The sequence below is a fragment of the Streptomyces sp. NPDC059255 genome (assembly GCF_042752355.1).
Classification (GTDB): domain Bacteria; phylum Actinomycetota; class Actinomycetes; order Streptomycetales; family Streptomycetaceae; genus Streptomyces.
On the sequence record NZ_JBHYZP010000004.1, the window covers coordinates 108,543 to 166,213 of the forward strand.

At 71.4% G+C, this 57,671-nt stretch carries 41 protein-coding genes and 2 pseudogenes (1 of these 43 only partly in view); 24 read left to right on the forward strand and 19 right to left on the reverse strand.

The window, feature by feature from the left end:
- Window positions 1–150 precede the first annotated feature (150 nt).
- A complete protein-coding gene (locus tag ACFXKG_RS07730) occupies window positions 151–2,433 on the reverse strand; it encodes an MMPL family transporter (protein WP_384833981.1) in 2,283 nt (760 codons plus the stop codon).
- A gap of 144 nt (window positions 2,434–2,577) precedes the next feature.
- Here ACFXKG_RS07730 and ACFXKG_RS07735 point away from each other — a divergent pair, with 144 nt between their 5' ends.
- Both ACFXKG_RS07735 and ACFXKG_RS07740 read left to right on the forward strand, forming a co-directional pair.
- Window positions 2,578–3,258 carry a TetR family transcriptional regulator gene (locus ACFXKG_RS07735; RefSeq protein WP_384833984.1) on the forward strand — a complete coding sequence of 227 codons (681 nt, stop codon included), beginning with the start codon at window positions 2,578–2,580 and terminating at the stop codon, window positions 3,256–3,258.
- 134 nt (window positions 3,259–3,392) lie between these two features.
- Entirely contained in the window at window positions 3,393–3,626 is a 234-nt protein-coding gene (locus ACFXKG_RS07740; RefSeq protein WP_384833987.1) for a heavy-metal-associated domain-containing protein, read from the forward strand.
- Window positions 3,627–4,119: 493 nt separating this feature from the next.
- On the opposite strand, the gene ACFXKG_RS07745 is transcribed toward ACFXKG_RS07740, so the two are convergent.
- From ACFXKG_RS07745 to ACFXKG_RS07765, 5 genes are all read right to left on the reverse strand, one after another.
- A complete protein-coding gene (locus ACFXKG_RS07745; RefSeq protein ID WP_382887675.1) occupies window positions 4,120–5,418 on the reverse strand; it encodes a citrate synthase in 1,299 nt (432 codons plus the stop codon).
- A 216-nt stretch (window positions 5,419–5,634) separates the two neighbouring features.
- Window positions 5,635–7,845 carry an ATP-dependent RecD-like DNA helicase gene (locus ACFXKG_RS07750; RefSeq protein ID WP_384833991.1) on the reverse strand — a complete coding sequence of 737 codons (2,211 nt, stop codon included), beginning with the start codon at window positions 7,843–7,845 and terminating at the stop codon, window positions 5,635–5,637.
- Between the two features lie 255 nt (window positions 7,846–8,100).
- Window positions 8,101–8,892, reverse strand: coding sequence for a sugar phosphate isomerase/epimerase family protein (locus ACFXKG_RS07755; protein ID WP_384833994.1), 792 nt, complete (start codon window positions 8,890–8,892; stop codon window positions 8,101–8,103).
- 56 nt (window positions 8,893–8,948) lie between these two features.
- The gene (locus tag ACFXKG_RS07760) at window positions 8,949–10,121 is read right to left on the reverse strand and encodes a dihydrodipicolinate synthase family protein (RefSeq protein ID WP_384833997.1); all 1,173 of its coding nucleotides are present in this window, start codon (window positions 10,119–10,121) and stop codon (window positions 8,949–8,951) included.
- Complete coding sequence (locus ACFXKG_RS07765; protein ID WP_384834000.1) at window positions 10,118–11,269, reverse strand: Gfo/Idh/MocA family protein; 1,152 nt, start codon at window positions 11,267–11,269, stop codon at window positions 10,118–10,120. The genes ACFXKG_RS07760 and ACFXKG_RS07765 overlap by 4 nt, the downstream gene beginning before the upstream one ends.
- A 168-nt stretch (window positions 11,270–11,437) precedes the next feature.
- Between ACFXKG_RS07765 and ACFXKG_RS07770 the strand changes: the two genes are divergently transcribed.
- The 3 genes from ACFXKG_RS07770 (at window position 11,438) to ACFXKG_RS07780 (ending at window position 14,623) form a co-directional block, all read left to right on the forward strand.
- On the forward strand, window positions 11,438–12,532 hold the full coding sequence (locus tag ACFXKG_RS07770; RefSeq protein WP_384834003.1) for a LacI family DNA-binding transcriptional regulator: 1,095 nt from the start codon (window positions 11,438–11,440) through the stop codon (window positions 12,530–12,532).
- 304 nt (window positions 12,533–12,836) lie between these two features.
- Complete coding sequence (locus ACFXKG_RS07775; protein WP_384834006.1) at window positions 12,837–13,829, forward strand: GNAT family N-acetyltransferase; 993 nt, start codon at window positions 12,837–12,839, stop codon at window positions 13,827–13,829.
- Window positions 13,826–14,623: a sugar phosphate isomerase/epimerase family protein gene (locus ACFXKG_RS07780; RefSeq protein ID WP_384834009.1), complete on the forward strand. Its 798-nt coding sequence runs from the start codon at window positions 13,826–13,828 to the stop codon at window positions 14,621–14,623. The genes ACFXKG_RS07775 and ACFXKG_RS07780 overlap by 4 nt, the downstream gene beginning before the upstream one ends.
- Window positions 14,624–14,658: 35 nt before the next feature.
- On the opposite strand, the gene ACFXKG_RS07785 is transcribed toward ACFXKG_RS07780, so the two are convergent.
- Window positions 14,659–15,186, reverse strand: a complete 528-nt coding sequence (locus ACFXKG_RS07785; protein WP_384834012.1) for a hypothetical protein — start codon at window positions 15,184–15,186, stop codon at window positions 14,659–14,661.
- Between the two features lie 339 nt (window positions 15,187–15,525).
- Between ACFXKG_RS07785 and ACFXKG_RS07790 the strand changes: the two genes are divergently transcribed.
- The 3 genes from ACFXKG_RS07790 (at window position 15,526) to ACFXKG_RS07800 (ending at window position 19,603) form a co-directional block, all read left to right on the forward strand.
- Window positions 15,526–16,578 carry a GlxA family transcriptional regulator gene (locus ACFXKG_RS07790; RefSeq protein WP_384834015.1) on the forward strand — a complete coding sequence of 351 codons (1,053 nt, stop codon included), beginning with the start codon at window positions 15,526–15,528 and terminating at the stop codon, window positions 16,576–16,578.
- A 79-nt stretch (window positions 16,579–16,657) separates the two neighbouring features.
- On the forward strand, window positions 16,658–17,608 hold the full coding sequence (locus ACFXKG_RS07795) for a LysR family transcriptional regulator (RefSeq protein ID WP_384834018.1): 951 nt from the start codon (window positions 16,658–16,660) through the stop codon (window positions 17,606–17,608).
- 171 nt (window positions 17,609–17,779) lie between these two features.
- Window positions 17,780–19,603 (forward strand): glycoside hydrolase family 3 protein, encoded by a 1,824-nt coding sequence (locus ACFXKG_RS07800; protein WP_384834022.1) that lies wholly within the window; start codon window positions 17,780–17,782, stop codon window positions 19,601–19,603.
- A gap of 97 nt (window positions 19,604–19,700) precedes the next feature.
- Here ACFXKG_RS07800 and ACFXKG_RS07805 read toward each other — a convergent pair whose 3' ends face one another.
- The 7 genes from ACFXKG_RS07805 to ACFXKG_RS07835 all read right to left on the reverse strand — a co-directional run bounded on the left by ACFXKG_RS07805 (window position 19,701) and on the right by ACFXKG_RS07835 (window position 31,606).
- Window positions 19,701–21,149, reverse strand: coding sequence for a S28 family serine protease (locus ACFXKG_RS07805; RefSeq protein ID WP_384834024.1), 1,449 nt, complete (start codon window positions 21,147–21,149; stop codon window positions 19,701–19,703).
- A gap of 129 nt (window positions 21,150–21,278) precedes the next feature.
- A complete protein-coding gene (locus tag ACFXKG_RS07810) occupies window positions 21,279–21,629 on the reverse strand; it encodes a hypothetical protein (protein ID WP_384834509.1) in 351 nt (116 codons plus the stop codon).
- A 295-nt stretch (window positions 21,630–21,924) separates the two neighbouring features.
- Window positions 21,925–25,854, reverse strand: a complete 3,930-nt coding sequence (locus ACFXKG_RS07815; RefSeq protein ID WP_384834027.1) for an ABC transporter ATP-binding protein — start codon at window positions 25,852–25,854, stop codon at window positions 21,925–21,927.
- Window positions 25,855–26,067: 213 nt separating this feature from the next.
- On the reverse strand, window positions 26,068–26,991 hold the full coding sequence (locus ACFXKG_RS07820; protein ID WP_384834030.1) for a serine hydrolase: 924 nt from the start codon (window positions 26,989–26,991) through the stop codon (window positions 26,068–26,070).
- Window positions 26,992–27,255: 264 nt separating this feature from the next.
- Window positions 27,256–28,932, reverse strand: coding sequence for a thiamine pyrophosphate-binding protein (locus ACFXKG_RS07825; RefSeq protein WP_384834033.1), 1,677 nt, complete (start codon window positions 28,930–28,932; stop codon window positions 27,256–27,258).
- Window positions 28,932–29,972, reverse strand: coding sequence for an agmatinase (gene speB / locus ACFXKG_RS07830; RefSeq protein WP_384834035.1), 1,041 nt, complete (start codon window positions 29,970–29,972; stop codon window positions 28,932–28,934). Before speB ends, ACFXKG_RS07825 begins: the two co-directional genes overlap by 1 nt.
- A gap of 140 nt (window positions 29,973–30,112) precedes the next feature.
- Window positions 30,113–31,606, reverse strand: a complete 1,494-nt coding sequence (locus ACFXKG_RS07835) for a sodium:solute symporter (RefSeq protein ID WP_384834038.1) — start codon at window positions 31,604–31,606, stop codon at window positions 30,113–30,115.
- Window positions 31,607–31,806: 200 nt separating this feature from the next.
- Here ACFXKG_RS07835 and ACFXKG_RS07840 point away from each other — a divergent pair, with 200 nt between their 5' ends.
- Complete coding sequence (locus ACFXKG_RS07840; protein ID WP_384834041.1) at window positions 31,807–33,357, forward strand: PucR family transcriptional regulator; 1,551 nt, start codon at window positions 31,807–31,809, stop codon at window positions 33,355–33,357.
- On the opposite strand, the gene ACFXKG_RS07845 is transcribed toward ACFXKG_RS07840, so the two are convergent.
- Together ACFXKG_RS07845 and ACFXKG_RS07850 are read right to left on the reverse strand one after the other, a co-directional pair.
- Complete coding sequence (locus ACFXKG_RS07845; RefSeq protein WP_384834044.1) at window positions 33,341–34,606, reverse strand: FAD-dependent monooxygenase; 1,266 nt, start codon at window positions 34,604–34,606, stop codon at window positions 33,341–33,343. The two genes, ACFXKG_RS07840 and ACFXKG_RS07845, sit on opposite strands and share 17 nt — an antisense overlap.
- Complete coding sequence (locus ACFXKG_RS07850; RefSeq protein ID WP_384834046.1) at window positions 34,603–36,003, reverse strand: MFS transporter; 1,401 nt, start codon at window positions 36,001–36,003, stop codon at window positions 34,603–34,605. The genes ACFXKG_RS07845 and ACFXKG_RS07850 overlap by 4 nt, the downstream gene beginning before the upstream one ends.
- Before the next feature lie 197 nt (window positions 36,004–36,200).
- Here ACFXKG_RS07850 and ACFXKG_RS07855 point away from each other — a divergent pair, with 197 nt between their 5' ends.
- Window positions 36,201–36,842 (forward strand): TetR/AcrR family transcriptional regulator, encoded by a 642-nt coding sequence (locus ACFXKG_RS07855; protein WP_384834049.1) that lies wholly within the window; start codon window positions 36,201–36,203, stop codon window positions 36,840–36,842.
- A gap of 305 nt (window positions 36,843–37,147) precedes the next feature.
- Window positions 37,148–38,740: a hypothetical protein gene (locus ACFXKG_RS07860; protein WP_384834052.1), complete on the forward strand. Its 1,593-nt coding sequence runs from the start codon at window positions 37,148–37,150 to the stop codon at window positions 38,738–38,740.
- A gap of 122 nt (window positions 38,741–38,862) precedes the next feature.
- Here the strand turns inward: ACFXKG_RS07860 and ACFXKG_RS07865 are convergent, their stop codons facing one another.
- Window positions 38,863–39,300: a cupin domain-containing protein gene (locus ACFXKG_RS07865; RefSeq protein WP_384834055.1), complete on the reverse strand. Its 438-nt coding sequence runs from the start codon at window positions 39,298–39,300 to the stop codon at window positions 38,863–38,865.
- A gap of 267 nt (window positions 39,301–39,567) precedes the next feature.
- Between ACFXKG_RS07865 and ACFXKG_RS07870 the strand changes: the two genes are divergently transcribed.
- Window positions 39,568–40,725, forward strand: a complete 1,158-nt coding sequence (locus ACFXKG_RS07870; RefSeq protein WP_384834058.1) for an acyl-CoA dehydrogenase family protein — start codon at window positions 39,568–39,570, stop codon at window positions 40,723–40,725.
- A gap of 33 nt (window positions 40,726–40,758) precedes the next feature.
- Here the strand turns inward: ACFXKG_RS07870 and ACFXKG_RS07875 are convergent, their stop codons facing one another.
- The gene (locus ACFXKG_RS07875) at window positions 40,759–41,538 is read right to left on the reverse strand and encodes a phosphatase (RefSeq protein ID WP_382887617.1); all 780 of its coding nucleotides are present in this window, start codon (window positions 41,536–41,538) and stop codon (window positions 40,759–40,761) included.
- A gap of 175 nt (window positions 41,539–41,713) precedes the next feature.
- On the opposite strand from ACFXKG_RS07875, the gene ACFXKG_RS07880 reads away from it, so the two are divergent.
- Window positions 41,714–42,199: a peroxiredoxin gene (locus ACFXKG_RS07880; protein ID WP_384834062.1), complete on the forward strand. Its 486-nt coding sequence runs from the start codon at window positions 41,714–41,716 to the stop codon at window positions 42,197–42,199.
- Window positions 42,200–42,329: 130 nt separating this feature from the next.
- On the opposite strand, the pseudogene ACFXKG_RS07885 reads toward ACFXKG_RS07880, so the two are convergent.
- Window positions 42,330–42,971 (reverse strand): annotated as a pseudogene (locus ACFXKG_RS07885) (TetR/AcrR family transcriptional regulator); the annotation flags it as partial.
- 155 nt (window positions 42,972–43,126) lie between these two features.
- On the opposite strand from ACFXKG_RS07885, the gene ACFXKG_RS07890 reads away from it, so the two are divergent.
- The 11 genes and pseudogenes from ACFXKG_RS07890 to glmS form a co-directional block, all read left to right on the forward strand.
- Window positions 43,127–44,782 (forward strand): carboxyl transferase domain-containing protein, encoded by a 1,656-nt coding sequence (locus ACFXKG_RS07890; RefSeq protein ID WP_384834065.1) that lies wholly within the window; start codon window positions 43,127–43,129, stop codon window positions 44,780–44,782.
- A gap of 28 nt (window positions 44,783–44,810) precedes the next feature.
- A pseudogene (locus ACFXKG_RS07895) lies at window positions 44,811–46,802 on the forward strand (biotin carboxylase N-terminal domain-containing protein); the annotation flags it as partial.
- A 416-nt stretch (window positions 46,803–47,218) separates the two neighbouring features.
- A complete protein-coding gene (locus ACFXKG_RS07900; protein WP_384834068.1) occupies window positions 47,219–48,205 on the forward strand; it encodes a hydroxymethylglutaryl-CoA lyase in 987 nt (328 codons plus the stop codon).
- A 4-nt stretch (window positions 48,206–48,209) separates the two neighbouring features.
- Window positions 48,210–49,370, forward strand: a complete 1,161-nt coding sequence (locus tag ACFXKG_RS07905) for an acyl-CoA dehydrogenase family protein (RefSeq protein WP_384834071.1) — start codon at window positions 48,210–48,212, stop codon at window positions 49,368–49,370.
- 129 nt (window positions 49,371–49,499) lie between these two features.
- Window positions 49,500–50,348 (forward strand): siderophore-interacting protein, encoded by an 849-nt coding sequence (locus tag ACFXKG_RS07910; RefSeq protein ID WP_384834074.1) that lies wholly within the window; start codon window positions 49,500–49,502, stop codon window positions 50,346–50,348.
- Between the two features lie 186 nt (window positions 50,349–50,534).
- Window positions 50,535–51,977, forward strand: coding sequence for a pyridoxal phosphate-dependent decarboxylase family protein (locus tag ACFXKG_RS07915; RefSeq protein WP_384834077.1), 1,443 nt, complete (start codon window positions 50,535–50,537; stop codon window positions 51,975–51,977).
- A complete protein-coding gene (locus ACFXKG_RS07920; protein WP_384834080.1) occupies window positions 51,961–53,268 on the forward strand; it encodes a lysine N(6)-hydroxylase/L-ornithine N(5)-oxygenase family protein in 1,308 nt (435 codons plus the stop codon). The genes ACFXKG_RS07915 and ACFXKG_RS07920 overlap by 17 nt, the downstream gene beginning before the upstream one ends.
- On the forward strand, window positions 53,265–55,796 hold the full coding sequence (locus ACFXKG_RS07925; protein ID WP_384834083.1) for a GNAT family N-acetyltransferase: 2,532 nt from the start codon (window positions 53,265–53,267) through the stop codon (window positions 55,794–55,796). The genes ACFXKG_RS07920 and ACFXKG_RS07925 overlap by 4 nt, the downstream gene beginning before the upstream one ends.
- Before the next feature lie 114 nt (window positions 55,797–55,910).
- Window positions 55,911–56,849, forward strand: a complete 939-nt coding sequence (locus ACFXKG_RS07930) for a DUF4429 domain-containing protein (RefSeq protein WP_384834086.1) — start codon at window positions 55,911–55,913, stop codon at window positions 56,847–56,849.
- A 102-nt stretch (window positions 56,850–56,951) separates the two neighbouring features.
- The gene (locus ACFXKG_RS07935) at window positions 56,952–57,227 is read left to right on the forward strand and encodes a hypothetical protein (protein ID WP_329826955.1); all 276 of its coding nucleotides are present in this window, start codon (window positions 56,952–56,954) and stop codon (window positions 57,225–57,227) included.
- A 92-nt stretch (window positions 57,228–57,319) separates the two neighbouring features.
- Window positions 57,320–57,671: the 5' end (the start) of a glutamine--fructose-6-phosphate transaminase (isomerizing) gene (gene glmS / locus ACFXKG_RS07940; protein ID WP_384834089.1), read on the forward strand. Its footprint extends 1,478 nt past the window's final position; the window shows 352 of its 1,830 coding nt (coding positions 1–352); the start codon lies at window positions 57,320–57,322; its stop codon lies off the right edge, out of view.

Sequence of the window (57,671 nt, forward strand, 5' to 3'; positions counted from 1 at the left end):
GGGGTCGTACCCCGCCCCGGTGACCCCCCCCCAACCCGGGCGAGGGGGCGAGGTCCGGACGAGGGCCCGGGGCCGGGCGAGGTGGCCGGGTCCGGGCGAGGTGGCCGGGTCCGGGCGAGGGGCCTGGGTCCGGATACCTCTCCCAGCGGCTCAGACGCCCGCCGTGTCCCGGTCCTGGTCCCGGTCGCGGACCGGGGGCTCCGCCGGTCCTCCGGCGGCCGGCCGCGACTCGCCCTCGCTCAGCCCGAACCGCTCGTGGAAGCGGCGCAGCGGCCCCGGGGCCCACCAGGTGGCCTTTCCGGTCAGCTTCATCACCGCGGGCACCAGCAGGCTGCGTACGACCATCGCGTCCATCAGTACGGCGAGCGCGAGACCGAGGCCCAGCATCTTGGTGTTGGCGACCCGCGAGGTGCCTATCGCCACCATGACGACCGCGAGGATCACTGCGGCGGCGGTGATCAGTCCGCCGGTCCGGCGCAGGCCGAACGAGACGGCGTGCTCATGGTCTCCGCCGCGGTCGTACTCCTCCTTGATCCGGGAGAGCAGGAAGACTCCGTAGTCCATGGAGAGCCCGAAGGCGACACAGAACATCAGCACCGGCAGGGTGGTCTCCATGTCCCCGGTGGCGGTGAAGCCGAGCAGCCCCGACAGGTGGCCGTCCTGGAAGATCCAGACCGTCGCCCCGAACATCGCCGTGAGGCTGAGGGCGTTGAGCACGACCGCCTGCACCGGTATCAGCACACTGCCGGTGAGCAGGAAGACCAGGAGCAGGGTGACCAGGACGATGATGACCAGGGCCCAGGGCAGCTGCTCGGCTATGGCGTCCTTGGAGTCGACCAGGACGGCGGCGGTGCCGGTCACCGAGGTGTCGAACGCGGCCGGTTCGGCACGGATGTCCCGCACGAGCCCCTGTGCCCCCTCCCCCACCGCTTCACCCTTGAGCGCCACCGCGAAGTACGCGTGTTCGCCGGAGGGGCCGGGCACCGGTCCGTCGACCCGTGTCACGCCGGGCAGGGCGGCTATCCGGGTGCGGTAGTCGGCGTACTCGGCGGGGGTGGCGGCGCCCTCCGCCAGCACCTCCAGGCCGCCGCCGGGGCTACCGGGGAAGGCGCGCTGTATCTCCTCCTGGACCACGCGGGAGTCGGCACCCGGCGGCAGCTGACGATGGTCGGCGGTACCGAATTTGGCTCCCAGGAAGGGCAGCCCGAGCACGATCAGTCCCGCCGCCGTGGCGATGGCGAAGAACGGGGCCCGCCGCATCACCAGCGCGGCCATACGTCCCCAACCGGCCCCCGGCTCCTTGGCTTCTCCGGTCTTCTCGGTCTTCTCCTCACCCGTTCCGGTCTTTCCCTCCCCTGGTCCGCCGCGCCCGCGGCGCAGCAGCTTCCGCAGGTCCAGTGCGTTGACCCGGTGCCCCAGCAGCATCAGGGCGGCGGGCAGCAGGACAAGGGCCGCGGCGGCGGCCAGTAGGACGACCGCGATGCCCGCGTAGGCGAAGGAGCGCAGGAAGGGCTGCGGGAAGACCATCATGGCGGCCAGGGACACGGCCACGGTCAGCGCCGAGAACAGCACCGTGCGGCCGGCGGTCCGCAGCGTGGTGCCCACGGCGTCCCGCACCTCGGCGCCGTCCGCCAGCTCCTCGCGGAATCTGCGGACGATGAACAGGGCGTAGTCGATGGCCAGTCCGAGCCCGAGGGCCGTGGTGAGGTTCTGGGCGAAGATCGAGACTTCGGTGAGCTCCGTGAGGCCGCGCAGCAGGGCGTTGGTCCCCAGAATGGCGACGACGCCCAGGCCGAGCGGGAGCATGGCGGCGACCGCGCTGCCGAAGACCATGACGAGCAGGACGAGTGTCACCGGCAGGGCGATCAGCTCGGCCCGCAGCAGATCCTCCTGGATGGTGCTCTGCATCTCGCTCCGCACGGCGACGGGGCCGCCGACGGAGACCTTCAGCGTCCCCTGCTCACCGCGGAATTCCGGGGTGATGCGGTCCAGGACCTTGAAGGCGGCCGTCTCGTCCCCCTCGATCCGCGCCGCGATCAGTGCTTCCCTGCCGTCTGCGGAGCGCAGCGCGGGCGATTCGGTCCGCCAGTAGGAGCCGACCCCGATGATTCCCTTCTCGGCCGCGAGGCGGTCGGTGAGCCGCTTGGCCTCCGCGGCCACGGCCGGGTCGTCGACGCTCCGGCTCCCGCTGTCGACCAGGAGCAGGAGATTGGGCTGGGAGGCGGGGAACTCCCGCTCCAGCGCCTTGGTCGCGTATGTGGACTCCGCGCCCGGGTCCTCCCAGCCCCCGTTGCTCATCCGGTCGGCGACACCGCTGCCCGCGACGACGGCGAGGGCCGTGATCACCAGCGCGATCAGCAGCGAGAGCCGCGGTCGCGCGGTGACGAACCGGGTCCAGCCCCCCGGGCGCGGACCAGTGTTGACTTCGGACATGGTGCGGTGTCCCCTTCACCGTGACCCGTGGCACGGGTCAGCCGTTGCCATAGACTTGGCAAACACGAGTCCTCGCTCGCATTGACCAAGAATGCGAGTCGCCGCTCGTGTTTGTCAACCGAGCCAGGAAGGCTGTGGATCGTCATGCCGGAGCCGACCCAGGACCCGACCTCCGGGCCGGTCCGACCGCGCCGCCGACAGGCCCGCGGAGAGCGCCGTATCGCCCAGCTCCTCGACGCGGCGGCCAGCGTCTTCTGCGCGAACGGCTACACCGCGGCGAGCACCAACTCCATCGCCCGGGAGGCGGGCGTGTCGCCCGGCACGCTCTACCAGTTCTTCCCGAACAAGGAGGCCATCGCCGTCGAGCTGGGCGACCAGCTCCTGACGCGCTGGCGCGAGACCTACGGCCAGGCACTGACGCCGACCCACCTGGCCCTGCCGCTCGACCGGCTGCTGGACGCCGTCATCGACCCGCTGATCCAGTTCAACCGGGAGAATCCGGCCTTCGCGGTCCTGATGCACGGCCCTGACATCCCCGGCCAGGTCACCCAGGAGCACGACGCGCTGCACTCGTCGATGCTCACCCGCGTGGAGGACATCCTCGGCGCCTACCTCCCCGACACGCCGAAGACCGACACCGACCGGGTCGCTCAAATGCTCTTCACCGTGTTCAAGGCGGGCCTGATCCTGATCATGACTGCCGACCCCGCCGAGCGGGACGCGTACACGACCGAGCTGAAGCGGGTCCTCTTCCGCTACCTGGAACCGCTCGCCGAGGGCTCGGGGCTCGCCTGCCGCGCGGACGCTCCGGCATCCGCGCACTGAGCGGCCCGGCGGGCCCGAGGGTTCGTTTTCATACCCCCTAGGGGTACAGTTCAAGGACGGGTCGGGGAGTACGCACCCACGTACCCCCGGCCCGCCATGGACCGCCACACCCGAGCCCCGAAGAGGAGAACGTCATGACCGCTGAGACGAAGAGCCAGGTCACCACCGTCTACCAGGTCACCGGCATGACCTGCGGGCACTGCGAGGGCGCCGTCGCCGGCGAGATCTCCGGGATCGAGGGCGTCACCTCCGTACAGGCCACGGCCGCCACGGGAGAGGTCACCGTGGTGTCCCAGGCACCGCTGGACGAGGCCGCCGTACGCGCCGCGGTCGACGAGGCGGGATACGAATTGACCGGTCGGCTCTGATCCGGCCGCACCCCGACCCCGGACTGGGCGTACCCTCCATTTATGTGGTCGCGAGCTCTTTGCACCCAAGGCCCTTCACATGAACCACAGGACCTTCACAAAGAGATCTAGATCACATAGATTATGGGGTAACCATCAGGCCTGCTCGCGAGTCTAAGAGGACGATGCCGGAAGAACGTCTTGGGGGACGTTCGACGGGATCGCATGGGATGTCTTGGGGGACGTCGCGTGCTAGCGATTGGCCGGGGCACGTGCACCGGGGAGCTTTGAGCGGCCCTCCCGTACGTACCCCGGTCCGACCGCCCGAGTAGCCGTTGGTGGTTACGTCAGACGCCCGGCCCGGATCCCGTGGGGGGAATCCGCACCGGGGATATGGAAAGCGCCCCGTTCGCCGACCCGTGGGGGGATCGGCGGCGGGGCGCTTTTCGCTCTGTACGACTCCGGCTGCACGACTCCGGCGCGCTGTACGCCGCCGGCGCTGGGAAATCCGCTGTCAGCGGCCCTCGACCGGGACGAAGTCGCGCAGGACCTCTCCGGTGTAGATCTGCCGCGGACGGCCGATGCGCGAACCGGGCTCCTTGATCATCTCGTGCCACTGGGCGATCCAGCCGGGAAGCCGGCCGAGCGCGAAGAGCACGGTGAACATCTCGGTCGGGAAGCCCATGGCCCGGTAGATCAGACCCGTGTAGAAGTCCACGTTCGGGTAAAGCTTGCGCTCGACGAAGTAGTCGTCGGCCAGCGCGTGCTCCTCCAGCTTGAGCGCGATGTCCAGCAGCTCGTCGGACTTGCCGAGCGCCGAGAGGACGTCGTGCGCCGCCGCCTTGATGATCTTCGCCCGGGGGTCGAAGTTCTTGTAGACGCGGTGCCCGAAGCCCATGAGCTTCACGCCGTCTTCCTTGTTCTTCACCTTGCGGATGAAGGTGTCGACGTCGCCGCCGGACGCCTGGATGCCCTCCAGCATCTCCAGCACCGACTGGTTGGCGCCACCGTGCAGCGGGCCCCACAGGGCGCTGATGCCGGCCGAGATCGAGGCGAACATGTTCGCCTGCGACGAGCCGACCAGCCGCACGGTGGAGGTCGAACAGTTCTGCTCGTGGTCGGCGTGCAGGATCAGCAGCTTGTCGAGCGCGGCGACCACGACGGGGTCGAGCTCGTACTCCTGCGCCGGGACCGAGAAGGTCATGCGCAGGAAGTTCTCGACGTACCCGAGGTCGTTGCGCGGGTAGACGAAGGGGTGCCCGATCGACTTCTTGTACGCGTACGCCGCGATGGTCGGCAGCTTGGCGAGGAGGCGGATCGTCGAGAGGTGGCGCTGCTTCTCGTCGAACGGGTTGTGGCTGTCCTGGTAGAAGGTCGAGAGCGCGCTGACCACGGACGACAGCATCGCCATCGGGTGGGCGTCACGCGGGAAACCGTCGTAGAACCGCTTGACGTCCTCGTGCAGGAGCGTGTGCTGGGTGATCTCGTTCTTGAAGGAGGCCAGCTCGTCGACCGTCGGCAGCTCGCCGTTGATCAGCAGGTAGGCCACCTCGACAAAGCTGGAGCGCTCGGCCAGCTGCTCGATCGGGTAACCGCGGTACCGCAGAATGCCCTGTTCGCCGTCGAGATAGGTGATCGCGGACTTGTAGGCGGCGGTGTTGCCGTAGCCGCTGTCCAGGGTCACCAGACCGGTCTGAGAACGAAGCTTCCCGATGTCGAAGCCCGTATCGCCGACGGTGCTGTCGATCACCGGGTAGGTGTACTCGCCGTCGCCGTACCGCAGTACTACCGCGTTGTCGCGTTTCTCGCTCACGTCATCCCTCACCGACGTAGTGCCTCTTCTTCGAGGTGCCCTGACTGTCTCTACCATCCCCCATTTGGCTCAGGAGAGTGCACTCGGGGTCGACCATTGGGCCTATTGGCGGCACTCAGTGCCGCCAACCTGTTCATCCTGCCCGCTTGGCCCCGGTTTCGAAAGTCCGCGCCCTCGGTGCTCCGTGCCCGCGTACCCTCTACGGGCCCGGCACACTCAGCCGCGCACCGTCAGCCGGTGGGCGAGGGCGGTGCAGCGTCTGCCCGCCGAGACCGTTCGGACCGCCTGGCCTATGGCCTTGCGGGAGCCGACCAGGACGACCAGCTTCTTGGCCCGGGTCACCGCCGTGTACAGGAGATTCCGCTGGAGCATCATCCAGGCCCCCATGGTGACCGGAATGACCACGGCCGGGTACTCGCTGCCCTGGGAGCGGTGGATCGTCACGGCGTACGCGTGCGCCAGCTCGTCCAGCTCGTCGAAGTCGTACGGCACCTCCTCGTCCTCGTCCGTCAGCACCGTCAGCCGCTGTTCCTCCTGGTTGAGCGAGGTGACCACGCCGACCGTGCCGTTGAAGACCCCGTTCTCCCCCTTCTCGTAGTTGTTGCGGATCTGGGTGACCTTGTCGCCGACGCGGAAGACCCGGCCGCCCAGGCGCTTCTCCGGCACGTCGGGCCGGCCGGGCGTGATGGCCTGCTGGAGCAGCCCGTTGAGCGTGCCCGCGCCGGCCGGGCCGCGGTGCATCGGCGCCAGGACCTGGATGTCGCGCCGCGGATCGAGGCCGAACTTCGCGGGGATCCGGCGCGCCGCCACGTCGACCGTCAGCCGCCCCGCGTCCTCCGTCTCGTCCTCCACGAAGAGGAAGAAGTCGGACAGCCCCTCCGTGACGGGGTGCTTCCCGGAGTTGATCCGGTGGGCGTTGGTGACCACCCCCGACTGCTGCGCCTGCCGGAAGATGCGCGTGAGCCGGACGCTCGGTACGGGCCCGCTCTCGGCCAGCAGATCACGCAGCACCTCGCCCGCGCCGACCGACGGCAGCTGGTCCACATCCCCGACCAGCAGCAGGTGCGCCCCCGGCGCCACCGCCTTGACCAGCTTGTTCGCGAGCAGCAGATCCAGCATCGACGCCTCGTCGACCACCACCAGATCGGCGTCCAGCGGTCGGTCCCTGTCGTACGCCGCGTCCCCGCCCGGCCGCAGCTCCAGCAGCCGGTGGACCGTGGACGCCTCGGCCCCGGTCAGCTCGGCCAGCCGTTTGGCCGCCCGCCCGGTGGGCGCCGCCAGCACCACCTTCGCCTTCTTGGCCCGCGCCAGCTCCACGATCGAGCGGACCGTGAAGGACTTTCCGCACCCCGGTCCGCCCGTCAGCACGGCGACCTTCTCCGTGAGCGCGAGCCGGACCGCCTGCTGCTGCTCGGGCGCCAGCTCCGCTCCCGTACGCCCGGCCAGCCAGGCGAGCGCCTTGTCCCAGGCCACGTCCCGGAAGGCCGGCATCCGGTCCTCGCCCGTCCGCAGCAGCCGCAGCACCTGGGCGGAGAGCGACAGCTCCGCGCGGTGGAAGGGCACCAGATAGACCGCGTTGATCTCCTCCTCCCCGCCCTCGGGCCCCGGCACCCGTTCCCGTACGACCCCCTCGTCCTCGGCGGCCAGTTCGGCGAGGCATTCGATGACCAGGCCCGTGTCGACCGTGAGCAGCTTCACCGCGTCCGAGATGAGCTGGTCCTCGGGGAGGAAGCAGTGCCCCTGGTCGGTGGATTGCGACAGCGCGTACTGGATGCCCGCCTTGACGCGCTCCGGGCTGTCGTGCGGGATCCCGACGGCCTGGGCGATCCGGTCGGCCGTCAGGAAGCCGATCCCCCACACGTCGGCCGCCAGGCGGTATGGCTCGTTCCTGACGACGGAGATCGACGCGTCCGCGTACTTCTTGTAGATGCGGACGGCGATCGAGGTCGACACGCCGACCCCCTGCAGGAAGACCATGACCTCCTTGATGGCCTTCTGCTCCTCCCAGGCCGCCGCGATCGACTTCGTCCGCTTGGGGCCGAGGCCGGGGACCTCGACGAGCCGCTTGGGCTCCGTCTCGATGATGTCCAGCGTCTCCAGGCCGAAGTGCTCGACGATCCGGTCGGCGAAGACGGGGCCGATCCCCTTGATGAGACCGGAGCCGAGATAGCGGCGGATGCCCTGGATCGTGGCCGGCAGGACCGTCGTGTAGTTGTCGCACATGAACTGCTTGCCGTACTGGGGGTGCGAGGCCCAGCGGCCCTCCATCCGCAGCGACTCGCCCGGCTGCGCGCCGAGCAGCGAACCGACCACGGTGAGGAGATCGCCGCCGCGGCCGGTGTCGACGCGGGCGACCGTGTAGCCGTTCTCCTCGTTCGCGTACGTGATCCGTTCGAGCACGGCTTCGAGCACTGCGGGACTGGACATGATCCGACGCTACCGCCGGGCTCGGACAGCGGGGCCGGCCTGTGGACAACTGACGCCGCGCCACGGGCCACGGCGGGCCGGCCGGCGCGTACCGCCACGCTCTACAAGGGGCCCGGTCCGACGGACCGGGCCCCACGCGCTCCCCCTCCAACAGGGCTTCCACATCCCCCCGGATCCATCCCCCGAAAGCCCTGTTGACGTATACGACTCACGTCACCCCGGAAGGGTTGCACGGTTCCGCAGAGTTATTTTTTTCTACAGCGCGTGCCGCACATACCGCTCCGCGACCTCCGTGAGGAGTTCGACGCCGTCCCGCTGCCAGAGGTCGTCGTTGAACAACTCCACCTCGATCGGGCCCGAGTAGCCCGCCGCGTCGACCCGTTCACGCCAGGCGCGCAGGTTGATCGCGCCGTCACCGAGCTGGCCGCGCCCGTTCAGCACCCCGGCCGGAAGCGGTGTCGTCCAGTCGGCGAGCTGGAAGGTGAAGATGCGCTCCGCGGCACGGACGACCGCCGCGGGGGCCCGGTCGTCCCACCAGATGTGGTACGTGTCCACGGCCACCCCGACCTGGTCGGCGGGGAACCGTTCCGCCAGGTCGAGCGCCTGGTCGAGGGTGGAGACCACACAGCGGTCGGAGGCGAACATCGGGTGCAGCGGCTCGATGGCCAGTCTGACCCCGCGCTCCGCCGCGTACGGCGCCAGCTCCCCCAGCGCCTCCGCGATGCGCTCCCGCGCCCCGTGGAGGTCCTTGCTGCCCTCGGGGAGGCCGCCGGAGACCAGCACCAGCGTGTCCGTGCCCAGGACCGCCGCCTCGTCGACGGCGGCGCGGTTGTCGGCCAGCGCCTCCGCCCGCCGGGCCGGATCGATCGCGGTGAGGAATCCGCCCCGGCAGAGCGTGGTGACCACGAGCCCGGCGTCCCGTACGAGCTTGGCCGCGGCCTCGGTCCCGTACGCCTGGACGGGCTCGCGCCACAGCCCCACGCCCGGCACCCCGAGCCGTACACAGGTCTCGGTCAGCTCGGGCAGGCCGAGCTGCCTGACCGTCATCTGGTTGATGCTGAAGCGTGTCAGATCGCCTGGAGGGGATGTGTTCAACGGTCCGCTCACTGTTCCACTCCGCCCACGCCGAGCAGGGATTTCATCCTGGCCTCGGCCACCGCGGGGTCCGGGAAGAGCCCGAGCCCGTCGGCGAGTTCGTACGCCCGCGCGAGGTGCGGCAGCGAGCGCGCCGACTGGAGGCCGCCGACCATCGTGAAGTGGTCCTGGTGGCCGGCCAGCCACGCGAGAAACACCACACCGGTCTTGTAGAAGCGGGTGGGCGTCCGGAAAAGGTGACGGGACAGCTCGACAGTGGGGTCGAGGAGTTCCCGGAACCCCTTCGTGTCGCCGGTGTCCAGGACCCGTACGGCCGCCGCCGCCAGCGGCCCCAGCGGATCGAAAATGCCGAGCAGCGCGTGGCTGAAGCCCTGGTCGTCGCCCGCGATCAGCTCGGGGTAGTTGAAGTCGTCCCCCGTGTAGCAGCGCACGCCCTTCGGCAGCCGGCGGCGCAGCTCGATCTCGCGCTCGGCGTCCAGCAGGGAGATCTTGATGCCGTCGACCTTGTCGGGGTGATCGGAGATGACCTGGAGGAAGGTCTCGGTGGCCGCGTCCAGATCGGCGCTGCCCCAGTAGCCGTCCAGAGCGGGGTCGAACATCGGCCCGAGCCAGTGCAGTACGACCGGTTCCGACGCCTGACGCAGCAGGTGGGCGTAGAGGTCCAGGTAGTCGTCGGGGGTGGTCGCGGCGGCGGCGAGGGCGCGGGACGCCATCAGGATGGCCTGTGAGCCGGTGTCCTCGACGAGCGTCAACTGCTCCTCGTACGCGGCCCTGACCTCCGCCAGCGAACGGGGGCCCGGCGCGAGCTGGTCGGTGCCCACGCCGCACGCGATCCGGCCGCCGGTCGCCTGCGCCTCGGCGGCGGAGCGGCGGATCAGCTCGGCCGCGCCCGCCCAGTCCAGCCCCATGCCGCGCTGCGCGGTGTCCATGGCCTCGGCGACCCCGAGACCGTGCGACCACAGGTGGCGGCGGAAGGCGAGGGTGGCGTCCCAGTCGACGGCCGCGGGACCGTCGGGGCTGACGTCCGCGTACGGGTCCGCGACGACATGGGCGGCGGAGAAGACCCTGCGGGAGGCGAGGGCGGTCCCACCCTCCGTACCGGCCACTACGAAGGCGGCCGGTTCCGAACGTGGCGTATAGGGGCGCGTTCCGCCCCCCGGGGAAGGGAGCCGGAGGGTCACAGCGTCAGCTCCGGTACGTCGAAGCGACGACCCTCGGCCGAGGAACGGAGCCCCAGTTCGGCGAGTTGCACGCCGCGCGCGCCCGCGAGGAGGTCCCAGTGGTACGGCTCGTCGAGAACGACGTGGCGCAGGAACAGCTCCCACTGTGCCTTGAATCCGTTGTCGAACTCCCCGTTGTCCGGTACTTCCTGCCACTGGTCGCGGAAGGACTCGGTGGCGGGGAGGTCGGGGTTCCAGACCGGCTTGGGGGTGGCGCTGCGGTGCTGGATCCGGCACCGGCGCAGCCCGGCGACGGCCGAGCCGTGGGTCCCGTCGACCTGGAACTCGACGAGTTCGTCGCGGTTGACGCGGACGGTCCAGGAGGAGTTGATCTGGGCGACGGCACCACTGTCCAGCTCGAAGATGCCGTACGCGGCGTCGTCGGCTGTCGCGGCGTACGGCTTGCCGTGCTCGTCCCAGCGCTGCGGGATGTGCGTGGTGATGTGTGCCTGGACGCTGGCCACGCGCCCGAACAGCTCGTGCAGGACGTACTCCCAGTGGGGGAACATGTCGACGGTGATGCCACCGCCGTCCTCGGCGCGGTAGTTCCAGGAGGGGCGCTGGGCGTCCTGCCAGTCGCCCTCGAAGACCCAGTAGCCGAACTCTCCCCTGACGGAGAGGATCTCGCCGAAGAACCCGCCGTCGATGAGGCGCTTCAGCTTGAGCAGGCCCGGCAGGAAGATCTTGTCCTGGACGACGCCGTGCTTGATCCCGGCGGTGCGGGCCAGCCGGGCCAGCGCCATGGCGCCTTCGAGGTCCGTCGCGGTCGGCTTCTCGGTGTAGATGTGCTTGCCCGCGTCGATCGCGTTCTTGATGGCCTCCACGCGGGCGGAGGTGACCTGGGCGTCGAAGTAGATGTCGATCGTGTCGTCCTCCAGGACGGCGTCGAGATCGGTCGACCACTCCGTGAGGCCGTGCCGTTCGGCGATCTCCTTGAGGGCGTGTTCCCGGCGGCCGATGAGGACGGGCTCGGGCCACAGCGTCTCGCCGCCCCCGAGGTCGAGTCCGCCCTGTTCACGGAGGGCGAGGATGGAGCGCAGCAGGTGCTGTCGGTATCCCATCCGCCCGGTGACGCCGTTCATGGCGATCCGCACTGTCCTGCGTGTCACGAAGTTCCCTCCATATGGCCGTGGCAGCCGTCGCGAGCGATGGACCGTATGGCCGCTGGCTGTAGCAAGCGCTTTCTATCCGGTAAGAAGCTAGCCTGCGACAGCGGTCGGGACAAGAGCCCGGCCCCATCACCGCTCCAACTCACCCGTACCCCTCGGAGGAATGCGATGACAGTCACCCTGGCGGATGTGGCGGCGCGCGCCCGGGTGTCACCCGCCACCGTCTCGCGCGTACTGAACGGCAACTACCCGGTCGCCGCCGCCACTCGGGAGCGGGTGCTGCGGGCTGTCGACGACCTGGACTACGTGCTGAACGGCCCCGCCAGCTCTCTCGCCGCCGCCACCTCGGATCTGGTGGGCATCCTCGTCAACGACATCGCGGACCCGTTCTTCGGGATCATGGCGGGGGCGGCGCAGACCGAGATCGGCGGGCAGGAGGGGACCGGGCGCGCGGGCGGCGAGAAGCTGGCCGTCGTCTGCAACACGGGTGGATCACCTGAGCGCGAACTGACCTATCTGACCCTGCTCCAGCGCCAGCGCGCCGCCGCGGTCGTGCTCACCGGCGGGGCGCTCGAAGACCCCGACCACATCGCCGCGATGACCACGAAACTGGCGAAACTCGTGGACGCGGGGACCCGGGTGGTGCTGTGCGGACGGCCACCGCTGCCGGGCAGCGACGCGGCCGTCGCCTCGCTGGCCTTCGACAACCGGGGCGGCGGACGACGGCTGACGGAACACCTGCTGGCGCTGGGGCACCGGAGGATCGGCTACGTCGCCGGACCGATGGAGCGCACGACGACCCGGCACCGGCTGGAGGGACACCGGGCGGCGCTGGCGGCCGCGGGGGCGTGGGACGGCGCCGACGGCGCGGGGAGCGCCGGCGGGGAGCCGGATCCGCTGACGGTGCACGGCCCGTACACCCGCCGGTCGGGGTACGAGGCGACGCTGGAACTGCTGCGGCGCGCGCCGGACCTCACGGCGGTGGTCGCGGCGAACGACACGGTGGCGCTGGGCGCGTGCGCGGCGGTGCGCGAGCGGGGGCTGCGGATCCCGGAGGACATCTCGGTGGCGGGCTTCGACGACCTGCCGTTCTCGGTGGACGCCACCCCGGCGCTGACGACCGTACGGCTGCCGCTGTACGAGGCGGGCGCGCGGGCGGGCCGACTGGCGATGGGCACGGAGACACCGCCGCCGGGCGGGATCGCCACGATCTCGGCGGAGCTGATGGCGCGGGCGTCGACGGCACCGCCGCGGGCGGACTGAGCCGGCGGGCCGGACGGCCGGATGCGCGGACGGCGGACGTACAGACTGCGGACGTACGGACGGGGGACGTACGGACGGGCAGGCATGCGCACGGGCAGGCATGCACACGGCCGGGAGGCCGGGCGCGGGCGGGCCGGCAGGCCTGCGGGCGGGCAGGGGCGAGGACCCGCGGACCTATAGGGGGCGACTGATTGGCGAGTGGACGCCAAAAGCTCCGAGAAGGCTTGCCGGGCACCGGCGGCCAGGCCTAGCGTTGACTCAGTCAAAGATCGAGGGCCGGCGAGCGTCCGGAGATGGGGTTGCCATGGCCGTGCAGGAAATGCGTGAGTTCAACCGCTTTTACACGAATTTGATCGGTGCGCTCGACTACGGCAAGCACCTGTACACGCCGTACACCCTCACCGAGTCGCGAGTGCTGTACGAGCTGGCGCACGCACCGCGGACCGACGCGGCCGATCTGCGGGCCGAGCTGTCGCTCGACGCCGGATATCTGAGCAGACTGCTGACCAAATTCGAGCGGGACGGCCTGGTCGGCCGCGCACCCTCCGAGGAGGACGCGCGACGGCAGCGGATCACCCTCACCTCGCGGGGGCGCGAAACCGCGGAGCTGCTGGACGAGCGCTCGCGGGAGGCCGTGGGCACACTGCTCGACCGGGTCGAGCCGGGGCGCCGGCCCGAGCTCGCCGACGCGATGCGTACGGTACGGGACATCCTCGGCACGGACGGGACCAAAGCCCCCGGCAGGCGGGGCACGGCCGTTCTGCGCGAGCCCGCGCCGGGCGAGCTGGGCTGGATCGTGCAGCGCCACGGCGCGGTGTACGCGGCGGAGTACGGCTTCAACACGGAGTTCGAAGGGCTCGTCGCCCGGATCGTCGCGGACTTCGCCCAGAACCACGACCCACGGCTGGAGCGGGTGTGGGTCGCCGAGCTGGACGGAATACCGGTGGGCTCGATCATGTGCGTGCGGGACGACGAGCCGGGCATACGGGGCGACGACGGCGGGCCGGTGACCGCCAGACTCCGTCTGCTCCTCGTCGAGCCCCAGGCCCGGGGCCACAGGCTGGGCGAACGCCTGATCGGCGCGGTGGTGGATTTCGCCCGCTCGGCGGGGTATGAGGAACTGACGCTCTGGACCAATGACGTCCTCTCCGCCGCCCGCACCCTCTATCAGCGCGCCGGATTCACCCTCGTCGCAGAGCAACCGCACCACTCGTACGGGGCGGACCTGATAGGCCAGGACTGGCACCTTCTTCTCAAGGAAGGAGCCACCACCCGCCAGAAAGGAACACCACAGTGAAGTTCGCTTTCTCCACCCTCGGAATCCCGGGCCTGCCCATCCCCGAGGTCGTCGCCCTCGCCGCCGCATCCGGCTATCAGGGAGTCGAGCTGCGGACCCACCCGGAGGAACCGGTGCACCGGGGCATGGGCCGCCGCGACCGTGCCCTGGTGGTCGAGGAGTTCGAGCGGGCCGGCATCGAGATAGTGGGGCTGGCCGGGTACGCCCGGGTGGCCAAGGCGGACGTGGACGAGGACCAGTTGCGCCAGGAGTTGGACGAACTGCTCTCCCTGGCACGGGATCTCGGCGCCCCGTTCATCCGGGTCTTCCCCGGCGGCGGCGACCAGACCGCCGACGAGGCGGACACCCTGGCGGCGCGGCGGTTGGCCGCCGCCGCGGAGACGGCCACGGACTACGGCGTACGGATCCTGCTGGAGACCCATGACTCGCACCGCACGGGCAAGGACGCGGCGCGCGTGCTGGGCCCGGTCGGACACCAGCAGGTGGGGGTGCTCTGGGACGTGATGCACACCTGGCTGGGCGGCGAGTCCCCGATCACCACCCACGGCATACTCGCCCCGCACCTGGGCTACGTCCAGGTGAAGGACATCGCCTCGGCCGAGGACAAGACGCCGCTGCCCCTGGGAGCCGGGGTGCTGCCGCTGGGCGAGTGCCTGGCCCTGCTCGACGACAGCACCTGGGTCTGCTGGGAGTACGAGAAGCGCTGGTACCCGCAGGCGGCGGACCTCCCCGCCCTGCTGGCGCCGGGGCGGGCCTATCTGGAGGGGCTGATACGCGAGCACCGGAGGGGCTGATGCGCAAGAACCGCTGAGCGGCACCCGGCCCGCGGTCACGCGCCCGTTGTCGAGCCCGGCCGGATGATCATCAGGATGGTGACCACTGCCCACAGCAGGTTGAAGATGCCGGTGAACATGGCGAGTTGAGCCGTCGCGGACTTCGGCACCGCAATCGAGTTCTCGTCTCCCGCCGCGGGCGGGGCGGAGCCGCCTGAGGCGGCGGGGGCGAGGCTCCCGGCGGGGGTCGCCATCTCCAGGAGGGCGCTTTGGCGCGGAAGGACCAACGCGCCCAGGACCACCGCCGCCACGAGGGTCAGGGCCATGGAGACGATCAGCCAGGTGTCTCCCAGGACGCCCATGTTCTTCGCCGTGGCCAACCCGAAGACGGGGACGGCGACGCCGGCCACCGCGTACGCACGGCAGATGCGGTGCAGCACGGTGACGTTCGCCCAGGCGTCCCGGTCGCCCGGTGCGGCGCTCGCGCGGCGCACGGCGGGCGGGAACATGCTGGCCGCCACCGTGACCGGGCCTATGGCGACGATCGCCGCGATGACGTGCAGGGAGAGGAGGAGCTTGGTCATGACTGTGGTCCGTGGGATGTGGCCGGCGAGCGCCGGGGCGGTGGGTGCGGGTCGGTCAGGGTGGGTGAAGTGGGCGGAGTGGGCGGAGTGGGCGGGCGCCGTCGGCGCCTCAGGGAGCCCGCGTGGCCGGCGGAGCGCCGCTGCCGACGCTAGTCAGCCGCCGGAACCCCGGACAGTGGCCGGAGTGCCAGGTGTCAACGGATTCCTGCCACGCCACGGGAGGCGCCAGGAGCACCTGGGGCAGAGGGCGTGCTTGGGGCAGAGGGTGCGCTTAGGGCAGAAGGTGCGCCCGGGATACCCGGAGGTGGCGACAATCCGTTGGCCCTCTACGTTTTTGCCATGCACACCTTGGCCGTCCTCGCGCTCGACGGAGTCATCGCCTTCGACCTCGCCACCCCCATCGAGGTCTTCTCCCGTACCCGGCTGCCCGATGGCAGCGCCGCCTACGAGGTACGGATCTGCGCCGCGGGCGACGCGGGCGAGGAGGTCGACGCCGGGGTCTTCACGCTGCGGGCGCCGTGGGGGCTGGAGGCGCTTGCCGAGGCCGACACGATCGTGCTGCCGGGGGTCGCCGATCCGACCGCGCCCGTACCCGAGGAGGTCCTGGACGCGCTGCGGCGGGCGGCGGCAGGGGGCACCCGTATCGTCTCGATCTGCGCCGGGGCGTTCACACTCGCCGCCACCGGGCTGCTGGACGGGCTACGGGCCACCACGCACTGGGCCGCCGCCCCGACGCTGGCCGAGCGGTACCCAGCGGTCGAGGTGGACGCCGCGGTGCTGTACGTGGACAACGGGCAGTTCCTGACCTCGGCCGGGGCCGCCGCGGGGCTCGATCTCTGTCTCCACATCATCCGGCGGGACCATGGTTCGGCGGTGGCGGCCGACGCCGCGCGGCTGTCCGTGATGCCGCTCGAACGCGACGGCGGACAGGCCCAGTTCATCGTCCACACCCGACCCCCGGCGCCCCAGGGGTCGGCCCTGGAGCCACTGCTGCACTGGCTGGAGGAGAACGCGGGACAGGATCTGACGCTCGACGACATCGCCGACCGGGCCGGCATGAGCACCCGTACCCTCAACCGGCGCTTCCGCGAGCAGACCGGGACCACGCCGCTCCAGTGGCTGCACCGGGCCCGGATCCGTGAGGCGCAGTATCTGCTGGAGACGACCGGGCACCCCGTCGACCGGATCGCCTCGCGGGTCGGCTTCGGCTCGCCGACCGCCTTCCGTGACCGTTTCAAGCGCCTCGTGGGGACGAGCCCGCACGCGTACCGGCACGCGTTCCGGCGGGCGCCGGAGACTGTGGGCCCGCCAGTCCTCGACAGGGGCAGCGACAGCGGCGGCGGCAGGGCCGGTGCCGTCACCGGCTCTGTCGAACCGGCCACGATCATGTAGCGCGCGTACGGATCCGCCGATGGTTGAATTGAGCGTTCCTTACGCTTTTGGTGACGATTCCGCTTCCCGGGAGGCGACCATGCTCGATCTGGCCCGGCTGCGCGCCCTGCACGCCGTCTCCGTGCACGGCTCCGTGGCGGCCGCCGCCTCCGCCCTCGGCTACACCCCCTCGGCCGTGTCGCAGCAGATCACCAAGTTGGAGCGGGAGACCCGCACGACCCTGCTGGAGCGGCGCGGGCGCGGGGTCGCGCTCACGGACGAGGCCCGGCATCTCGCCGCCACCGCCGAGGAACTACTCGCCATCGTCGAGCGCGCCGAGACCTCCCTGGAGGAGCGCAGGGGACAGCCGACCGGGCGGCTCGTCGTCGGCGCGTTCGCCACCTCGGCGCGCGGGCTGCTCCCCGGCGTGCTGGCGGAGCTGGCCACGCTCCACCCCACCCTCGACGTCCGGCTCCGTGAGATCGACCCGCACCTCTCCGTCGACCTGGTCGCCCGGGGCGCCCTCGACCTCGCCGTCGCCCACGACTGGGACATCGCCCCGCTGCCCGCCCCCGAGGGTGTGGAGCAGGCGGTCATCGGGGAGGACCCCTGCGACCTGCTCGTCCACGCCTCGCATCCCCTGGCGGCGCGTTCCTCCATACGCAGGGAGGACCTGTCGGGCGAGCGCTGGATCTGCCAGCCGCCGGGCACGGTCTGCCACGACTGGCTGGTCCGTACGCTGCGGGCGGCCGGCTGCGAGCCGGATCTCGCGCACCAGGCCGAGGAGAACCACACCCAGCTCGCCCTGGTGGCGGCCGGGCTCGGCGTCGCCGTGCTCCCCCGGCTGGGGCGCGGGCCGCTGCCCGAGGGGGTACGGGCGGTCGCCCTGGATCCGGTGCCGATGCGCCGGCTGTACGCCCTGTGGCGCACCGGCGCCGCGCGACGCCCGGCCGTCACGGCGGCGGTGGACGCGTTGCGGCGCCACTGGCCGGGCGTCGCCGCCCCTGCCGCCCCTGCCGCCCCTGCCGTCGCACCGGAACCGGTTCCGTAGATCCCGTAGGTCCCGTAAGGCCTGCAGGGCCCGAAAGGCTCACAAGGCCCGTAGGGCCCGCGGAACTACTTGGGTGGCAGATCTCTTGACCGGCAGTTACTTTCCGGATAACCGTGAATCCCTGGAAGTTTCCTTCACTTCCCTCGCAGCACACGGCCGGAAGGAGCACCTGTGCACGACCGGACCATCTCCAGACGCACCCTCCTCACCGCAACCGCCGTAGCGGCGGCTGCCGTTACCACCACAGCCGCTGCCGCACCCCCCGTCGCCGCCCGCACCCCCACCGTCGCCCGTGACCGGCTCCGCCGCCTCGTCGCCCGGATGAGCCTGGAGGAGAAGGTCGGCCAGCTCTTCGTCATGCGGGTGTACGGGCACTCCGCCACCGCTCCCGACCAGGCCGACATCGACGCCAACCTCGCCGAGATCGGCGTCCGCACCGCCGCCGAGCTGATCTCCACGTACCACGTCGGCGGCATCATCTACTTCGCCTGGGCGCACAACACCCGCGATCCGCACCAGATCGCCGGGCTCTCCAACGGCATCCAGCGGGCCGGCCTGGCCCAGCGCACCCCCGTTCCGCTCCTCGTCGCCACCGACCAGGAGCACGGCATCGTCGCCCGGGTCGGCAAGCCCGCCACCTTGCTGCCGGGCGCGATGGCGCTCGGCGCCTCCCGTTCGCGCTCCGCCGCCCGCGAGGCCGCCCGGATCGCCGGGGCGGAGCTGGCCGCGATGGGCATCAACCAGAACTACGCGCCCGACGCGGACGTCAACGTCAACCCGGCCAACCCGGTCATCGGCGTACGGTCCTTCGGCGCCGACCCGCAGGCCGTGGCCGGAATGGTCGCCGCCCAGGTGACGGGATATCAGAGCGCCGGAATCGCCACCGCCGCCAAGCACTTCCCGGGCCACGGCGACACCAAGGACGACAGCCACTACTCCCTCCCCACGATCCACCACACGCGCGCGCAGTGGACGGAACTGGACGCCCCGCCGTTCCGCGCGGCGATCGCCGCCGGTGTCACCTCGATCATGACCGCGCACATCGTCGTCCCGGCCCTGGACCCGAGCGAGGACCCGGCGACCCTCTCCCGCCCCATCGTCACCGGCGTCCTGCGCGAACAGCTCGGCTACGACGGGGTGGTGGTCACCGACGCGCTCGGCATGGAGGGCGTACGGCAGAAGTACGGCGACGCCCGTGTCCCGGTCCTCGCGCTCAAGGCGGGCGTGGACCAGCTGCTCAACCCGCCCCATCTGGACCTCGCCTGGAACGCGGTCCTGACGGCGGTCAAGGACGGCGAACTCTCCGTCCGCCGCATCGAGGAATCGGTTCTGCGGATCCTCGAACTCAAGGAGCGGCTCGGGCTGTTCCGCGATCCGTACGTCACCGGCCGCGACGTGGACCGTACGGTCGGCACCCGCGCCCACCTCGCCGCCGCCGACCGGATCGCCGACTCCACGACCACCCTGCTCACCAACGAGCGCGGGCTGCTGCCCCTGAGCCGCCGCCGGGAGCGGAACGTCCTGGTCGTCGGCGCCGATCCGGCCTCGCCCTCCGGGACGACCGGGCCGCCGACCACGGTCCTCGCCACTGCCCTGAACGAGCTGGGCTTCAGCGCCACGGCACTGTCCACGGGTACGGCGCCGACCGCCGCGAAGATCGACGAGGCGGTGGCGGGCACGCGGGGCAAGGACGCGGTCGTGGTCGCCACGTACAACGTCTCGGCCACCAGCTCGCAGCGCACGCTGGTCAGCGCGCTGGCCGCGACCGGGGTGCCGGTCGTGACGGTCGCGATCCGCAACCCGTACGACATCGCGCGGCTCTCCGGCGTCGCCGCCTCCCTCGCCACGTACTCCTGGACGGATGTCGAACTGCGCGGCGCGGCACGGGTGATCGCGGGCCGCGTCCGGCCCAGGGGGCTGCTGCCCGTGCCCGTACAGCACGCGGACGATCCGGCGCGGGTGCTGTACCCGATCGGCCATGGGCTGAGTTACTGACGGGGGGGCGGAGACGGAACATGGGGTGCGCGGCCGGCGGTTGACGGCCGACCGGGCACCCCACGTCCATGGGCTCAATGCCTTACGGGCTTACGGCTTACGGGCGCAGCGCGTGCTCCCGCTGCACCTTCTGCTTGTCGAGCTTGCTGTCGAACGGCGCCAGCGGCTTCGCCTTCGCCGCGTCCTTCTGGACGGCGGCCGGGGCGACGCCCGCCCACTCCAGGATCCTGGCCGTGGCCTTCGCCTGCTCGGCGGGCACGAGACCGGCGACATTGGCACCGTGGTTGGCACCCGGCGCCACGTACACGTAGCTGTCGCGCGCGCCCTTGCCCAGGCGGAATTGCTCGGCGCCCCACGGGTCGTTCTGTCCGTACACGAACAGCATCTGGTTCGCGTGGTGGCGGACCCAGCTGTCGACGGCGGGCATCGCCAGCGGGTTGAACCGCATCGGGATGGAGCGCGGCACGAAGTTCCGCGGCGGCTGGTACCCGTACCGGCTCAGCTTGCCCAGGTGCGGCAGCTTGATGGTGGGCGAGCCCAGCTCGGTACCCGCCTGGTAGTAGTACGGCGTGTACGGCTCCAGCCCCTGGTCCGTGTAGAAGGAGAACCCGGAGATCGAGTCGATGATGTCGTAGATCTCCTGGTCGGAGGCGGTGGCCGGCGGGATGTACTGGCAGTCCGACTCCGAGCTGTACTGCCAGAAGGCCCAGACGAAGTCGAGGACCACGGCTTCGTACGCCCGGTCGAGGGAGCCGACCGTCGTGAAGGTCGCGCCCTCGGCCTCCGCCCACTCCTGGTAGCGCTTCTCCAGCGGCGCGCGCCGGACGAGCGCCTCGCGCTGCACGGCGTTGAGCCGGTCGCGGCACTCCTTGGTGCCCACGCGCTCGAAGAACCGGTCGTACGCCGAGTCCTCCTTGTTGACCACGTCGTTGGGCGCGACGTACGCGACGACGCCGTCCATGTCGCGCGGGTAGAAGCGCTCGTAGTACGTGGCGGTCATGCCGCCCTTGGAACCACCCGTGGCGAGCCACTTCTTGTCGTAGATCTTCTTCAGCGCGGTGAAGATCCGGTGCTGGTCACTGGCCGCCTGCCAGATCGTCAGCTTCGACCAGTCCGCCGGCTGCGGCCGGGACGGGGTGAAGAAGCGGTACTCCAGCGAGACCTGGTTGCCGTCGACGATCCGGGTCGGCTCGCTGCGGCTCGGGTTGGTGGAGACGTTGTAGCCGCTGGTGAAGAAGACCGTGGGGCGGCTGGTGTCCTTGTGCAGCAGAGTGAGGCGCTGCTGGAAGGTGCCCTTGGACGGATTCCGGTGATCGACCGGCTGCGTGTAGTTGAGAACGAAGTAGCGGTACCCCTCGTACGGCTTCTCCTGGATCAGGCTCATCCCCGGGATCGCGAGGATACGGTCCTTGATGTCGGTGGCGGCGGTGGCCGCTTCCGGTGCGGCCGCGGTGGCCGTGGCGGCGTTGGCCGTGGCCACGCTTGCCGTGGTCACGGTGCCTATGACCAGTACGAGCGACAACACCCATCTCAGCGCCTTGCGCATTCACGCTCCCTGTGTTCATGACAGACGCCGTGAACTTAACCGGATCGGCACCCGACCCGCCAGACCCGCACCTCTCGGTCTGACGGCCGGTCACCCCCCGGACAGCGGAGGAGCGGGACGTCCGCGGGGTCAGCAGAGGATCCAGCCCGTGGAGCCCTTCTTCCCCGAGACCACGCCGGTGGCCCGTACGCAGCGGTTCAGCGCGTGCACCGTGACCGGCCCCGCCTGACGTGTGTAACTCCCGCTGTCCACCACGGGGTTCCCGCCGCGCGGCTGGAGACTGACCGACATGGCGCGCTTCTTGCCCGGGTTCTTGGCGACGGTGATCGCGCAGGCGTAGCCGCGCGCCTTGTAGATGCGCAGCTCGCCGGTGGCGAACGCCACCTTCTTCTCCGGCCGCCCCGAACAGACGGACGCGGCCTCGGCGCCCTGCGCGCCGGAGGCGCCCACCACGAGGGCGCCTGTGGCGGTCAGCGTCACGAGGCCGTGCAGCAGCACCTTGGGCACTCTGCCGCCGCCGTTGAATCCGAACACCCATTCCCCCAAGAGTTGCCATGCGTACGTACGTACGACGCCCGGGGTGGTCCGGATGGTTGCAGAGGCAGTGGAGCGCCCGGGGCCCGCAGGGGCCGCAGGGGCTACAGGGGCTACAGGGGCTACGGAGGTCCCGTAGGCCGTAGAGGCCACGGAGGCACGGAGGTGCCGGAGGCCACGGAGGACCCGTGGACCGCGGCGGGCTCGTAGGTCACCGTGGCCGAGCCTCCGGCCGGGCGCCTCACGAGACGACCGCGGGCTCCTCCTCCCCGATGAAGCTCCGCCACAGCCGCGTGTACCGGCCGTCCAGCGCGAGCAGTTCCTCGTGCGTGCCGTCCTCCACGACCTGCCCGTGGTCCATGACGATCACCCGGTCCGCGCGCGCCGCCGTGGTCAGCCGGTGCGCGACGACCAGTGTCGTACGGCGCCCCGCGAGCCGGTCGGTCGCCTGGTTGACCAGCGCCTCGCTGGCAAGGTCCAGGGCGGCGGTCGCCTCGTCCAGCAGCAGGATGTCCGGGTCGACCAGTTCGGCGCGGGCGAGGGCGATGAGCTGGCGCTGCCCGGCCGAGAGGTTACGGCCGCGCTCGGCGACCTCGTGCAGATAGCCGCCGTCCAGGGTGGCGATCATCTCGTGCGCGCCGACCGCGCGCGCCGCGGCTTCCACCTCCGCGTCGGTCGCCTCGGGGCGCCCGTACGCGATGGCGTCGCGGACCGTACCGACGAAGAGGTACGCCTCCTGCGGGACGACGCCGAGCCGGCGCCGGTACGCCGTCAGGTCCAGGTCGCGCAGATCGGTGCCGTCGGCCGTGACCCGGCCACCGGTCGGATCGTAGAACCGGGCGACCAGCTTGACGAGCGTCGACTTGCCGGCGCCGGTCTCACCGACGAAGGCGACCGTCTGCCCGGCCGGTATGCGCAGGTCGACCCCGGTGAGAGCGGCCTCCCCCGAGCCGCTCGCCGTGACGCCGCCCGCAGCGACGCCGGCTGCCGTTGCGTCGCCCGCCGTCACGTCGCCCGCCGCTCCGGCCTCCGCCTCCTCGCCCTGGTAGGCGAAGTGGACGTCCTCGAAGGTGATCTCCCCGCGCAGCGACAGCACGTCGAGGGCCTTCTTCGGGGCCGCCGTCGACGTCGGCTCCCGCAGCAGCTCCTGGATCCGGCCGAGCGAGACGGTCGCCTGCTGGTAGCCGTCGAAGACCTGCGAGAGCTGCTGCACGGGGGCGAAGAACAGGTCGATGTAGAGGAGGTACGCGACCAGCGCGCCCGTGGTCAGCGTCCCCGCCTCCACCCGGCCCGCGCCCACGATCAGCACGGCCGCCGCCGCCACCGACGACAGGAGCTGGACGAAGGGGAAGTAGACCGATATCAGCCACTGGCCGCGCACCCGGGCCGCGCGGTAGTGGTCGCTGCGGCCGGCGAAGCGCTCGCCGCTGTCGCCCTCGCGCCGGAACGCCTGCACGATCCGCAGCCCGGACACCGACTCCTGGAGGTCGGCGTTGACGACACTGATGCGCTCGCGCGCCAGTTCGTACGCCTGGACGCTCTTGCGGCGGAAGAAGACCGTGCCGATGATCAGCACGGGCAGCGTCGCGAAGACGACGAGCGCCAGCTCCAGGTCGATGACGAGCAGGACGACGAGAATGCCGGCGAAGGTGACGACGGAGACGAACGCGGTGACCAGCCCGGTCTGCAGGAACGTCGACAGGGCGTCGACGTCGGTGGTCATCCGGGTCATGATCCGGCCGGTCAGCTCGCGCTCGTAGTAGTCGAGTCCGAGCCGCTGGAGTTGCGCGAAGATCTTCAGGCGCAGGGAGTAGAGAATCCTTTCCCCGGTGCGGCCGGTCTTCCGGGTCTCGCCGATCTGGGCCGCCCACTGGACCAGTACGGTCAGCAGGCCGAGCGAGGCGGCCACCCATACGGCGCCGAGCGCGAGCTGTTCGACGCCCTGGTCGATGCCGTGCCGGATGAGGACCGGCAGCAGCAGCCCCATCCCGGCGTCCACGGCGACCAGCGCCAGGCTGGCCAGCAGCGGCAGTCCGAAGCCGCGCAGCAGCCTGCGCAGCCCGTACGACTCCTCGGCGGCGACAGCGCGCGCCTCGTCGACCTCGGGGACATCGGTGGCCGGGGGCAGCGCCTCGACCTGGGCGAGCAGTTCGGGGGTGGCGCCGGCCTCGGGCGGGGCACCGGCGGCGAGTTCGTCCCGTACCCACAGGGCGGGGGTGACGCCGCGCTCCGCGTCGAACTCGGCGTCGATCTCCTGCTGGACCTGCTGGAGGGCGAGGTCGTCCGCCGGGCAGCCGTCCGTCACCGGACACCCGTCCTTCGTACGCGCCGGTGACGGCGACGGACCCGCCTCCGGCAGACGCTCCCCGGGCGCGCTCGTGGCCGGCGTTCCCCCCTCCGGCGCGGCGGCGTCGCGGGCGCCCCCCGGCGAGGTGGAGCCCAGTTCGTCGGGCTCGGTCAGCAGCCGCCGGTAGAGGGCGGAGCGCCGCTGGAGTTCCTCGTGCGTACCGACGTCGGAGAGGCGTCCCGCGTCCAGTACGGCGATCCGGTCGGCCAGGCCGAGGGTGGAGCGGCGGTGGGCGATGAGCAGCGTCGTGCGCCCGGCCATCACGGCGCGCAGCGCCTCGTGGATCTCGTGCTCCACGCGGGAGTCGACGGCGGAGGTGGCGTCGTCCAGGACGAGCAGCCGTGGGTCGGTGAGGATCGCGCGGGCGAGGGCGATGCGCTGGCGCTGGCCGCCCGAGAGCGTGAGGCCCTGCTCGCCGACCTTGGTGTCGTAGCCGCCGGGCAGTTCGCTGATGAAGCCGTGGGCCTGGGCGGCGCGGGTGGCCCGGAAGATCTCCTCGTCGGTGGCGTCGGGTTTGCCGTACGCGATGTTGGCGCGGACGGTGTCGGAGAAGAGGAAGCTGTCCTCGGGCACGAGGCCGATCGCGGCGCGCAGCGAGGCGAGGGTGAGTTCACGGACGTCACGGCCGCCGACGAGGACGGCGCCGTGGGTCACGTCGTAGAAGCGGGGCAGCAGGAGCGAGAGCGTGGACTTGCCGCTGCCGGAGGCGCCGACGACGGCGACGGTCTCGCCGGGGGCCAGCTCCAGCGAGAAGCCGTCGAGGACGGGGCGGCCGTCCTCGTACGCGAAGGACACGTCGTCGAACTCGACCGACGCCTCCGCGTCGGCCGGCAGCTCCTTCGTCCCGTCCTGGAGGGTGGGTTCGGTGTCGATCAGCTCCAGTACGCGTTCCACCCCGGCCCGTGCCTGCTGGCCGACGGTCAGGACCATGGCGAGCATCCTGACGGGGCCGACGAGCTGGGCCAGATAGGTGGAGAAGGCGACGAACGTGCCGAGGGTGATCTGACCCCGGGTGGCCAGCCAGCCGCCGAGCGCGAGCATCGCGACCTGCCCGAGCGCGGGGACCGCCTGGAGCGCGGGGGTGTAGCGGGCGTTGAGCCGGATGGTCCGCAGCCGGCCGGCGAACAGCTTGCGCCCGGCCTCGCGGAGCTTCCCGGTCTCCTGGTCCTCCTGGCCGAAGCCCTTGACGACGCGGACGCCGGAGACGGCGCCGTCCACGACACCGGCCACGGCACCGGCCTGCGACTGGGCGTACCAGGTGGCCGGGTGCAGCTTGGTGCGGCTGCGGCGGGCTATGTACCAGAGGGCGGGCGCGACGGCCACGGCTATCAGGGTCAGCGGCGGCGACAGCCACGCCATGATCGCCAGCGACATCAGGAAGAGCAGGACGTTGCCGATGGTCATCGGCAACATGAAGAGCAGCCCCTGGATGAGCTGGAGGTCGCTGGTGGCGCGGCCGATGACCTGCCCGGTGGAGAGGGTGTCCTGACGGCGCCCGTCGAGCCGGGAGATCGTGGTGTACATCTCCGTACGGAGGTCGTGCTGGACGTCGAGGGCGAGCCGTCCGCCGTAGTACCGGCGGATGTAGGTGGCCGCGTAGACGACGAGCGCGGCGACGACGAGCAGCCCGGTCCAGACGAACAGCGAGCGGTGTCCCGCGCCGATCACGTCGTCGATGACGACCTTGGTGATCAGCGGGACAAGGGCCATCACCGCCATGCCGGCCAGCGACGATCCGAGCGCGAGGACCACATTGCGCCGATACCGCCACGCGTACCCGGCCAGCCGCCGTGCCCAGCCCTGCTCTGCCGACCCGCCCGCCACTGCTGCCTCCCGTCGCCCGGACGCCTTCCGGACGTCCTGATCTGCCGGAATGCACCAACGCGGGCGAAGGCGGATTTCATCCCTCCGCAACAAATACGGGTCTCCGGTCCTAGACCCGGCCTAGGACCGGAGACTCATACATACGTTCGCATCGGGGCCGCTTCAAGAGACCTCAAGGGGCCTCAAGGCGATCACCCCAGCGGCGCGGAAGGGTCAGCGCGTCGCCGGAACGGCCTCCCTCGCCGCCTTCTCCGGGGTCGCCGGAACGGCCTCGTACGGCGTCTCCGGTACGGAGTGGACGGCGGCCCCCGTCTTCGCCGCCACCGGGTTGAGATCCTTGTGGACCGCCTTCGCGACGGCCTGGATGGTGTTGACGCCGTCGTTCATCGTCTTGTTGTCGTGGGTGAGCACGCTGATCATGTAGTCGTGCCCCTTGCCGGTGAACGCGCCGACGCTGTGCACGCGCCAGCCGTGGGTGGAGCGGGAGAGCCAGCCGTTCTTGAGCTGGACGGTGGCGGTCGCCGGAGCCCCGGCGGGCACGCCCCAGCGCTGGGAGGCGACGACCTTGCGCATCCGCTCCAGGATGAAGGCGCGCGAGTTGTCGCTGAGCACGGTGTTCTTCGCGGTGATCAGGGCGAGCAGCTTCTGCTCGTCCTGCGCGGTGATCTGCGTGAGGCCCCAGTATCCGCCCGTGCCGGGGACGGTCAGGGTCATGCCGGCGGCCTTGAGGAAGCCCTTGATCTTCGTCAGGCCGAGCTGCTTCCACAGGGTGGTGGTCGCGGCGTTGTCCGACTTGGTGATCATGGCCGTGGAGAGGTCGACCTCACGCTGGGTCAGATAGCGGTTGGTCTTCTTCGCGTCCCAGAGCAGGGTCGCGAGGACGGTCACCTTGACCACACTGGCGGAGTCGTACTTCTGCGTCGCCCGCAGGGTGCAGGTCGTCTTCGTCGTACGGTCGAAGACGCCGACGGCGGTCGTGGACGTTCTGTTCTTGAGCGCCGCGGTGATGTCCTTGGTGAGCCGGTCGGCGAGCCCCGCCTTCCCCGAGGTGCAGACGACGGCGGGCGCGGCCGCGGCGGCGGGCGTGGCTCCCGCGACGGCCGCGACCGGGACGAGCACGCCCGCGGCAAGCGCCACGGAGAGCGTGCCACGGGCCCGCCGGGAGGAGACACCCTTTCCCTGGCTTCCCTGGCTTCCCTGGCCTCCCTGGCTTCCCTGAGTTCCCGGGCTTCCCGGGCGCTGTCCTGGTCCTGATATCCACTGCTGAGTCATGTCGGTGTCCCGTCCCCCTGGGTGTCGGCGAACGCACCCCGCGGCACGCTCACTGACACATGACTCACCAGCGTCGGCGAATGGTTGTACGGGTCCAGGTCACGCTTGCGGACCAGCGGGACCCGGCGCTCAGGTGTCCAGGTGCGTCGGGGCGAACATCCGCAGCAGGGCGGGGAGTACGACCACGGAAGGGCCGGGCTCGGCGAGCGCCTTCGCCAAGTCCTCGCGCAGGGACTCCGGTGCCGTACGGACCGCGGGGACGCCGAAGGACCGGGCCAGGGCGACGAAGTCGGGCCGGGACAGCTCCGTCCCCGTCGGCTCGCCGAAGGCGTCCGTCATGTACTCGCGGAGGATGCCGTAGCCGCCGTCGTCCACGATCAGCCAGGTCACCGGCAGGTCGTACTGGCGGGCGGTCGCCAGCTCCGCGAGGGAGTACATCGCGCCGCCGTCCCCCGACACCGCCAGGACCGGCTTCGTACGGTCGGCCGCCGCCGCGCCGAGCGCGGCGGGGAAGCCGTACCCGAGGCCGCCCGCGCCCTGGCCCGAGTGCATCGGGCCGGGCCAGGCGGACCAGGCCCAGTAGGCGAGGATCGTCATGTCCCAGAAGCTGGGGGACGTGGCGGGCAGGGCGTCGCGGACGGCGGCCAGCACGCGCCGCTCCAGCGTGAGGTCCTGGGCCGCGATCCGCTCCCGTACGCGTTCCAGCACCGTACGTACGGACACGGCGGCGGCCAGGTCCGTACGCTCGTCCACCGACTCCACCAACGCGGACAGCGCGAGTCTGGCGTCGGCGTGGATGCCCAGCGCGGGATGGTTGGACTCCAGCTTGCCGAGGTCCGCCTCGATCTGGATCACCCGGCCGCGCGGGCGGAAGGTGTGGTAGTTCGAGGACAGCTCGCCCAGCCCGGAGCCGACCACCAGCAGCACGTCCGCGTCCTCCAGGAAGTCCGTGGTGTGCCGGTCCTCCATCCAGGACTGGAGGGAGAGCGGATGCTCCCAGGGGAAGGCGCCCTTGCCCCCGGCCGTCGTGACGACCGGCGCGTCCAGCTTCTCCGCGAGCGCGCGCAGCTTGCCGGAGGCGTCCGCCCGGACCACTCCGCCGCCCGCGATGATCACCGGCCGGGCCGCGTGCGACAGCGCCTGCGCCGCGACGGCGGTCAGCTCGGGGCGCGGGTGCAGCTGGCGCGGGGTGGCGTCCATCGCCGTGACGACCGGCAGCGAGACCTCCGCGAGCAGCACGTCCTGCGGGATCTCCACCCACACCGGGCCGTGCGGGGCGGTGAGCGCGGACTCCCAGGCGGCGGCGAGCGCGGACGGGATCTGCGAGGCCGCCCGGACGGGATGGACGGACTTGACGATGTCGCGGAAGGACGCCTGCTGGTCGCGGAGTTCGTGCAGATAGCCGTGGCGCCCGCCGCCCAGGCCCGCCGCCGGTATCTGGCTGGAGATCGCCAGCACGGGCGCCGAGGCCGCCGCCGCCTCCTGGAGCGCGGCGAGCGAGGTCAGGGCGCCGGGTCCGGTGGAGAGCAGCAGCGGGGCGACCTCGCCGGTGACCCGGCCGTACGCGTCGGCGGCGAACCCCGCGTTGTTCTCGACGCGCAGCCCTATGTAGCGGAGCGTGGAGCGGCGCAGGGCGTCGAACATGCCGAGGGCGTGCTGTCCCGGCAGGCCGAAGACGGTCGTGGCGCCGAGCCCGTACAGCGTCTCGACGACGAGATCGCCGCCGCGCCGGCCGGGCGGCGGGGTGAGGGCCGCGGCGGTCTGCTCGGGGGTGAGGCGCACCACGTCGTGGTCGTGGTCGTGCATCAGCGCGCCTCCGCGGCAGTGCTCTCGGCGCCGTCGGCGACCGGTGCGGTCCTGGCGATCTGGCGGGACATGACCGTCGTCAGCTCGTACGCCGTGTGCGAGGCTGCGACCGAGGTGATCTCCGCGTGGTCGTACGCGGGCGCGACCTCCACCACGTCGGCGGAGACCAGCCGGCAGGAGGCCAGCCCCCGGATGATCTCCAGGAGTTCTCTGGAGGTCAGCCCGCCGGCCTCGGGCGTGCCGGTGCCCGGTGCGTGCGCCGGGTCCAGGACGTCGATGTCGACGGAGATGTAGAGCGGCCGGTCCCCGATCCGCTGCCGCAGCTGGTCCGCGATCTCGTCCACACCCCGGCGCATCACATCGGCGGAGGTGACGATCCCGAACCCCATCCTGGCGTCCTCGTCCAGATCCCGCTTCCCGTAGAGCGGGCCGCGCGTCCCCACGTGCGAGAGCGCCTCCGTGTCGAGGATGCCCTCCTCGACGGCCCGGCGGAACGGGGTGCCGTGGGTGTACTCCGCGCCGAAGTAGGTGTCCCAGGTGTCCAGATGGGCGTCGAAGTGGAGCAGCGCGACCGGTCCGTGCCGCTTCGCGACCGAACGGAGCAGGGGAAGCGCGATCGTGTGGTCGCCGCCGAGGGTCATCAGCCGTGCGCCGGTGCCCAGCAGGTCGTCGGCGGCCGCCTCGATGGTGTCGACCGCCTCGTTGATGTCGAACGGGTTCGCGGCGATGTCCCCGGCGTCCGCGACCTGCGCGAGCGCGAACGGGGAGGCGTCCTGCGCGGGGTTGTACGGGCGCAGCAGCCGCGACGCCTCCCGGATCGCGTTACCGCCGAAGCGGGCGCCCGGCCGGTAGGAGACCCCGGTGTCGAAGGGGACGCCGACGACCGCGACATCGGCCGTGCCGACCTCGTCCAGCCGGGGCAGCCGGGCGAAGGTGGCCGGCCCCGCGTACCTCGGGACACGGGACGAGTCGACGGGCCCGCGCGGGCCGCTGGGGTGCCCCTCGTGTCCGTGCTGTCCGTGGTGTCCGTTGCTGCTCATCGTCGGGCCTTTCCGGGTGTCGCCGCGTGCGGTTCCGTACCGCGTGACGTGCTGGGACTGTTACGGCTGTTACGCCTGTTACGCATCTCTCTGCGGCACTCCGTGTCGCCCTGTGCGGTTCTGTCCGGAGTGCTTCCGTCTCAAGAATGGACCAGCCCACTGACAGCGGGCTCCCCCGCCTCCTCCGGCGCCTCTCCCGCGAGCCGGGCGCGCCACGCGGCGAGCACCGCCTCGTCCGTCGGCCGCGTTGCCAGACTGACGATCACATAGGCGGCCAAGGAGGCCAGCAGGCCGTAGTAGATGGGCTGGTTGGCGAGGATCCCGTACGCCGCCATCAGCCCCACGACCGTCACCCCGCCGACGACCACGGCGGCCAGCGCCCCGTACACCGTGCCGCGCCGCCACAGCAGCCCGCCGAGGATCGGTACGAGCAGTCCGCCGACGAGGAGGTTGTACGCGACGGTCAGCGCCTCGACCACGTTGTTGAGCGCGACGGCGACGGCGATCACGCCGATGCCCATGACCAGGATGAACAGCCGGTTCCCGCGCACCTCGTCCACCTCCCCACGGCCCGCTTCCCCCTGGTCCGCGCCGCCCCGGCCGACGGCGCCGCGCAGCCGCGCCCAGATGTCGTTGTTGGCCACGGTCGCGCAGGCGATCAGCGCGCCCGAGGAGGTCGACATCACCGCGGCGAGCGCGGCGGCCAGCACCAGCCCCCGTACGCCCAGGGGCAGTTCGTCCTTGACGATGGTCGCGAAGGCGTCGTCGGCGCTGCCCAGGTTCGGGTAGAGCACCTTGGCGGCCGTTCCGATGACCGCGCCGGCCAGCGCGTACACCAGACAGTACGTACCGGCGACGGTGCCGCCCCAGCGCGCGACCTTGTCGCCGCGCGCGGTGAACACCCGTTGCCAGATGTCCTGTCCGATCAGCATGCCGAAGGTGTAGATCAGGACGTACGTGAAGATCGTCTCGCCGCCGATGCCGAACGGCGAGAAGTACTCGGCGGGAAGCCGCGCCTTCATCTCGCCGATCCCGCCCGCCTTGACGACCGCGATGGGCAGCAGGAGCAGCAGCACCCCGATCGTCTTGACGACGAACTGCACCATGTCCGTCAGCGTGATGGACCACATGCCGCCGAGCGTCGAGTACGCGACGACGATGGCGCCGCCCAGGATGATCGCGACGGTGCGGTTCAGGTCGAAGAGGACGTCGAAGATCGTGGCGTACGCGATGGTCGAGGTGACCGCGAGCATCAGGGTGTACGCCCACATCACGATGCCCGAGATGAGCCCGGCCCGGCCGCCGTACCGCAGGTCGAGCATCTCCGAGACGGTGTAGACCTTCAGCCGGGCGATCCTCGCCGAGAAGAAGACGGAGAGGGCGAGCAGCCCGAGGCCGATGGCGAAGACCATCCAGGCGCCGGAGAGGCCGTGCCGGTAGCCGAGGCCGACGCCGCCGATGGTCGAGGCGCCGCCGAGGACGATGGCGGCCATGGTCCCGGAGTACATCCAGGGGCCGAGCCTGCGGCCCGCCACCAGGAACTCGCTCTTGGACTTGGCGCGGCGCATGCCCCACCAGCCCATGGCGAGCATGCCGGCCAGATAGACGACGATCACCGCGTAGTCGACAGCCATGGGCTTCCTCCGTCTCGTCTCACGCTTGAAGGGCACTCGCGTTCCGTACGTCGCCGTGCGCGGCCGTACGTATTGCGCACACGGCCGTTGCGTTCGTTCGTGCGTGGCCGAGCGTGTGGGTCATGACGGTAGGTGGCCGGAAAGCAGCGCTGAAGTGTACGTTTCATCCATTCTTTCCGCCGACGACGGATGGATCATCCATGCCGGACAGCACCGGGGCCCCTTCCGCCCCCTCGTTCCCCCCGTCTCCCCCGTCTCCCTCGTCCTCCCCGTCCCCCTCGTCCTCCCCGCCCACTCCCCCGGTCCCGCTGGCCGAGCTGCTGGCCGACCGGACGCTGGGGCTGCGCCGGATCGCGGGACCGCCGGACGACGGTGCGCAGGTGGTGCAGTGGGTGCACACCTCGGAGATGGCGGACCCGTACCCCTATCTGCTCGGCGGCGAGCTGCTGCTGACCGCGGGCGTCCAGCTCACCGACGCCGCCGCGGACGCGTACGCGGCGCGCGTGGTCGAGGCGGGCGCGGCGGCGCTCGGCTTCGGGGTGACGCCGGTGTACGACACGGTGCCGCCCGCCCTGGTCGACGCCTGCGACCGGCACGGGCTGCCGCTGCTGGAGGTGCCGCCGCGTACCCAGTTCACGGCGGTGGCCCGCGCGGTGTGGCGGCTGATGGCGGAGGCGCGCCACCGGGAGCTGCGCCGGGTGACCCGCGCCCAGCAGGGCCTGGCCGCGGCGGCGGCCCGGCAGGACCCGGTGCCCGCCGTGCTGCACCAGCTGGCGTCGGGGCTCGGTGGCCGCGCGGTCCTGTTCGCCCCGGACGGCGCGGAGCTGCACTCGACGGGCCGCGTCGCGGCCCCGGGCGCCCGTACGGCGCTCGCGCGCCTGGCCAGGGTGGTCGGCCCGGCCGCCGCCCCCACGCCCTCCTCCGCCACGGACACGACACCGGGCGCCCACCTCGCGGCGTACGCCCTCGGCGGCGGCCAGGGCCTGGTGCTCGGCGTGGCGGCCGAGCGGCGCGAGCCCGGCGACCACACCGTCGCGGGCGTCGCCGTGGTCCTGCTCTCCCTGCTGACCGCGCCGCACCAGGGTGCCGCGGAGGCGGGCCGCTCGGCCGCGCTCGTACGGCTGCTGCTCGGCGCCACCCCCGCCGAGGCGGCGCCGCTCCTCGGCCCCGGGCCCTGGCGGGTCGTCCAGGGGCGCGGCGGCGCCACCCCCTTCGCGGCGGGCGCGCTGGCGGCGGCCCTGGGCAGCGCGCTGGCCGACACGGACGGCGCCACGGTCCGCGTCCTCACCGACCGCGAGGTCACGGCCCAGCCGGGCTGGACCCTCGGCGTCAGCGACGCGGTCCCCCCGGAGGAGCTGGCCGGCGCCGACACCCGCGCGCTGCGCGCCCTGGGCCGCGCGGAGGCCACCCGTACCCCGCTGGTACGCCACGACCCGGCCGGCCCGGCGGCCGGGCTCACCGCCCTGATCCCCCGGGAGGAGGCCGCGGCCCACGCCCGCGCCCTCCTGGCCCCGGTCCTGGCCGCGCCGGGCGCCCCGGCGCTGATCGAGACGCTGCGCGCCTGGCTCTCGCTGCACGGCAGCTGGGACCGTACGGCGGTGGCACTGACGGTCCACCGCAACACGGTCCGCCACCGGATCACCCGCTGCGCGACGCTCCTGGAGCGGGACCTGGACGACCCCGACGTACGGATGGAGCTGTGGTTCGCGCTGCGGGAGCCGCCCGCGCCCGGGCTCACGCCACCGGCGTGAACGCGGGCAGGGTGAGGGCCGAGTGCGCCGGCCGCCCCTCCGCGTGGGGCAGGGTGCTGAGCTTGCGCAGCATGTCGTTGCGCCGCTCCAGGGCCTCGGCCGTGGTCGGGAAGAGCGCGGCGCCGCCCTCGCCGATCAGGTCCTGGTTGAGCGTCACGAAGCCCCGGGTGTCGTGTTCGTAGGCGGCGAAGCCCGCGGTGTGGTCCCGGCCGGCCAGGGAACCGGCGAGCATGTACGCGCCGACGAGCGCGAGGCTGGAGCCCTGTCCGGTGAGGAACGAGGGCGCGTACGCGGCGTCGCCCACCAGCGCGACCCGGCCGCTGGACCAATGGGGCATGCGGATCTGGCTGACCGTGTCGAAGAACAGGTCGTCGGCGTCGCGCAGGGCGGCAAGCAGGCCCGGAACCTCCCATCCCGCGTCGGCGAAGACCTCGGCGACCAGCTCCCGTTGGGCTTCCGGGTTCCGGAACGCGCCGAACGGCGGTTCCGTGCGAACGAAGTTCAGGAGGACGTGTACGTCCTCCCCGACCCCCACGGCGTAGAGTGCCGCGGCCCGGCCCGGGGTGTTCCACAGCACGGTCTCGTGGGAGAGCCCGAAGGTGTTGCGCAGGGTGAATCCGGCGAAGCAGTAGCCGAGGTACCGGTGGAACTGCTCCTCGGGGCCGAACAGGGACGCCCGGGTCCGGGAGTGCATCCCGTCCGCGCCGACCACGATGTCGAACGTACGGCTGCCGCCTCCGCGGAAGGTGACGTCGACCCCGTGGCCGGACTGGTCGAGGGTGTCGACGGAGTCGTCGAACAAGAACTCCACGTCGTCACGGACCGCCGCGTGGAGAGCGGCGGTCAGATCCCCGCGCCGGACCTCCAGGTCCCGTCCCGCGACACCGCCGGTGACGGTGTGCGGGGCGACCGAGGCCACCTCGGCGCCGTCCCCGTCGAGGAAGGTCAGCCGGCGCAGCTCGATGTGCGCGTCCCGCAACCGCGGCAGGATTCCCATGCGCCGGACGACCTCAAGCGCGGTGCCGCGCACGTCGACGGGGTAACCGCCGCCGCGCGGTGCGCCCGCCTTCTCGACCACTGTGACCGCGAACCCGTGGCGGTTCAGCCAGAACGCGAGGGCGGGCCCCGCGATGCCGGCCCCGGATATCAGGACGGTGCGCCTCTGTGACGTACGGAGGTCCCTCGGCGGATCGGTCCTGGACGGATCGGTCTTCGGCAGATCGGTCTTCGGCAGATCATTGCGGGTCATTCCTTGACTCCTTTGCTCAGGGTACGGACGACAAGCAGGGACAGCGCCGTGACGGCGCCCGCGATGACGAAGCCGGTGACGAAGGCCGATTCGGCCGGGACATCCGATCCGGAAGGGGTCCCGGCGGTGAGGATCGCGCCACTGAACTGCACACCCACGGCGTAGCCGATGACGCGGGTCACCAGGACCAGGCTGGTCGCGATGCCGGTGTCACCTTGATCGACGGAGGTGGCTGTGCTGGTCACCATCGCCGTGACGCACAGGCCGTTGGCGAGCGCGATCAGCGCCTTGCCGATGACGAGGTGCCAGACCTCGGTGTGCACGGCCGCCAGGGCGAACAGGGCGGCGACCATGAGGACGGTCCCCGTGGTGACCACGGCGCGCGAGCCGAAGCGCCGCGCCCCGATCCCGCTGATCGGCCCGGCCAGCGACGCGGCCACGGCGCCGGGCAGCAGGAAGAAGCCGATCTCGGTGGCGCTCGCCCCGAACCCGTAGTCGTCGCCGGAGACCGCGAGGAGCTGCGGGACGAGATAGACCGGCACCGAGGTGCCGACGCAGATCACGAACGTCAGCACACACGCCTTCCACACGGCGGGGCGCCTCAGCATGCGCAGATCGACCATCGGCGAGGCCGCACGGCGCTCGACGGCCACCCATCCGGCCGCGAGGGCGGCCAGCACCACGAGGAGGGCGCCGAGCACGAGGGGCTGCGCGCCGAGGTCGGGCGCCAGCGCGAGTACGAGCATGAGCGTGACCAGCGTCCCGCTCAGGAGAGCCAGGCCGGGCCAGTCGACCCGGGCGCCGTCCGACGGGCCCGGCCGGTCCTGCGGCATCAGCCGGTTGACCAGCAGGGTGGACCCGATGACCGCGATCGTCGGCAGCGCGAACATCCAGTGCCGGGAGAGTTGTTCCGCCACGGGCCCGGCCGCCAGCGTTCCCGCCATCCCGCCGCCCACGAACAGCCCGCTGACCACCCCGATGGCCACCTTCGACTCTCCCGCGGGGAGGTGTTCGCGCACCAGGATGAACGACAGGGGCAGCGCGCCCACCATCGCTCCCTGCAGTATCTGACCGAGCAGCAGCACCGGCAGGTTCGGCGCCAGGGCGGACACCAGACCACCGGCCGAGACCACCCCCATCAGCCGGACCAGGACCCGTTTCCCGCCGTAACGATCGCCGAACTTGCCCGCGACCGGAGTGACGAGCGCGCCGGTGATGAGGAGCGTGATGCTGAGTAACGCCCCTTCGGCGGGACTCATGTGCAGCTCGCGCTGGAGAAGCGGGAGCGTCGGCGTCACCACCGATTCCAGGGCGCCGGTGGCGACGGCCAGCGCGCCGAGGGCCGCGACAGCGGCGTTTCCGATACGGGCCGGGGAAGCCAGAGTTGTTGTGGTCATGGACGTCCTTTCCGTCGTTTCCGGGCGGGTGGAGGAGGAGCCGGCCGTACGCGGAGCGCTGCCGCCCTGCCGGGCCCGGCGCAGGCACGGCGGCCGTTCACGCGGGGCGCGATGCACAGGGGTGTGTGTACGTATGCGGTGCGCCCGCCGACAGGAATTACACTACACCGTGCAGTGTAGGACGTTAAGATGCGTGCATGCCGACCACGAAGACACTGCGCGAGGGGTCCACGCCGAAGCGGGCCGCCATCCTCTCGGCGGCCCGGGAACTGTTCCTCACCGACGGCTTCGACCGGACCAGCGTCGACGCGGTCGCCGCCCGGGCCGAGGTGTCCAAGCGGACCGTCTACGACTACTTCGGTGACAAGCAGACGCTGCTGCGCGCGGTCGTCGACACCGTCGGCCAGTCACTGATCACCACGATCCGGCGCACCCTCGACGAGACCCTCACCGACCTCACCGCCCTCAGCGAGGAGCCCGGCCTTGAGGACGCCCTGGTCACGTTCTCGATGCGCATCGCGACCGACATGCTCGGCTCGGCGGAGTACGCGACGCTGCAGCGACTGGTCCGGGCGGAATCCGGCCACCTGTCGCGCCGGGGCTACAACTCCATGGCCGACACCCCCGACGAGGCGCTCGCCGAGCGGTTCGCCGCCTTCGCCGAGGCCGGGCTGCTCGACGTGCCGGACGCCCGGCTCGCGGCCGACCAGTTCATCGCGCTGACCTTCGGCGTCACGCTGGACCGGCTCGGTTCCGCGAACGCCGTGGAGGACACCCGCGTACGGCCGCTCGTCGTCGAGGGGGTGCGGACCTTCCTCCGGGCCTACCGAACGCGGTAGGCCCGGAGCGGCGGCCGGCTCGGTCCGCCCCCGTAGCGCTCAGGTGCGGGCCGCCGAGCGACCGTTCATCCTGCGGCAGCACCCCCTTCACCTGCGTTTTCGCCACCTGACACCCCAGGACCCAGAGGGGTCCTGACCGCGTCGGATTTGGGTCCCGGGCTGGGTCCCCGGGCCCAAGCCGCCGCCGTTTTCCGCTCCGTAGCCTTCGCGCGGAACCAAACCTTCAGCGGGGGAGGAGCGGTGAGAACATGAGAGACAACGGCTGTGCAAGACCCTCGATTTCCCGGGACCGGGGACAGACGGGAATGGAGTACCTCGGCATGCTCACCCTCGTGGTGAGCCTGGTGCTGGGGCTGACGCTCACGCCGGTCGGGACGAAGGTGACCGGCGGACTCCACGACGCGATATGCCAGTTGACGACCGGCGAGTCCTGCCGGTCGGGCGCGGGAGGCGACGACACGGCGCTGCCGGACCCGGACTCCACCGACGCGGGTGACGGCGGGACCACGACGCTGTCGGACCCCGAGGGCAAGCCGGAGGAGCCGACCGAGGAGGACGCGGCCTTCGAACCCGACAAGTGCATCCTGGCCTCGGAGACCGACAAGCAGAAGACCGTGATGCGGATCCTCTTCATCAAGATCAGCTCCAGCAGCGAGCTGAAGGTCACGCAGTGGTCGGACGGAACGGTCACCCTCGACTCCACGGGCACGGTGCAGGGCGGCGTGGAGGGCGGGATCGACTTCCCCGGGCTCAAGTCGTGGGGCGGCAGCGCCTCGCTGAGCGGCAGCTACACCAAGGGCGGTGGTGGCGGCGGCCGGTGGCTGTTCGACGGCAACAAGACCGGCGACCCGCAGAAGGACCTGGAGGCCAACTACAAGGACGCCCAGCAGTTCGCGGAGTACCTGAAGGGCGCCGCGAAGTGCAACAGCGGTCCGCCCCGCGCCTGGGGCACCGAACTCGGCATGATCTGCAACCACAAGAACAAGGACAAGCTGCCGGAACTGCCGCCGGACCGGCAGCCCGACCTCGACATCACCAAAACGACCAGCGAGAAGTCCGGCGACGTCAAGTTCGGCAAGAGCCTCAGGACCGGCAAGGAGAACAAGAGCGTCGGTCAGCTCACGGGCAAGGGCGCCCAGGGGACGTGGATGGAGGACACCCTGGTCATGCGCGGCAACGGCGAGATCACCTTCGTCTACACGATGGAGATCAACGGCCGGGTCGGCAACGGCTACCAGGGCGAGGGCAGCCACATGCAGCAGTTCTACGTGACGTACAACGCGGAGGACTACGACAAGGAGGAGAAGGACGGCAGGCCCCACCGTCCGACCAGGCTCAGGATCACGACGGCCGAGCGCGGCATGAGCGGCAACCCGGGCGTCGACATACGGGGCTCGGTGCCCGCCGGGCCGGTCACCCTGCATGTCGAGGGCGGCGGCGGAAAGACCGAGACGGATCTGCACACCGAGGTGGCGGAACTCGACCTGAAGGACGCCAAGGACAGCGAGACCGTCGAGAACTACCTGCGCAACGGCGAGGACGGCGACGACAGCGGACTCAAGCAGATCCACAACGCGGGCATTCCCTCACCGTCCTCGGCTGCCGACCCGCTGACCCCTGACTCCACCCCCTTCGAGCGGCTCCTGCACGACAAGGCCAAGCTCAGCAGCCTCGACTACAAGGTGAACATCGACTGGTGGAAGGCCGGGTTCGCGCTCAGCCTGGGCACGTCCCTCCACAAGCTGAGCACGGGCTTCAAGCTCTTCGGCCTGGAGACCAGCCGCGAGCACGAGGAGCAGAAACTGACCGGCGACCCGACCTACGCGGGCGCCCCCCGCGAGGACGGCACGCGCCCCTGGCTACCGTTCAAGAAGTGCAGCTCGATCACCCCGGTCTGAGCTGCTCCGGGAGGCTGGGCAGCCGCCGTTCCGCTGCCCAGCGCGGCGTGACCCGCCGTTCGGGTGCCCGGTGTTCCGGAGTGCGCGCCACGCGCCCTTGTCGGTCTCGTCGATCTCGCGGGTCAGCCTGCGGAGGGGCGCGGGGCGCGCAGGTGCGCCCGGTCCTTCAGTTCCTTCTCGTCGACCAACCTGAGCATCGGCTGACCCGGCGCGCACACCATGGTCACCACGAACTTGGTGTGTGCGTCCGGCAGGGCGTTGCCGTCCTGGTAGTGGATCACGTCACCGCCCGGCTCCCAGAACGTCCCGCCCGCCTCGACCACACGCTCCGGCTCGCCCTCCAGCTCGAACCGGACCGCGCCTTCGATCACGTAGCCGAACGACGGGCCCGAGTGGCGATGCGGAGGGAGCCCGGGGTGAGCGGGAGGCCACTCGACGAGGATGGTCATTCCCGAACCACCGTCGGGAAAGAAGGGCGGGGTGACGTCCTGGAGCACCTTGACCTCGGGCGGCAGGGAGACCTCGGGGGCAGCCCCGTGCCCTGGGTTCTTCTCCGACATGTACTGCACCTCCGTGAGCCCTGCGCGGAACGGACGATCTTGCGGTCCTGGGACCACTCTGCATCCGGTCGACGACCGCCACAATCCGGGAGCAACCGGAATCAAGGCCGCATCGCGCCCATGTCATCAGCGGGCCACCGCCTGACGCCCGCCCCGGCCCGCCCCGCCGTGAACCTCTGGACACCCGCGCGAACCGCCGGGTAACTTGGACTGAGCAAGCGCTTAATGAACGCTCCGGCCAGTGACGAACCGCAGGAGGGCTGCCCCGTGCGCCGTACCGTTTACAACGAGGACCACGAGGCGTTCCGGGAGACCATACGCGCCTTCATCGAGGCCGAGGTCGTGCCGGTGTACGACGAGTGGTACGCGGCGGGGCAGGCACCCCGCGAGTTCTACCACACCCTCGGTGAGCTGGGCATCTTCGGGATCGAGGTGCCCGAGGAGTACGGCGGGGCCGGGGAGGAGTCCTTCAAGTTCCAGGCGGTCATCGCGGAGGAGTCCGCCCGCGCCGGGGTCTCCTTCGGCGGTTCCAGCGTCCACGTCACGCTCTGTCTGCCGTATCTGAAGGCGTACGCCACCGACGAGCAGAAGAAGCGGTGGCTGCCCGACTTCGTGAGCGGCCGGGCGATGTACGCGATCGCCATGACCGAGCCGGGCACCGGTTCCGACCTGGCCGGGATGAAGACCACCGCCAAGCTCTCCGAGGACGGCACGCACTACGTCCTCAACGGCGCCAAGACGTTCATCACCGGCGGTGTCCACGCGGACCGTGTCATCGTCTGCGCGCGGACCGCCGCGCCGAAGCCCGACGACCGGCGGTTCGGGATCTCGCTGCTGGTCGTGGACACGAAGTCGGAGGGGTACGCGGTCGGCCGCAAGCTCGACAAGCTGGGGCTGAAGACCTCCGACACCGCCGAACTGTCCTTCACCGACGTGAAGGTGCCGGTCGAGGACCTGCTCGGCGAGGAGAACAAGGGCTTCTCCTACCTCGGGCAGAATCTGCCGCAGGAGCGACTGGGCATCTCGATCGGGGCGTACGCGCAGGCAGCGGCCGCCGTCCGGTTCGCGCAGGCGTACGTGCAGGACCGTACGATCTTCGGCAAGAGCGTGGCGTCGTTCCAGAACACCAAGTTCGAGCTGGCCGCCTGCAAGGCGGAGGTGGACGCCGCGGAGGCCGTCGTGGACCGCGCGCTGGAGGCGCACGACCTGGGCGAGCTGTCCGCGGCCGAGGCCGCCTCGGTGAAGCTCTTCACCACCGAGGTCGCCCACCGCGTGATCGACAAGTGCCTCCAGCTCCACGGCGGGTACGGCTACATGAACGAGTACCCGATCGCCCGGCTGTACGCGGACAACCGTGTCAACCGGATCTACGGCGGCACCAGCGAGGTCATGAAGACGATCATCGCCAAGTCGATGGGGCTCTGACCGGCCGGCCGGCGGAGCGCCGGAGCGGGGCTGTCAGAGCAGCCCCGCTTCGTTGAGCAGGTAGGCCGTCATCGGGTCGTAGAAGCGCGGGTCCGTGACATGGTCGTCCAGCGGGACCGTCACGCTGAGCGTGCCCTCCGCCTCGCCGAGGAAGAGCGCGGGGTCGTTGCAGTCCGCGTACCCCATGGAGTCGAGGCCGCGCTGGCCCGCGCAGCCCGCCCAGCCGTGGTCGGCGACGACCAGATCGGGCTGCGGTCTGCCGTCGCGCTCCAGGCCGTCCAGGATCGCCCGCATCGGCTCCGGGGAGTGCGTGTGCCACAGGGTGGCGCCGCGCTCCAGCACCGCGACGTCCGCGAACTGGAAGACCATGCCCTCGTCCGCCGTCAGCCCGCCGGGGATCCGTACGATCTCGCAGCCGGCGGCCCGCAGCGCGTCGGCGGTCTGCCGGTGCACGTCCAGCAGGCCACCCGGGTGACCGGTCGCGAAGAGCACGCGCTCCTTGGCGTCGGCGGCCTTGCGCAGCCGCGCCGCCATCCGCTCCAGGGCGTCGACGGTCAGCTCGGGGTCGATGGTGTCCTGCCCGGCACGGTGCCCGGGGTCGTCGTTCACTCCGCAGCGCTCGGCCATCACGGCGAGCACGTCCTGCTCGTCGGTCCAGCGGTCACCCAGCTCCAGGCCCAGCCAGTAGTGGCGGTCGCCGTTGGCGAGCTTGCGGTAGTGGGAGAGGTTGTTGTCGCGGGGCGTGGCGACATCGCCCGCGATACGCGTACGGACGAGGTGGTCGACGAGGGCGGGGCGACTGGGTATCGGCATGCGCCCATTGTGCCGTCCGACCCGCGTGGCGCGCCGGGTGTCCCGCACGCCGGGACGGATCCGGGCCCGGGGCGCCCCGGGCGATCCGGCGGGACCCCGGTGCCGGATGCCCGCCGGGGAGTGGTCCACTGTGCGTACCTCCGTTACTCCGTTTCACCTCAACCGGGAGTGTCCAGTGGCAACTTCACCCGATCTCGGCCGGCCCGTGGCGCCCTTCACCCTGCCGGGCGGCGTACTCGACGGCGACACCTTCGTACGGCGGGAGTACCGGCTCGAAGAACGGCAGGGACACCCGCTGGTCATCGCCTTCTATCCGGGGGACGACACGGCCGTCTGCACCAAGCAGCTCTGCTCGTACTCCAGCGGTCTGGAGACGTTCACCGATCTGGGCGCCGAGGTCTGGGGCATCAGCCCGCAGGACGTCGACAGCCACGAGGCGTTCGCGCGCAAGCACGACCTGCGCATTCCGCTGCTCGCCGACACCGACCGGTCGGTCGCGAAGGCGTTCGGGGTGGCCGCGCCGGGGATCGGGGTGCGCCGGTCGGTGTTCCTGGTCGCGCCGGACGGCTCGCTGCACTGGAAGCACGTGGCGCTGCTCGGGGTGACGTTCCAGCCGGTGGAGACCCTGGCCAGGGAGCTGTCGGGGCTCAGGACCGCCTGAACCGCAGCACCGGGTCCTCGGCGCTCGCGGAGCCGTCCGCGCTTCCGGAGCCGTCCGTGCTCGCGGAATCGTCCGTGCTCGCGGAACCCGCCGCAGTTCCGAAGCCTCCGGCGCCGTCGGCGCCTTCCTCGCCCAGCGCGGCGAAGGCGCCGTGGGCCAGGCGGCGCAGCAGCGCCTCCGTCTTGGCGCGGCCCGGCAGGCTGCCGCCGTACGAGCCGAGGTGCGGCGTCGAGTTGAGCAGCCCGAACACGGCGTGCACGGCGCCGCGCGCCTGCGCCTCCGGTACGTGCGGGTACAGCTCCCGTACGACCGTGACCCACAGCTCCACGTACTGCCGCTGGAGCTGACGCACCAGCTTGCGGTCGCTGTCCCTGAGCCGGTCCAGCTCGCGATCGTGGAGGGTGATCAGCGCGCGGTCGTCCAGGGCGAAGTCGATGTGCCCGTCGATCAGCGAGGCCAGCAGCGCGGCCGAGTCCCGGCCCGTCCCGGTGACCCCGGGGGCCTCCACCGCCTCCAGCGCCCCCGCCGCCTCGTCCGCCTCGCGGACCCGCAGCCTCCCGCCGTCCAGCAGCCGGCCGCTGATGCCGACCAGCAGCTCCGCGAGCATCGCGTCCTTGCCCGCGAAGTGGCGGTACAGCCCCGGCCCGCTGATGCCGACGGCCGCCCCTATCTCGTCGACGCCCACGCCGTGGAAGCCGCGCTCGGCGAAGAGGCGCGCGGCCTGCTTGAGGATCTGTTCGCGGCGGGTCGGGGCGGCGGTCCGGGTGCTCATGGGAAATCATTCTAGACAGGGTCGTTAGCGATCGTTAACCTGGATTCGGCGAGGTTAACGCTCGCTAACGCCCGGGCAGGTACATCAGGGCAGGTACAGGCCTGCGGACACACGCGGGCGGACCCATGCGGGCCGGAGCGAGGGAGCTACCAGTGATGCGGCAGCCGACGAGGCAGGGGACACGGCGGGTGACCGCGCAGCGCGCCCCCGTGCTGACCAGCTCCGCCGACCCGGCGTCGGCGGCGTGGAAGGCCAACGAGGTGGCGCACGGTGCGCTGGCCGACGCGCTGCGCGCCCGGCTCGGTGCGGCCCGGCTGGGCGGCGGCGAGAAGGCCCGCGCCCGGCACTCCGCGCGCGGGAAGCTGCTGCCGCGCGACCGGGTGGACACGCTCCTCGACCCTGGGTCGCCCTTCCTGGAGCTGGCGCCACTGGCGGCCGAGGGAATGTACGGAGGGGCCGCCCCGGCCGCCGGGGTGATCGCCGGGATCGGCCGGGTCAGCGGCCGTGAGGTGGTGATCGTCGCCAATGACGCGACGGTCAAGGGCGGCACGTACTACCCCATGACGGTGAAGAAGCATCTGCGCGCCCAGGAGGTGGCCCTGGAGAACCGGCTGCCGTGCCTGTATCTCGTCGACTCGGGCGGCGCCTTCCTTCCGCTCCAGGACGAGGTCTTCCCGGACCGGGACCACTTCGGGCGGATCTTCTACAACCAGGCGCGGATGTCGGGCGCCGGCATCCCGCAGATCGCCGCCGTCCTCGGCTCCTGCACGGCGGGCGGGGCCTATGTCCCGGCGATGAGCGACGAGGCGGTGATCGTGCGCGGGCAGGGCACGATCTTCCTGGGCGGGCCGCCGCTGGTGAAGGCGGCGACGGGCGAGGTGGTCACGGCCGAGGAGCTGGGCGGCGGTGAGGTCCACTCCCGTACGTCGGGGGTGACGGACCACCTCGCGGAGGACGACGCGCACGCGCTGCGGATCGTCCGCACCATCGTCTCGACCCTGCCCGCGCGCGGGCCGCTCCCCTGGCCGGTCGAGGCGGCCGAGGAGCCCGTGGTGGACCCGGCCGGGCTGTACGGCGCGGTGCCGGTGGACTCCCGTACGCCCTACGACGTGCGGGAGGTGATCGCGCGGGTGGTCGACGGCTCGCGGTTCGCCGAGTTCAAGGCCGAGTTCGGCACGACGCTGGTGACGGGGTTCGCGCACATCCACGGCCATCCGGTGGGCATCGTCGCCAACAACGGCATCCTGTTCTCCGAGTCGGCCCAGAAGGGCGCGCACTTCATCGAGCTGTGCGACCAGCGCGGGATCCCGCTGCTCTTCCTCCAGAACATCTCCGGCTTCATGGTCGGCCGGGACTACGAGGCGGGCGGGATCGCCAAGCACGGCGCGAAGATGGTCACGGCGGTGGCGTGCGCGCGGGTGCCGAAGCTGACGGTCGTGGTCGGCGGGTCGTACGGGGCGGGCAACTACTCGATGTGCGGCCGGGCCTACTCCCCCCGCTTCCTGTGGATGTGGCCGAACGCCAAGATCTCCGTGATGGGCGGCGAGCAGGCCGCCTCCGTCCTCGCGACCGTCAAGCGGGACCAGCTGGAGGCGCGGGGCGAGGAGTGGGGCGCCGAGGACGAGGAGGCGTTCAAGGACCCGATCCGCGCGCAGTACGAGAGCCAGGGCAACGCCTATTACGCGACGGCCCGCCTGTGGGACGACGGCGTGATCGACCCGCTGGAGACCCGGCAGGTGGTGGGGCTCGCCCTGACCGCGTGTGCCAACGCCCCGCTGGGCGAAGCGGGCTTCGGCGTCTTCCGGATGTGAGAGCGCGATGGTGAGGGTGGGAGCCCGAATGTTCGACACGGTCCTGGTGGCCAATCGCGGCGAGATCGCGGTCCGCGTCATCCGTACGCTGCGCACGCTCGGCGTGCGTTCGGTCGCGGTCTTCAGCGACGCGGACGCGGACGCCCGCCATGTACGCGAGGCGGACACGGCGGTACGGATCGGCCCTGCGGCGGCGTCGGAGAGCTATCTCCGCGCCGACCGGCTGCTCGACGCGGCGGCGCGTACGGGGGCGCAGGCGGTCCACCCGGGGTACGGCTTCCTCTCGGAGAACGCCGGGTTCGCGCGGGCCTGCGATGCGGCGGGGCTGGTCTTCATCGGGCCGCCCGCCAGGGCGATCGAGCTGATGGGCGACAAGATCCGCGCCAAGGAGACCGTGGGGGCGGCGGGCGTGCCGGTGGTGCCCGGCTCCTCGGGCAGCGGGCTGACCGACGCGGAACTGGCCGGGGCGGCGGCCCGGATCGGGCTGCCGGTGCTGCTGAAGCCGTCGGCGGGCGGCGGCGGCAAGGGCATGCGGCTGGTGCGCGCGGAGGCGGTGCTCGCGGAGGAGATCGCGGCGGCCCGGCGTGAGGCGCGCTCCTCGTTCGGGGACGACACGCTGCTGCTGGAGCGGTGGGTGGACCGGCCGCGCCACATCGAGATCCAGGTCCTCGGCGACACGCACGGGAACGTGGTGCATCTGGGCGAGCGCGAGTGCTCGCTCCAGCGCCGCCACCAGAAGGTGATCGAGGAGGCGCCGTCCGTCCTGCTGGACGCGGCGACGCGGGCGGCGATGGGCGAGGCGGCGGTCCGGGCGGCGCGCTCGTGCGGCTACACGGGGGCGGGGACGGTCGAGTTCATCGTTCCGGGCGACGATCCCGCGTCGTACTTCTTCATGGAGATGAACACCCGCCTCCAGGTCGAGCATCCGGTCACGGAGCTGATCACCGGTCTCGACCTGGTGGAGTGGCAGCTCCGGGTGGCCGCCGGGGAGGAGCTGCCCTTCGCGCAGGAGGACATCACCCTCACCGGGCACGCGGTGGAGGCCCGGATCTGCGCGGAGACGGTCTCCGTGCGGGAGGGCAGCCGGGGCTTCCTGCCCTCCGGGGGCACGGTGCTGGCGCTGCGCGAGCCGGAGGGCGGCGGCGTACGGACGGACTCGGGCCTGGCGGTCGGCACGGAGGTCGGCAGTACGTACGACCCGATGCTGTCGAAGGTGGTCGCCCACGGCCCGGACCGCGCCTCGGCGCTTCGGGTGCTGCGGGCGGCCCTCGCGGACACGGTCACGCTGGGCGTGCCGACGAACGCCGGGTTCCTGCGCCGGCTGCTGGCCCATCCGGCGGTGGTCGCGGGCGAGCTGGACACCGGGCTGGTGGAGCGTGAGATGGACGGCCTGGTGCCCGACGGGGTCCCGCCGGAGGTGTACGCGGCGGCGGCGGCCGTCCGTCAGGCCGAGCTGGCACCGGCGGGTGACCCGGCCACGGGGTGGGTGGACCCCTTCTCCGTGCCGAGCGGCTGGCGGCTGGGCGGTGAGCCGGTCCCGGGGCGCCACATGCTGCGAGTAACGGGACGTGAACCCGTTACTCAGGAGGTGCGGCCCTCGGACGTCTTCCGGGTGGAGCCGGGGCTCGTCACCGTCACCGTGGACGGCGTGACGCACACCTTCCACCGGGCGGGGCACTGGCTCGGCAGGGACGGCGACAGCTGGCACGTCCAGGACTTCGACCCGGTCGAGGCGGCGCTGCGGGGCGCGGCGGCGGGCAGCGGCGTAGACGCGCTGACGGCGCCGATGCCGGGGACGGTCACCGTCGTGAAGGCGGGCGTCGGGGACACGGTCGTGGCGGGGCAGAGCCTGCTGGTGGTGGAGGCGATGAAGATGGAGCACGTCATCGCCGCCCCGCACGACGGCACGGTCGCCGAGCTGGACGTCGTCCCGGGGTCCACGGTCGCCATGGACCAGGTACTGGCGGTCATCACCCCGGCCGGGACGCCGACCGATGCCCCGAACGAGCCGCTGACCGAGACCTCGGCCGAGACGCCCACCGGGACTCCGGCCCAGCCTTTGGCCCAGTCCCCGGTCGAGCCCCCGGCCGGGACCCCGGTCGAGGCCCCGGACGAGCCGCCGGTTGAGCCCTCGGCCGAGACGCCGGCCCGCCCCTCGGCGCAGTCCCGGACCGAGACGCCGGCCCAGCCCCCGGCCGGGACCCCGGCCGAGCCGCCGGTTGAGCCCTCGGCCGAGACGCCGGCCCGCCCCTCGGCGCAGTCCCGGACCGAGACGCAGGCCCGACCCCGGGCCGGGACCCCGGCCGAGCCGCCCGCCGAGACGCGGGCCCAGTCCCCGGCCCAGTCCCCGGCCCAGCCCCCGGCCCAGCCCCCGGCCGAGCCGTCCCAGGAGCAGGAGGCCGCCGGGGTGCCGGCGGCCGGTGCACAGGAGGAGTCATGACCGACGGGCTGCCCATGGCCGTTCCCGCGCAGGGGCTGCCGCCCCGGGTCCGTATCCACGAAGTGGGCGCGCGGGACGGGCTCCAGAACGAGAAGGCCGTCGTACCGACCGAGGTGAAGGCCGAGTTCATCCACCGGCTCGCGCACGCCGGGCTGACCACCATCGAGGCCACCAGCTTCGTCCACCCGAAGTGGGTGCCCCAACTGGCCGACGCCGAGGCGCTCTTCCCGCTGGTGGCGGATCTCCAGGGCGAGGTGGCGCTCCCGGTCCTGGTGCCGAACGGGCGGGGCCTGGACCGGGCGCTGGCCCTCGGCGCCCGCCAGGTCGCCGTGTTCGGCAGCGCCACCGAGTCCTTCGCCCGGGCCAACCTCAACCGGAGCGTGGCCGAGTCGCTCGCCATGTTCGCGCCGGTCGTGGCCCGTGCCCGCGACGAGCGGATGCGGGTGCGCGGCTATCTCTCCATGTGCTTCGGCGACCCGTGGGAGGGGCCGGTCCCGGTCCATCAGGTGGTCACCGTCGCCAAGGCGCTCATGGACCTGGGCTGCGACGAGCTGAGCCTCGGCGACACCATCGGGGTCGCCACCCCCGGCCATGTCCAGGCGCTGCTCGCCGAGCTGAACGAGGAGGGCGTGCCCACGAGCGCGCTCGGCGTGCACTTCCACGACACGTACGGCCAGGCGCTCGCCAACACCCTGGCCGCGCTCCAGCACGGCGTGACGACGGTGGACGCGTCGGCGGGCGGTCTGGGCGGCTGCCCGTTCGCCCGGAGCGCCACCGGGAATCTCGCCACCGAGGACCTCGTGTGGATGCTCGACGGCCTCGGGGTGGAGACCGGAGTCGACCTCGGCCGGCTCACCGCCACCAGCGTCTGGCTGGCCGGCGAGCTGGGCCGCCCCAGCCCCTCCCGTACCGTCCGTGCCCTGTCCGCCCCGGCCCAGCCCCCCGCGACACCGTCCGCCCCGGCCCAGTCCCCCAAGGAGTGACCCGATGTCCCTGGACCACCGCCTCTCCGCCGAGCACGAGCAACTGCGCCGCACGGTGGAGGAGTTCGCCCGCGAGGTCGTCGCGCCCAAGATCGGTGACTTCTACGAGCGGCACGAGTTCCCGTACGAGATCATCCGCGAGATGGGGCGGATGGGGCTGTTCGGGCTGCCGTTCCCGGAGGAGTACGGCGGCATGGGCGGCGACTATCTGGCGCTCGGGATCGCTCTGGAGGAGCTGGCGCGCGTCGACTCGTCCGTGGCGATCACCCTGGAGGCGGGGGTCTCGCTGGGCGCCATGCCCGTGTACCGGTTCGGCACGGAGGACCAGAAGCGCGAGTGGCTGCCCCGGCTCTGCTCGGGCGAGACGCTGGGCGCGTTCGGACTGACCGAGCCCGACTGCGGCTCGGACGCGGGCGGTACGCGCACCACGGCGGTGCGCGACGGCGACGCGTGGGTGATCAACGGCACCAAGTGCTTCATCACCAACTCGGGGACGGACATCACGGGCCTGGTGACCGTCACCGCCGTCACCGGCCGCAAGGACGACGGGCGCCCGGAGATCTCGTCGATCATCGTCCCCTCCGGCACCCCCGGTTTCACGGTCGCCGCCCCGTACTCGAAGGTCGGGTGGAACGCGTCGGACACCCGCGAGCTGTCCTTCTCCGACGTACGCGTCCCGCTGGCCAATCTGCTCGGCGAGGAGGGCCGCGGATACGCGCAGTTCCTGCGGATCCTGGACGAGGGCAGGGTCGCGATCTCCGCGCTGGCCACGGGGCTCGCCCAGGGGTGTGTGGACGAGTCGGTGACGTACGCGCGGGAGCGGCATGCCTTCGGGCGGCCGATCGGCGCCAACCAGGCGATCCAGTTCAAGATCGCGGACATGGAGACACGCGCGCACATGGCGCGGATCGGCTGGCGCGACGCGGCCTCGCGGCTCACGCAGGGGGAGCCGTTCAAGAAGGAGGCGGCGATCGCGAAGCTGTACTCGTCGACGGTGGCCGTGGACAACGCCCGTGACGCCACCCAGATCCACGGCGGCTACGGCTTCATGAACGAGTATCCGGTGGCCCGGATGTGGCGCGACTCCAAGATCCTGGAGATCGGCGAGGGGACCAGCGAAGTCCAGCGCATGCTCATCGCAAGGGAGTTGGGGCTGCCCGACTGACCGGCCCGGTCTTTTCGTGCGCGCGGCCCGGAGCCACCCCGGGGCGGGCTAGTGAGGTTAGGCTAACCTTTCTTGGGATGAGCCACCGGCCGTGACCGGCCGCACCGAGCCCCAGGGAAGCACAGCCATATGCAGACGGCCGAGACCGCCCCGTTCCGTTTCTTCTCCCTCCAGGTCGTACGGACGCGGCGGCTCGGCCCGTCCCTGCTCCGCGTCACCTTCACCGGCCGGCCCGGCGACGCCCTCGGCGACCTCACCCACTGCGTCACCGGGGGCCGCGACCAGAGCCTCTCCCTCTTCCTCCCGCAGCCGGGCCGGCCCGAGCCCGTCGTGCCGGTCGAGAAGGGCGAGGGCTGGTGGGCCGCCTGGCGGGCGCTGCCCGACGACGTACGGGCCGTGATGCGCTCGTACACCCTGCGGGAGCAGCGCCGCGACCCGGACGAGGTCGACATCGACTTCGCGCTGCACCCGGACGGCGGCCCCGCGTGCCGCTGGGCGGGCCAGGCGTCCCCGGGTGACCGGGTACTGATGCTGGGGCCGGCCGTGGCGGACAACACGGCGGTGCGGTTCCGGCCGCCGACCGACGCCGACTCCGTACTGATCTGGGCCGACGAGACGGCGCTGCCCGCGGCCTCCGCGATCCTGGAGTGGCTGCCCGCGGGCCTGAAGGCGGACGTCTGGATCGAGGTGCCGCACTCCGGTGACCGGCAGCCGCTGCCCACCGCCGCCGACGCCCGGATCACCTGGCTGGTACGGGAGGAGGGCGCCCCGCCGGCCCTGGCGGCCGTACGCGCCCACACCGCGCGCGGGAGCGCTCCGTACGCCTGGATCGCCGGGGAGTCGGGCACGGTCAAGGAGCTGCGCCGCCATCTCGTACGGGAGCGGGGCATCGACCGGCGCCGGGTGACCTTCGTCGGCTACTGGCGGCTCGGGCTGAGCGAGGAGCAGTTGCGCGAGGCGGCGGCGGAGTCCGCGTAGGGAGCGACGCCCACGCAGGGAGCGGTACCCGTACGGGAAGCGCCGCCCGCGCAGGAAGGACAGCCCGTGCGGGAAGCGACGAGGGCCGCTTGCGTGCGGGATGGAAAAATTAAGTTAGGTTAGGCTAACCTAACTTCACCCGATCAAGCCTCATCCCCACACCCCCACATCCGGGAGGACCCCAGCATGCGTGCGCACCTGCTCAATGGCGCGACGGCGGACCGCTACCGGCGCTCCGTGACCGAGGGAGTCGAGCGGGTGGCGAACCGAATCGCCACAGCGGAGAGGCCGTTCACCGGCATCACCCCCGACGCGCTGGCCCCGGTGGTCGCCGCGGTCGATCTCGACCAGCCCCTCGGTGACGCCTCGGCCGCGCTCGACGAGTTGGAGAGCGTCTATCTGCGGGACGCCGTCTACTTCCACCACCCGCGCTATCTCGCGCACCTCAACTGCCCGGTCGTGATACCCGCCGTGCTCGGCGAGGCCGTACTCTCCGCCGTCAACTCCTCCCTGGACACCTGGGACCAGAGCGCGGGCGGCACGCTCATCGAGCGCCGGCTCATCGACTGGACCGCGCGGCGGATCGGGCTCGGCGCCTCCGCCGACGGCGTCTTCACCAGCGGCGGCACCCAGTCCAACCTCCAGGCGCTGCTCTTCGCCCGCGAGGAGGCCAAGGCCGAGGACCCGCGGAAACTACGGGTGTTCGCCTCCGAGTGCAGCCACTTCAGCGTGCAGAAGTCCGCCACCCTGCTCGGCCTCGGGCCCGACGCCGTGGTCTCCATCCCCTGCGACCGCGACAAGCGCATGCAGACCGTCGCCCTCGCCGCCGAACTGGAGCGGTGCCGCGCCGAGGGGCTGACCCCGATGGCCGTCGTCGCGACCGCGGGCACCACCGACTTCGGCTCCATCGACCCGCTGCCGGAGATCGCCGCCCTCTGCGCGCAGTACGGCACCTGGATGCACGTCGACGCGGCGTACGGCTGCGGGCTGCTGGTCTCCCTCACCCGGCGGGCGCTCCTGGACGGTATCGAGCACGCCGACTCCGTCACCGTCGACTACCACAAGTCCTTCTTCCAGCCGGTGAGTTCGTCGGCCGTACTGGTACGGGACGCGGCCACCCTGCGCCACGCCACGTACCACGCGGACTATCTGAACCCGCGCCGGACGGTCGAGGAGCGCATCCCCAACCAGGTCGACAAGTCGCTCCAGACCACGCGCCGCTTCGACGCCCTCAAACTGTGGATGACCCTGCGCGTCATGGGCGCGGACGGCGTCGGCCGGCTCTTCGACGAGGTCTGCGACCTGGCCGCCGAGGGCTGGCAGCTCCTCGCCGCCGACCCGCGCTACGACGTGGTCGTGGCGCCCCGGCTCTCCACGCTCGTCTTCCGCTACATCCCCGAGCACATCACCAGCCCCACCGAGATCGACCGCGCCAACCTCCACGCCCGCAAAGCGCTCTTCGCCTCCGGTGAGGCCGTGGTGGCCGGCACGGCCGTGGGCGGCCGGCAGTACCTGAAGTTCACCCTGCTCAACCCCGAGACCACCGTGCGCGACATCGCCGCCGTCCTCGATCTGATCTCCGGCCACGCCGAGCAGTACCTGGGAGAGAACCTTGTCCACGCTTCCTGAACGCGGCGCGCCGTACGACTTCGTCGGCATCGGGCTCGGCCCCTTCAACCTGGGACTCGCCTGCCTGACCGAGCCGATCGACGAACTCGACGGCGTCTTCCTGGAGTCGAAACCCGACTTCGAATGGCACTCGGGAATGTTCCTCGAAGGCGCCCACCTCCAGACGCCGTTCCTGTCGGACCTGGTCACGCTGGCCGACCCGACCTCGCCGTACTCCTTCCTCAACTACCTGAAGGAGTCCGGGCGGCTGTACTCGTTCTACATCCGCGAGAACTTCTACCCGCTGCGCACCGAGTACAACGACTACTGCCGCTGGGCCGCGGCCCGGCTCTCCAGCGTGCGCTTCAACCGTACGGTGACCTCGGTCGCGTACGAGGAGGAGAGCGAGCTGTACGTGGTCCGCACCGCGGACGAGACGTACCGCGCCCGGCATCTGGTGCTCGGCACCGGGACCCCGCCGTACGTCCCCGAGTCCTGCCAGGGGCTCGGCGGCGACTTCCTGCACAACTCCCGCTATCTGCAAGGAAAGGCGGAGCTCCAGAGGAAGGAGTCCATCACCCTCGTCGGCAGCGGGCAGAGCGCCGCGGAGATCTACTACGACCTGCTCTCCGACATCGACGCGCACGGCTACCAGCTCAACTGGATCACCCGGTCGCCGCGCTTCTTCCCGCTCGAATACACCAAACTGACGCTGGAGATGACCTCCCCGGAGTACATCGACTACTTCCACGCGCTGCCGGAGGACACCCGCTACCGGCTGGAGTCGGGGCAGAAGGGGCTGTTCAAGGGCATCGACTCGGAGCTCATCAACGAGATCTTCGACCTGCTCTACCGGAAGAACCTCACGGGCCCGGTCCGGACCCGGCTGATGGCCAACACCGCGCTGACCTCGGCCTCGTACGAGGAGACGGCCGGCGGCGGTACGTACACACTCGGGCTGCGCCAGGAGGAGCAGGAGCGGGACTTCTCCCTCGCCACCGAGGGGCTGGTCCTCGCCACCGGGTACCGGTACGTCTCCCCCGCCTTCCTGGAGCCGGTCGGTGACCGGATCAGGCGGGACGGGCACGGCCGTTACGACGTCGCCCGCAACTACAGCATCGACACGACCGGGCGCGGGATCTTCCTCCAGAACGCCGCCGTGCACACGCACAGCATCACCTCGCCCGACCTGGGCATGGGCCCGTACCGCAACGCGTACATCATCGGCGAGCTGCTGGGGCGGACGTACTACCCGGTCGAGAAGTCCATCGCGTTCCAGGAGTTCGCCGCACCGGAAGGCACCGTCCGATGACCGGGGGCGCACCGGAGCCGGAGATCCTGTTCTCCCGTACGGACGAGCGGCTGGGCCTCTTCGAGGTGCGGCCCGTCGACCCGTTCGCCGACGTCGAGCTGCTGCACCGCTGGATCACCCATCCCCGAGCCGCCTTCTGGCTGATGCAGGGCGCCACGCTGCCGGATGTCGAGCGGGAGTACATGGGCATCGCCGCCGCCTCGAACCACGACGCGTTCCTCGGGCTGCACAACGGCGTCCCCGCCTTCCTGATCGAGCGGTACGACCCGGCCGAAGTGGAGCTGAAGGGCCTGTACGAGGCCGAGACCGGCGACGTCGGGATGCACTTCCTGGTCGCCCCGGCCGACGGATCGCGGCGGCTGCACGGCTTCACCCGCGCCGTGATCACGACGGTGATGGCGCTGCTCTTCGACGACCCGTCCGTACGGCGCGTGGTCGTCGAGCCGGATGTGCGCAACACCGCGGTCCACGCCCTCAACGAGGCGGTCGGCTTCCGGATCGAGCGAAAACTGGAGAAGCCGGAGAAGGACGCCTATCTGAGCGTCTGCACCCGCGAGATGTTCCACGCCGCGCTCGCCGCGCAGCACGCCGCGCTCGCCGCACGGACACGACAGGCAGCACAGGGCGAGCGGACCGAGCAGGCCGCCGAGCAGGGCGCCGAGCAGACCGTTCGAGCAGACCGTTCGAGCAGCACGAGGAGTCACCCGATGAGCAGCCCGAAAGCACCCGCCGGCCCCGACGCCGCAGGGAAGATCACGGAGAGCGTCGCCCATCTCACCCCGGCGCTCTGGGAGGAGGCAGGCCGGCTGCTCGTCCGCAAAGCCCTCGCGGAGTTCTCCCACGAGCGCATCCTGACGCCCGAGTCCCTCGGCGGCGACCGCTACCGGGTGCGCAGCGACGACGGCGCGACCGAGTACCGCTTCACCGCGCGCCGATTCGCCCTCGACCACTGGCAGATACCCGCCGACTCCGTACGGCGCCACCGCGGCGACGCCGAAGTGCCGCTGGACGCGCTCGACTTCTTCATCGAGCTGCGCGACACGCTGGGGCTCTCCGCCGCGGTCCTGCCGGTCTATCTGGAGGAGATCTCCTCCACGCTCGCGGGCACGGCGTACAAACTCACCAAGAAGCCGGTGACTTCGGCGGAGCTGGCCGGCGCCGGTTTCCAGGAGATCGAGACGGGGATGACCGAGGGCCACCCCTGCTTCGTCGCCAACAACGGGCGGCTCGGCTTCGGCGTGGACGAGTACCGCGCGTACGCCCCCGAGACCGCGAGCCCGGTCCGGCTCGTCTGGCTCGCCGCGCGCCGTGACCGGGCCACCTTCACCGCGGGCGCCGGGCTCGACTACGCCTCCCTGATCGGCGCGGAGCTGTCCGCCGGGACGCGGGAGCGGTTCGACGGGATCCTGCGGGACCAGGGGCTCGACCCGGACGGCTACTTCCTGATCCCCGTCCACCCCTGGCAGTGGTGGAACAAACTCTCCGTGACCTTCGCCGCCGAGCTGGGCCGGCGCCATCTGGTCTGTCTCGGGGAGGGCGAGGACGACTACCTGGCCCAGCAGTCGATCCGTACCTTCTTCAACACCAGCGACCCCGCCAAGCACTACGTCAAAACCGCGCTGTCCGTCCTCAACATGGGCTTCATGCGCGGCCTCTCCGCCGCGTACATGGAGGCCACGCCCGCGATCAACGACTGGCTCGCCGGTCTGATCGAGAGCGACGCCACCCTGCGCGCGGCCCGCTTCTCGATCATCCGCGAGCGCGCGGCGATCGGCTACCACCACCGGCAGTACGAGGCCGCCACCGCCAAGGGCTCCCCGTACCTGAAAATGCTGGCCGCGCTCTGGCGCGAGAGCCCCGTGCCCTCGCTCCGGGGCGGGGAACGGCTCGCCACGATGGCGTCCCTCCTCCACACCGACCGGGAGGGCTCGTCCTTCGCGGGCGCGCTGATCGCCGCGTCGGGGCTGGCGCCGGCGGAGTGGCTGCGCCGCTACCTGGACGCCTACCTCGTGCCGGTGCTGCACTCCTTCTACGCGTACGACCTGGTGTTCATGCCGCACGGCGAGAACGTCATCCTGGTCATCGAGGACGGTGTCGTCCAGCGGGCGGTCTTCAAGGACATCGCCGAGGAGATCGCGGTGATGGACCCGGCCGCGGTGCTGCCGCCCGCGGTCGAGCGGATCCGCGCGGACGTCCCCGAGGAGATGAAGATCCTGTCGGTCTTCACCGATGTCTTCGACTGCTTCCTCCGCTTCCTCAGCGCCGATCTCGTCTCGGACGGGGCGCTGCCCGACGAGGAGACGTTCTGGCGTACGGTCGCGGAGTGCGTCCGGGGGTACCAGGAGTCGCTGCCGCAGCTCGCGGAGAAATTCGCCCGGTACGACCTGTTCGACGAGGAGTTCGCGCTGTCCTGCCTCAACCGGCTCCAGCTCCGTGACAACGAGCAGATGGTCGACATCACGGATCCGGCGGGCGCGCTCCAGCTCGTCGGCACACTGACCAACCCGCTGGCCCGGTTCGCGACATAGCGCGACGGCGGCCGGCCCCGGCCCCTGTTGCGCGGGCCGGGGCCGGTCTGTTCGCGGGCCCGGGCCGGCCGTTCCGTCTCGTGTTCCGCCGGCGCCTGATGGAAGAATCCCCGCATGGCGGAAATCATCCAGCGGGACGGCACCTGGACCTTCGACGGGAGCACGGTCCGTATCGTGCCCGGCAAGGACAAGGGCGTGGGCCTGCTCCGCAGGACACTCGGCGAGATCGCCGTGCCGCTGGAGGCGCTCGCCGGGATCTCCTTCGAGGCCGGGCGGAAGTCCGGGCGGCTGCGGCTGCGCCTGCGGGACGGCGCCGATCCGCTGCTCCAGATCACCGGCGGCCGGCTGGGCGACAGCTCCGAGCCGTACTGCCTGACGGTCGAGAAGGACCGTTTCGGGGTGGCCGAGTACCTGGTGGACGAGGTGCGCAACTCCCTCCTCCTCGACCAGGTGGACCCCGGCCCCGTCGACAGCTATCTGCTGCCGGGCCCCGCCCTGCCGATCACGGTGGGCGCGGGCGACGCGACCGTCTCCTTCGACGGGGAGCGGATCCGGCTGGAGTGGAACTGGAAGACCGAGGAGTCCAAGTCCTCCGGCGGCCCCCGCACACTCTCCCTGGACGATGTGGAGGGGGTGGAGTGGCTGCCGAGCCGGGGGCTGGAGAACGGCTATCTGCGCTTCCTGGTGACACGGATGCCGACCTCCACCCCGGCCAAGCACGACCCGCACGCCGTCGATCTGTACGGGTTCCGGAAGGACCCGCTGATGGCGCTGGTGGGCGCGGCGGTGGTGGCCCGGCTGCCGCATCCGAGGGCGGCGGCGTCCCCGGAGGGCGAGCTTCCGGGCGCGGGCCCCGCGGAGGTCGCCGTACCGGCATCCGGAGCGGCTTCCGCGCCCGGCGCGACCCACGCGGCGGGCGGGCCGGGCCACGGGTCCGACGATCATGACGCCCTGCTGCGCCGCCTGCGGGAGCTGGGCGAGCTGCATCAGTCGGGGATACTCACCGCCGAGGAGTTCGCCACCGCCAAGCAGGCCATCCTCGGGCGCCTCTGAGACGCAGCACATCTCCCTCATTCAGCTCTCATATTCAGCGCCTCCTGCCCGATTCCGGGCAGGATTCTTGCAAACACCCCCGTGCGCCCGCAATATCGACGAGTGCTCGAACGCCGACCGTCGTACGACGACCTCATCGACCATCTCGTGCGCAGCACCGCGCTCCAGCGCGGTGAGGCCGCCCGTGTGGTGCTCGACGTACTGGCGTACTTCGACGAGACGACCGAGGAGTTCGTCCGGCGCCGTCACCGGGAACTGCAGTCCGGCGGCGCCGCCAACGCGGAGATCTTCGAGCGGATCGCGGCCGAGCTGCCGCACCGCGCGGTGGCGCCCCCGGAGCTCTCGCTCCGGCAGCTGCGCCGCATCGTCTACGGCTGACATCGCGGCTACCGCCGTTACCGCCGGCCCGGCCGGCACGTACCGGCGGGTCCGGGCACACACCGTGAGAACTCAGGAGGGGCAGAGACCGTATGTGCGGAATCGTCGGATACATCGGCAAGCGTGACGTGGCACCGCTGCTGCTGGAGGGCCTGCAGCGACTGGAGTACCGGGGGTACGACTCCGCCGGCATCGTCATCACCGGCAAGCCCGCAGCGGGCAAGGCCGCCGTGCTGAAGATGGTCAAGGCCAAGGGCCGCGTCCGCGAGCTGGAGTCCCGCGTCCCCAAGCGCTTCGCCGGGACCAGCGGGATCGCGCACACCCGGTGGGCCACGCACGGCGCCCCGAGCGACGAGAACGCGCATCCGCACATGGACACCGAGGGCAAGGTCGCGCTCGTCCACAACGGGATCATCGACAACGCCTCCGAGCTGCGCAAGAAGC

Bases quoted from the DNA above. Each gene is read 5' to 3' on its own strand.
- ACFXKG_RS07905 (WP_384834071.1), top strand. From the start codon at position 48,210: ATGTCCCTGGACCACCGCCTCTCCGCCGAGCACGAGCAACTGCGCCGC.
- ACFXKG_RS07775 (WP_384834006.1), top strand. From the start codon at position 12,837: ATGGCCGTGCAGGAAATGCGTGAGTTCAACCGCTTTTACACGAATTTG.
- ACFXKG_RS07835 (WP_384834038.1), bottom strand. From the start codon at position 31,606: ATGGCTGTCGACTACGCGGTGATCGTCGTCTATCTGGCCGGCATGCTC.
- ACFXKG_RS07845 (WP_384834044.1), bottom strand. From the start codon at position 34,606: ATGACCCGCAATGATCTGCCGAAGACCGATCTGCCGAAGACCGATCCG.
- ACFXKG_RS07930 (WP_384834086.1), top strand. From the start codon at position 55,911: ATGGCGGAAATCATCCAGCGGGACGGCACCTGGACCTTCGACGGGAGC.
- ACFXKG_RS07825 (WP_384834033.1), bottom strand. From the start codon at position 28,932: ATGCACGACCACGACCACGACGTGGTGCGCCTCACCCCCGAGCAGACC.
- ACFXKG_RS07865 (WP_384834055.1), bottom strand. From the start codon at position 39,300: ATGTCGGAGAAGAACCCAGGGCACGGGGCTGCCCCCGAGGTCTCCCTG.
- ACFXKG_RS07770 (WP_384834003.1), top strand. From the start codon at position 11,438: ATGACAGTCACCCTGGCGGATGTGGCGGCGCGCGCCCGGGTGTCACCC.
- ACFXKG_RS07915 (WP_384834077.1), top strand. From the start codon at position 50,535: ATGCGTGCGCACCTGCTCAATGGCGCGACGGCGGACCGCTACCGGCGC.
- ACFXKG_RS07790 (WP_384834015.1), top strand. From the start codon at position 15,526: ATGCACACCTTGGCCGTCCTCGCGCTCGACGGAGTCATCGCCTTCGAC.
- ACFXKG_RS07875 (WP_382887617.1), bottom strand. From the start codon at position 41,538: ATGCCGATACCCAGTCGCCCCGCCCTCGTCGACCACCTCGTCCGTACG.
- ACFXKG_RS07900 (WP_384834068.1), top strand. From the start codon at position 47,219: ATGACCGACGGGCTGCCCATGGCCGTTCCCGCGCAGGGGCTGCCGCCC.
- ACFXKG_RS07855 (WP_384834049.1), top strand. From the start codon at position 36,201: ATGCCGACCACGAAGACACTGCGCGAGGGGTCCACGCCGAAGCGGGCC.
- ACFXKG_RS07850 (WP_384834046.1), bottom strand. From the start codon at position 36,003: ATGACCACAACAACTCTGGCTTCCCCGGCCCGTATCGGAAACGCCGCT.
- ACFXKG_RS07735 (WP_384833984.1), top strand. From the start codon at position 2,578: ATGCCGGAGCCGACCCAGGACCCGACCTCCGGGCCGGTCCGACCGCGC.
- ACFXKG_RS07860 (WP_384834052.1), top strand. From the start codon at position 37,148: ATGGAGTACCTCGGCATGCTCACCCTCGTGGTGAGCCTGGTGCTGGGG.
- ACFXKG_RS07910 (WP_384834074.1), top strand. From the start codon at position 49,500: ATGCAGACGGCCGAGACCGCCCCGTTCCGTTTCTTCTCCCTCCAGGTC.
- ACFXKG_RS07840 (WP_384834041.1), top strand. From the start codon at position 31,807: ATGCCGGACAGCACCGGGGCCCCTTCCGCCCCCTCGTTCCCCCCGTCT.
- ACFXKG_RS07730 (WP_384833981.1), bottom strand. From the start codon at position 2,433: ATGTCCGAAGTCAACACTGGTCCGCGCCCGGGGGGCTGGACCCGGTTC.
- ACFXKG_RS07785 (WP_384834012.1), bottom strand. From the start codon at position 15,186: ATGACCAAGCTCCTCCTCTCCCTGCACGTCATCGCGGCGATCGTCGCC.
- ACFXKG_RS07750 (WP_384833991.1), bottom strand. From the start codon at position 7,845: ATGTCCAGTCCCGCAGTGCTCGAAGCCGTGCTCGAACGGATCACGTAC.
- ACFXKG_RS07890 (WP_384834065.1), top strand. From the start codon at position 43,127: ATGCGGCAGCCGACGAGGCAGGGGACACGGCGGGTGACCGCGCAGCGC.
- ACFXKG_RS07805 (WP_384834024.1), bottom strand. From the start codon at position 21,149: ATGCGCAAGGCGCTGAGATGGGTGTTGTCGCTCGTACTGGTCATAGGC.
- ACFXKG_RS07795 (WP_384834018.1), top strand. From the start codon at position 16,658: ATGCTCGATCTGGCCCGGCTGCGCGCCCTGCACGCCGTCTCCGTGCAC.
- ACFXKG_RS07925 (WP_384834083.1), top strand. From the start codon at position 53,265: ATGACCGGGGGCGCACCGGAGCCGGAGATCCTGTTCTCCCGTACGGAC.
- ACFXKG_RS07740 (WP_384833987.1), top strand. From the start codon at position 3,393: ATGACCGCTGAGACGAAGAGCCAGGTCACCACCGTCTACCAGGTCACC.
- ACFXKG_RS07755 (WP_384833994.1), bottom strand. From the start codon at position 8,892: ATGACGGTCAGGCAGCTCGGCCTGCCCGAGCTGACCGAGACCTGTGTA.
- speB (WP_384834035.1), bottom strand. From the start codon at position 29,972: ATGAGCAGCAACGGACACCACGGACAGCACGGACACGAGGGGCACCCC.